This is a genomic window from Candidatus Zixiibacteriota bacterium (assembly GCA_029860345.1).
GTDB lineage: Bacteria > Zixibacteria > MSB-5A5 > GN15 > FEB-12 > JAJRTA01.
The window spans coordinates 1-57,671 of sequence record JAOUBJ010000014.1 but is presented as its reverse complement, the minus strand read 5'-3'; the positions used below and the strand labels follow the sequence as shown (position 1 = coordinate 57,671).

Annotated in this window: 48 protein-coding genes and 1 tRNA gene (1 of these 49 running past the window's edge); 29 read left to right on the top strand and 20 right to left on the bottom strand. The window is 54.0% G+C overall.

What is annotated here, in order from left to right; genetic code table 11:
* The 20 genes from OEV49_13775 to OEV49_13680 form a co-directional block, all read left to right on the top strand.
* A protein-coding gene (locus tag OEV49_13775) for a hypothetical protein (GenBank protein MDH3892142.1) crosses the window boundary here: on the top strand, positions 1-883 show its 3' portion. It extends 32 nt beyond the left edge of the window; only the last 883 of its 915 coding nucleotides appear in the window; its start codon lies beyond the left edge, outside the window; the stop codon is at positions 881-883.
* Entirely contained in the window at positions 883-1,707 is an 825-nt protein-coding gene (locus OEV49_13770) for a hypothetical protein (GenBank protein MDH3892141.1), read from the top strand. Before OEV49_13775 ends, OEV49_13770 begins: the two co-directional genes overlap by 1 nt.
* Before the next feature lie 30 nt (positions 1,708-1,737).
* Positions 1,738-2,967, top strand: coding sequence for a hypothetical protein (locus OEV49_13765; GenBank protein ID MDH3892140.1), 1,230 nt, complete (start codon positions 1,738-1,740; stop codon positions 2,965-2,967).
* Positions 2,968-2,979: 12 nt separating this feature from the next.
* Positions 2,980-3,795: a hypothetical protein gene (locus OEV49_13760; GenBank protein ID MDH3892139.1), complete on the top strand. Its 816-nt coding sequence runs from the start codon at positions 2,980-2,982 to the stop codon at positions 3,793-3,795.
* Between the two features lie 8 nt (positions 3,796-3,803).
* A complete protein-coding gene (locus OEV49_13755) occupies positions 3,804-4,685 on the top strand; it encodes a hypothetical protein (GenBank protein ID MDH3892138.1) in 882 nt (293 codons plus the stop codon).
* On the top strand, positions 4,685-5,491 hold the full coding sequence (locus OEV49_13750; GenBank protein ID MDH3892137.1) for a hypothetical protein: 807 nt from the start codon (positions 4,685-4,687) through the stop codon (positions 5,489-5,491). Before OEV49_13755 ends, OEV49_13750 begins: the two co-directional genes overlap by 1 nt.
* Before the next feature lie 479 nt (positions 5,492-5,970).
* The gene (locus OEV49_13745) at positions 5,971-6,327 is read left to right on the top strand and encodes a hypothetical protein (protein ID MDH3892136.1); all 357 of its coding nucleotides are present in this window, start codon (positions 5,971-5,973) and stop codon (positions 6,325-6,327) included.
* Between the two features lie 134 nt (positions 6,328-6,461).
* Positions 6,462-9,470 carry a pyruvate, phosphate dikinase gene (ppdK, locus tag OEV49_13740; GenBank protein MDH3892135.1) on the top strand — a complete coding sequence of 1,003 codons (3,009 nt, stop codon included), beginning with the start codon at positions 6,462-6,464 and terminating at the stop codon, positions 9,468-9,470.
* A gap of 276 nt (positions 9,471-9,746) precedes the next feature.
* Positions 9,747-11,861, top strand: coding sequence for an acetate--CoA ligase family protein (locus OEV49_13735; GenBank protein ID MDH3892134.1), 2,115 nt, complete (start codon positions 9,747-9,749; stop codon positions 11,859-11,861).
* A gap of 103 nt (positions 11,862-11,964) precedes the next feature.
* The gene (locus OEV49_13730) at positions 11,965-12,615 is read left to right on the top strand and encodes a DUF3566 domain-containing protein (GenBank protein ID MDH3892133.1); all 651 of its coding nucleotides are present in this window, start codon (positions 11,965-11,967) and stop codon (positions 12,613-12,615) included.
* Between the two features lie 15 nt (positions 12,616-12,630).
* Positions 12,631-14,082, top strand: coding sequence for a glutamate--tRNA ligase (gene gltX / locus OEV49_13725; GenBank protein MDH3892132.1), 1,452 nt, complete (start codon positions 12,631-12,633; stop codon positions 14,080-14,082).
* A 24-nt stretch (positions 14,083-14,106) separates the two neighbouring features.
* Complete coding sequence (locus OEV49_13720; protein ID MDH3892131.1) at positions 14,107-14,601, top strand: ferritin family protein; 495 nt, start codon at positions 14,107-14,109, stop codon at positions 14,599-14,601.
* 59 nt (positions 14,602-14,660) lie between these two features.
* Positions 14,661-14,861 (top strand): hypothetical protein, encoded by a 201-nt coding sequence (locus OEV49_13715; protein MDH3892130.1) that lies wholly within the window; start codon positions 14,661-14,663, stop codon positions 14,859-14,861.
* Positions 14,858-15,358, top strand: a complete 501-nt coding sequence (locus OEV49_13710) for a redoxin domain-containing protein (protein ID MDH3892129.1) — start codon at positions 14,858-14,860, stop codon at positions 15,356-15,358. Before OEV49_13715 ends, OEV49_13710 begins: the two co-directional genes overlap by 4 nt.
* 236 nt (positions 15,359-15,594) lie before the next feature.
* Positions 15,595-16,674, top strand: coding sequence for a quinolinate synthase NadA (gene nadA, locus OEV49_13705; protein MDH3892128.1), 1,080 nt, complete (start codon positions 15,595-15,597; stop codon positions 16,672-16,674).
* 100 nt (positions 16,675-16,774) lie between these two features.
* Positions 16,775-18,109, top strand: coding sequence for a 2-oxo acid dehydrogenase subunit E2 (locus OEV49_13700; protein ID MDH3892127.1), 1,335 nt, complete (start codon positions 16,775-16,777; stop codon positions 18,107-18,109).
* A 49-nt stretch (positions 18,110-18,158) separates the two neighbouring features.
* On the top strand, positions 18,159-18,812 hold the full coding sequence (gene lipB, locus OEV49_13695; protein ID MDH3892126.1) for a lipoyl(octanoyl) transferase LipB: 654 nt from the start codon (positions 18,159-18,161) through the stop codon (positions 18,810-18,812).
* A 42-nt stretch (positions 18,813-18,854) separates the two neighbouring features.
* Positions 18,855-19,601: an SDR family oxidoreductase gene (locus OEV49_13690; GenBank protein MDH3892125.1), complete on the top strand. Its 747-nt coding sequence runs from the start codon at positions 18,855-18,857 to the stop codon at positions 19,599-19,601.
* A gap of 259 nt (positions 19,602-19,860) precedes the next feature.
* Positions 19,861-20,214 (top strand): hypothetical protein, encoded by a 354-nt coding sequence (locus tag OEV49_13685; protein ID MDH3892124.1) that lies wholly within the window; start codon positions 19,861-19,863, stop codon positions 20,212-20,214.
* A gap of 8 nt (positions 20,215-20,222) precedes the next feature.
* Positions 20,223-21,509 carry a hypothetical protein gene (locus tag OEV49_13680; GenBank protein ID MDH3892123.1) on the top strand — a complete coding sequence of 429 codons (1,287 nt, stop codon included), beginning with the start codon at positions 20,223-20,225 and terminating at the stop codon, positions 21,507-21,509.
* Between the two features lie 55 nt (positions 21,510-21,564).
* Here the strand turns inward: OEV49_13680 and OEV49_13675 are convergent, their stop codons facing one another.
* The 8 genes from OEV49_13675 to OEV49_13640 form a co-directional block, all read right to left on the bottom strand.
* Positions 21,565-21,870, bottom strand: coding sequence for a metal-sulfur cluster assembly factor (locus OEV49_13675; GenBank protein MDH3892122.1), 306 nt, complete (start codon positions 21,868-21,870; stop codon positions 21,565-21,567).
* Positions 21,871-21,940: 70 nt separating this feature from the next.
* Complete coding sequence (locus tag OEV49_13670) at positions 21,941-22,420, bottom strand: SUF system NifU family Fe-S cluster assembly protein (protein MDH3892121.1); 480 nt, start codon at positions 22,418-22,420, stop codon at positions 21,941-21,943.
* Positions 22,417-23,634, bottom strand: coding sequence for a cysteine desulfurase (locus OEV49_13665; GenBank protein ID MDH3892120.1), 1,218 nt, complete (start codon positions 23,632-23,634; stop codon positions 22,417-22,419). Before OEV49_13665 ends, OEV49_13670 begins: the two co-directional genes overlap by 4 nt.
* A gap of 90 nt (positions 23,635-23,724) precedes the next feature.
* On the bottom strand, positions 23,725-24,036 hold the full coding sequence (locus OEV49_13660; protein ID MDH3892119.1) for a non-heme iron oxygenase ferredoxin subunit: 312 nt from the start codon (positions 24,034-24,036) through the stop codon (positions 23,725-23,727).
* A 2-nt stretch (positions 24,037-24,038) separates the two neighbouring features.
* Positions 24,039-25,373, bottom strand: a complete 1,335-nt coding sequence (sufD, locus tag OEV49_13655; GenBank protein MDH3892118.1) for a Fe-S cluster assembly protein SufD — start codon at positions 25,371-25,373, stop codon at positions 24,039-24,041.
* A complete protein-coding gene (sufB, locus tag OEV49_13650) occupies positions 25,373-26,806 on the bottom strand; it encodes a Fe-S cluster assembly protein SufB (protein MDH3892117.1) in 1,434 nt (477 codons plus the stop codon). Before sufB ends, sufD begins: the two co-directional genes overlap by 1 nt.
* 2 nt (positions 26,807-26,808) lie before the next feature.
* Entirely contained in the window at positions 26,809-27,579 is a 771-nt protein-coding gene (sufC, locus tag OEV49_13645) for a Fe-S cluster assembly ATPase SufC (protein ID MDH3892116.1), read from the bottom strand.
* Positions 27,580-27,619: 40 nt separating this feature from the next.
* Positions 27,620-28,099, bottom strand: coding sequence for an Rrf2 family transcriptional regulator (locus tag OEV49_13640; GenBank protein MDH3892115.1), 480 nt, complete (start codon positions 28,097-28,099; stop codon positions 27,620-27,622).
* 594 nt (positions 28,100-28,693) lie between these two features.
* Here OEV49_13640 and OEV49_13635 point away from each other — a divergent pair.
* The gene (locus tag OEV49_13635; GenBank protein ID MDH3892114.1) at positions 28,694-29,158 is read left to right on the top strand and encodes a manganese efflux pump MntP family protein; all 465 of its coding nucleotides are present in this window, start codon (positions 28,694-28,696) and stop codon (positions 29,156-29,158) included.
* A gap of 258 nt (positions 29,159-29,416) precedes the next feature.
* Here OEV49_13635 and OEV49_13630 read toward each other — a convergent pair whose 3' ends face one another.
* A complete protein-coding gene (locus OEV49_13630; protein MDH3892113.1) occupies positions 29,417-29,956 on the bottom strand; it encodes a sel1 repeat family protein in 540 nt (179 codons plus the stop codon).
* A 706-nt stretch (positions 29,957-30,662) separates the two neighbouring features.
* Here OEV49_13630 and OEV49_13625 point away from each other — a divergent pair.
* The gene (locus tag OEV49_13625) at positions 30,663-32,390 is read left to right on the top strand and encodes a hypothetical protein (GenBank protein MDH3892112.1); all 1,728 of its coding nucleotides are present in this window, start codon (positions 30,663-30,665) and stop codon (positions 32,388-32,390) included.
* Positions 32,391-32,619: 229 nt separating this feature from the next.
* Here OEV49_13625 and OEV49_13620 read toward each other — a convergent pair whose 3' ends face one another.
* The 9 genes from OEV49_13620 to OEV49_13580 form a co-directional block, all read right to left on the bottom strand.
* Complete coding sequence (locus OEV49_13620; protein MDH3892111.1) at positions 32,620-33,075, bottom strand: UPF0158 family protein; 456 nt, start codon at positions 33,073-33,075, stop codon at positions 32,620-32,622.
* A gap of 46 nt (positions 33,076-33,121) precedes the next feature.
* The gene (locus OEV49_13615) at positions 33,122-33,469 is read right to left on the bottom strand and encodes a DUF3024 domain-containing protein (protein ID MDH3892110.1); all 348 of its coding nucleotides are present in this window, start codon (positions 33,467-33,469) and stop codon (positions 33,122-33,124) included.
* Positions 33,470-33,940: 471 nt separating this feature from the next.
* Positions 33,941-35,272 carry a hypothetical protein gene (locus OEV49_13610; protein MDH3892109.1) on the bottom strand — a complete coding sequence of 444 codons (1,332 nt, stop codon included), beginning with the start codon at positions 35,270-35,272 and terminating at the stop codon, positions 33,941-33,943.
* A gap of 24 nt (positions 35,273-35,296) precedes the next feature.
* Positions 35,297-36,124 carry a 3-methyl-2-oxobutanoate hydroxymethyltransferase gene (panB, locus tag OEV49_13605; protein MDH3892108.1) on the bottom strand — a complete coding sequence of 276 codons (828 nt, stop codon included), beginning with the start codon at positions 36,122-36,124 and terminating at the stop codon, positions 35,297-35,299.
* A gap of 9 nt (positions 36,125-36,133) precedes the next feature.
* Positions 36,134-36,793, bottom strand: a complete 660-nt coding sequence (locus OEV49_13600) for a deoxynucleoside kinase (protein ID MDH3892107.1) — start codon at positions 36,791-36,793, stop codon at positions 36,134-36,136.
* The gene (folK, locus tag OEV49_13595) at positions 36,774-37,283 is read right to left on the bottom strand and encodes a 2-amino-4-hydroxy-6-hydroxymethyldihydropteridine diphosphokinase (GenBank protein ID MDH3892106.1); all 510 of its coding nucleotides are present in this window, start codon (positions 37,281-37,283) and stop codon (positions 36,774-36,776) included. Before folK ends, OEV49_13600 begins: the two co-directional genes overlap by 20 nt.
* A 9-nt stretch (positions 37,284-37,292) precedes the next feature.
* Positions 37,293-37,685, bottom strand: a complete 393-nt coding sequence (folB, locus tag OEV49_13590; protein MDH3892105.1) for a dihydroneopterin aldolase — start codon at positions 37,683-37,685, stop codon at positions 37,293-37,295.
* On the bottom strand, positions 37,682-38,860 hold the full coding sequence (locus tag OEV49_13585) for an aminotransferase class I/II-fold pyridoxal phosphate-dependent enzyme (protein MDH3892104.1): 1,179 nt from the start codon (positions 38,858-38,860) through the stop codon (positions 37,682-37,684). The genes folB and OEV49_13585 overlap by 4 nt, the downstream gene beginning before the upstream one ends.
* Before the next feature lie 12 nt (positions 38,861-38,872).
* Positions 38,873-39,568, bottom strand: a complete 696-nt coding sequence (locus OEV49_13580; protein ID MDH3892103.1) for a class II aldolase/adducin family protein — start codon at positions 39,566-39,568, stop codon at positions 38,873-38,875.
* 1,801 nt (positions 39,569-41,369) lie between these two features.
* Between OEV49_13580 and OEV49_13575 the strand changes: the two genes are divergently transcribed.
* The gene (locus OEV49_13575; protein MDH3892102.1) at positions 41,370-42,872 is read left to right on the top strand and encodes a trypsin-like peptidase domain-containing protein; all 1,503 of its coding nucleotides are present in this window, start codon (positions 41,370-41,372) and stop codon (positions 42,870-42,872) included.
* Positions 42,873-42,961: 89 nt separating this feature from the next.
* Positions 42,962-43,816: a sigma-70 family RNA polymerase sigma factor gene (locus tag OEV49_13570; protein ID MDH3892101.1), complete on the top strand. Its 855-nt coding sequence runs from the start codon at positions 42,962-42,964 to the stop codon at positions 43,814-43,816.
* Between the two features lie 355 nt (positions 43,817-44,171).
* Here the strand turns inward: OEV49_13570 and OEV49_13565 are convergent, their stop codons facing one another.
* Positions 44,172-44,957: a D-glucuronyl C5-epimerase family protein gene (locus OEV49_13565; protein ID MDH3892100.1), complete on the bottom strand. Its 786-nt coding sequence runs from the start codon at positions 44,955-44,957 to the stop codon at positions 44,172-44,174.
* Between the two features lie 437 nt (positions 44,958-45,394).
* Between OEV49_13565 and OEV49_13560 the strand changes: the two genes are divergently transcribed.
* The 5 genes from OEV49_13560 to OEV49_13540 all read left to right on the top strand — a co-directional run bounded on the left by OEV49_13560 (position 45,395) and on the right by OEV49_13540 (position 54,265).
* Positions 45,395-45,482 (top strand) — tRNA-Leu (locus tag OEV49_13560).
* Between the two features lie 216 nt (positions 45,483-45,698).
* Positions 45,699-49,691 carry a hypothetical protein gene (locus OEV49_13555; protein MDH3892099.1) on the top strand — a complete coding sequence of 1,331 codons (3,993 nt, stop codon included), beginning with the start codon at positions 45,699-45,701 and terminating at the stop codon, positions 49,689-49,691.
* A 223-nt stretch (positions 49,692-49,914) separates the two neighbouring features.
* Entirely contained in the window at positions 49,915-50,256 is a 342-nt protein-coding gene (locus tag OEV49_13550) for an RDD family protein (protein ID MDH3892098.1), read from the top strand.
* A gap of 131 nt (positions 50,257-50,387) precedes the next feature.
* On the top strand, positions 50,388-53,264 hold the full coding sequence (locus OEV49_13545) for a C25 family cysteine peptidase (GenBank protein ID MDH3892097.1): 2,877 nt from the start codon (positions 50,388-50,390) through the stop codon (positions 53,262-53,264).
* 50 nt (positions 53,265-53,314) lie between these two features.
* Positions 53,315-54,265 carry a hypothetical protein gene (locus tag OEV49_13540; protein ID MDH3892096.1) on the top strand — a complete coding sequence of 317 codons (951 nt, stop codon included), beginning with the start codon at positions 53,315-53,317 and terminating at the stop codon, positions 54,263-54,265.
* Positions 54,266-54,443: 178 nt separating this feature from the next.
* Here OEV49_13540 and OEV49_13535 read toward each other — a convergent pair whose 3' ends face one another.
* A complete protein-coding gene (locus OEV49_13535) occupies positions 54,444-57,149 on the bottom strand; it encodes an HYR domain-containing protein (protein ID MDH3892095.1) in 2,706 nt (901 codons plus the stop codon).
* Positions 57,150-57,671: the final 522 nt, after the last annotated feature.

Genomic DNA, 57,671 nt, shown 5'->3' with positions numbered 1-57,671 from the left:
GGTTATTTTCGGCGGCTTGGCCTGGCTGTTTGTACGCTCGATCAAAGGTCGTGAAGTTGACCGTCGCGTCATCTTTGTGTTCATATTCCTGGCGGTGGCGGCGCCCATACTCTTTCCGATCACATTCGAAGAGCACGCCACGGCCGTGGTGAAAGGGCTGTATGATCGTATCGACACCCTGCCCGAAGGATCGCGCATACTGATTTCGTTCGACTTTGATCCGGCCATGGCGCCCGAAGTGCAGCCGATGGCCAATGCCATCTCCTTCCATTGTCTCGACCGAGGCCACAAGGTGGTCTTTATGAGTCTATGGGCAACCGGCCAGACATTGTTGACCGGCACCATACAAAACGTAATCCTGCCGGAGTTTCCGGACTTGGTTGACGGCGAAGACTATATTAGTGTCGGTTACAAAGCGGGCAACGAGGGCGTACTCAATGTCATCGTGTCCGATTACCGAAAGATGTTCCCCACAGATGTTAACGGCGTTCCTTTGGACAGCACCGAGATTTTCAAAGAGATCGGTTCATGCGCCGATTTCGATCTGATTGTTGCCCTGGGCGGGGGACGTCCCGGTCCCAAGGAGTGGGTGTTGTTCGTTGGTGATCCGGTCGGCGTACCAATCGGCGTCGGGGTGGCGGCAGTGGTGGCGCCGCAGTTGTACCCGTACTATCCACAGCAAATCATAGGTATCCTCGGCGGTGTCAAGGGTGCGGCCGAGTATGAAGAGCAGTTGTCCGGTAGCTATGACCGTTTTAGCGACATGGAAAAACCGGGGCTATCAATGATGGGGCCGCAGACATTGGCCCACGTCGTAATAATGTGCTTCATTGTCATCGGCAACATTGCCTACTTCCGAAGTCGCAAGGGAGGGAAGAGGTAGTGAACCGCTCGACCTGGATTGTAGTTGCCGTCGTTGTAGTACTGTTTGTGGTCAGTTGGGTGGTGCATGCAAGTTCCACTTCGGGTGAGGAGAACAACATAGCCAGGGCGTTCGGGGTGACGATGGCTGCTTTCCTGACGCTGGCCATTTTCTCGTTCCTATACAAAGACAATCCGTTTTACAAATTCGCCGAGCATCTCTATGTGGGTGTCTCGGCCGCCTTCTGGATGTGCCAGGGCTTCTGGTCGACAATTGTCGGCAACTTATTTCCACGGCTCTCCGAGGGCGTGTCTGAGTTTTTTCAGGTACCCTATCAGGCGAGCAACTGGAACTTTGCATATTGGACGCCGGTGATACTTGGGCTGATGCTCCTGATGCGCCTCTCCAAAGATTTTGGCTGGATGTCGCGCTGGCCGCTGGCTTTGATTGTAGGTACTACCGCCGGATTGAACTTTGTCAGGTACCTGCGCTCGGATTTCGTTAAGCAGGTGTCAGCGACTTTTGTGCCGCTGTTGGGTACCGCGAAAACGCATCCCTGGCTGGGCTTGGGCAACTTTTTCTCCAACCTGGATGCTTCCGCGACCGGCCAGTTGGTGGCCATGATGTCGAACTGGGTGATTTTCATCGGCGTGATCTGCGGAATTGTCTACTTCTTCTTTTCCAAAGAACATACCGGGATTTTTGGACGCGCTTCCAGAGTGGGCATCTGGGTGTTGATGGTTACTTTTGGAGCCGGATTTGGTTACACCGTGATGGGACGCATCTCGCTATTGGTGGGACGCATCACGTTCCTGTTCAAGGATTGGTTGCAAATAATATCTTAAACGATTCTCTCCATAGAGAGGGAGAAGCTTATGAAACATAAACTTCTGATAGTCGGTATGGTTCTGGTGTTCGGCTTGTCGCCGGTTTGGGCTCAGACGGAGCTCGATATGGCCGACAGCACAGTGGTCGATTCTGCTGAACTGTATCCAGCGGCGGCGGCGGATATCAAAGTCGTCGACAAACCGAACGATCATGGCCATGCTGTTGTCGTGACATGGGAAACCTCAGCCGACGATGGCGGCGGCAAAAACAACGTGCTGCACTACGAGATCTATTATAGTACCTCGTATGACGGCCCCTTCGACAGTGTCGGGGCATCACCGGCCGGTGAAAGCACCTTTGTGCACATTGGATCGAAAGACCCCAATGACGGAAACTTCATTCCAGACCACACCGACTTGTTCTACCAGGTCGATGTCGTCACGATTGACCCGGCCATCCGCACCGCCTCGGGCGTGCAGGGTCCGGTTCAAGCATCGGGCCAATGGTTCAACACCGGGCGCTGGCCGGTTTTGATTGCGGTGCTCCTGTTCGGAATCCTGACCATCTATTTTGTATTGAGCGCCCGCCGTGGTCGGGAGTTCTACATCAGACCCATCGGCGGAATTGAGGCGGTCGACGACGCTATTGGTCGCGCTACTGAGATGGGCCGTCCAATTCTCTACGTACTGGGCTTGGGTACGGCAGCCGATGTTGCAACGATAGCCTCGTTTACCATCCTGGGGCGCGTGGCCAAACGAGTGGCCGAGTATCAGACCGAATTGATCGTGCCCACTTATGATCCGATTGTAATGTCGGTCGCACAGGAGGTTGTTAAGTCCTCCTACTTCGATGCCGGTCGGCCCGAGGACTACAAAGAGGACTGCGTGCACTTTGTAACCCAGTCACAGTTTGCGTATGTAGCCGCCGTGAACGGTATTATGCTAAGGGAACTGCCCGCCACCTGCGTGTACATGGGTAAGTTCTTTGCCGAGTCTCTGCTTCTGGCCGAGACCGGATCGTTGGCCGGCTCTATTCAGATATCCGGCACCGACGAAATCGCTCAGATACCGTTCTTCATTGTAGCCTGCGACTATACTCTGATCGGTGAAGAATTATATGCTGCCTCGGCCTACCTTGGTCGGGAACCGAAGCTCTTGGGATCACTCAAGGCCCAGGATGCATTGAAAGCGGCGGTGGTTGTATTAGCCATTGCCGGTTTGTTGGCGGCTAATCTTGGCTGGACTGAGTTCCCGGCCATATTTCAGGTCATAGACTAAGGAGGTCAAGATATGAGAAGACAATTACCGTTCGCTCTGGTCTTTATCTTTGGCCTCTTCATGATTTTTCAATTCTTCGTACCGCACGAAAAATCAGAAGCGGCCTATGAATTCCTTCTCGACTGGATAATCGTGATCGGCATATTCGCCCTGGCCCTTGGTATCTGGTCGCTTTTCAAGGTCTCAGTTGAGAAGATCAAACTGGGAAAAGAGGGCGCCCAGTACTCCTATCTAACGCTGGTCGGACTGTACTTGATGGTGGCTTTCGGCTTCACGCAGCAAACCGGCGAGGGTTGGGGTCTGTACTTCTTGTGGCTGGTATTGTGTTCGGCCTGTATTGTAGGGCTGATGAGACTTCGAGCCGCCACCAATTCAGGCGAGAAGCGGATGTGGGGCATGGTTTCCATTGGCTTGTTGATTGCCGCCGTGCTGGTGGCCATCTTCGATGACGCCTGGGCTTTCTTCCTTTACACACCGGAAGGACTTGAGAACTCAATGTTCCGCGCCTTCTTCGACTATGTCATGATGCCCATCCTGGCCACCATGTTCTCGCTGTTGGCTTTCTATATCGCTTCGGCGGCCTACCGAGCCTTCCGGGCTCGTAACGTACTCGCATCGCTCTTGCTGTTGGCCGCTCTCCTGGTGATGTCCAGGTTCAATCCGTTCATCCCCGGCGCCGAGTATGTGGCCAAAGCCTCCAACTGGTTGATGAACGTTCCCAACCTCGCTGCGCAGCGAGCCATTGTGGTGGGTATCGGCCTTGGCATTGTGGCTACCGCGCTGAAGGTCATTCTCGGCATCGAACGCGGCTACATGGGGAAGGGATAGGAGGAGCCATGGAAACATTTGAAAAACTAATGAAGCTGGACCGACGTTGGGTCTACCTCCTTTTGATCATTGTCTGCGTTTGGGCTTATGCTTCGGATTTCACCGTGCCGATTCTGGTTGAACCGGAAGTAGCAGTGATCTACAACCGAATCGATTCACTTCCGGAGGGTTCGGTAGTGTTGGTGGCAATCGACTACGATCCTAACAACCTGGCCGAGTTGCATCCCATGACCTATGCCATTGTAGAACACTGCTGGCGAAAGAAGGTGAAGACGATATTCACCTCGCTTTCGCAAAACGGCCCCGGCATGGCCGACCAGGCGATCCGGGATATTACCGACAGCCTGAGCCGCGACCATGAATACAACGGCATAGAATTCAAGGGGCGCGAGATCGTCAATGGTGTGGATTACTGTTTTCTGGGTTATAAACCGTATTACGCGATCGTGATACTTGGTATGGGGCAGGCCTTCAAACTGCCTTTCCCCACCGACTATTATGGCACGCCTCTCGACTCGGTCCCGATGATGAAGGACATCATCAATTATGGTCAAGTCGATCTGGTGGTGGACATCTCAGGCGGCAACATTACCGACGCCTGGATAGCCTATGGCCAGAGTCGCTTTGGATTTCCCTTGGCCCTCGGCCTGACCGGGGTTATGACGGCGCAGTATTATCCCTTTCTCGGAAGTGGCCAGGTCATAGGCATAATGGGGGGGTTACTTGGCGCCGCCCAGTATGAGGAATTGGCCGACAATCCGGGCAGAGCAAAAGATGGGATGCGTGTTCAGCTTCCCGCTCACATAGTGATTATCATCTTCATCATCATGGGTAACGTCGGATACTTTGCCAATCGTCGACGATTGAAAAAAGAAGGGGGGGCAGTATAATGACTTTTCTTCATTTTCTGGGCTTGACCTTTGGCGTCTTTGTAACACTGGGCACATTATCCTTCCTGTACAAGGATAACCCGTTCTACAAAATCGCCGAACACTTGGTGGTCGGGGTGTCCGCCGGATACTTTGTAATAATTCTCTGGCACAACGGCCTGGTGCCGAAACTGTTTCAAAAACTGGCCGACGGAGACTGGTATTACGGCTTCATGAACGCCAGCCATTGGGAGTACATCATACCGGCTATTCTCGGTGTAATGATGTTTACTCGTTTCTCCAAGGACTACTCGTGGTTGTCGCGCTGGCCGATGGCCTTGTATATCGGCATCTCGGCCGGGCTGGCGATTCCTTTGGAAATGTCCACCAAGGTCAACAAGCAACTGCATGCGATGATGGTTGAGATCGACTGGGTGAACTTTACGGGCCACGATGGTTTCAATCTGCTTGATATCACCAGCGGATTGTCACAGGTTTTGATTATGATCGGAACTATGTCGGCCATCATCTACTTCTTCTTCTCCAAGGAGCACACCGGCGCCTTTGGCGGTATTGCCAAGCTTGGTATCTGGGTATTGATGATAGGTTTTGGCGCCTCGTTTGGATTTACGGTGATGGCGCGCATCTCGCTCTTCATCAACCGCCTTCAGGATACTTTCGCATGGGGGAATACGGCTTTCGATGCCACCAATCAGAACTACAACGCCGGGTTCCCGATAGTCTTCTGGTGTTTTGTGGCCTTCGTGGTTGGCTATATCATCTACGAGATCGTCAGCCACCTCAGACGACCGGCGTCCGCCTCTTAGGGCAACAACCATACCTATATGAATCCCACCCTGCTTCTGGCCGGGTGGGATTTTTTGAATTATACTGTCTCCTGATAGTATTAAATTTATGTCAAGTTAAAACTTGACGCTCGTTATCACATCCAACCTTCTTAAGGTGATATGCGTATAAAGGATACAGGTAACTCAGAATCTACTGGTGTATGTAGGAGTTTGTTGGTGATCGAGGTAAGTGGTTGCTCGACAAGCCATTACGGCGCCCCCGGCCGGCCCGCATAAATCGTTGATACTGCCCGCGATACGAAAACTGAAAATGTTGCGACTCGTAACTGCATAGGAGGTGACATCTTAAGATAAACTTTTTTCGAAAAAATCGAAGAAATCACTTGACATACAGGTAATTCTTTCCTATTGTCGCTGCTGGAGGAACCAAGGCCATTGGTGGTGAACTCAGAAGGGTTGGGTAGCCTTTCTGGAACACATGGAAAGTGAGGTAGGTAATGGCTCGGACTAAGAAAACCACCCCAGCCACACCCAGCACTGACTCCAGTGAGCAACTTGACGCGGCCAAGAAAAGGGGCTCAACAAAGGGAAAGCTGTCAACCGCGGAGGCTCGAAGAGAATACCAACGAAGGTATTATCAGATGCACAAAGAAAAAGCAAAGGAATACCAGAGGCAGTACAACTTGACTCATAAGAAGAAAGCTCGTGGTGGGCGGGGACGTTCCGGATTTACTGCACCCAGGGAGGTAGTGAGAACCACCTTCAACACGACTGATCTTATGCATGCCCCTGTTGAAAAAACTATCCGTATCCTGGAGAAGATAATCAAGGGCGAACGTTTCTTTACAATGTAAACCCTGGAAACAGTTAGACTTATGACGATTGGGAAGTTGCTGACTTCTCAATCGTTTTTATTATGTTGCTCAAACGGTCGATTTTGGGTACCATAACGCCAAATGTGTGGATGGACGGATAAGAGGGAGTCTTTATGTCCAATAAAAAGACCACTAAGACCAAGGCAGCAGGTAAGAAAAAAACCGCTTCGACCAAAGCGGCCAGTAAGAAGAAGGCCACTGCAACTGAAAAAGCAGGCAATAAAAAGACCACCGCAACCAAAAAGGCAGGTAAGAAAAAGGCCGTGACAACCAAGGCGACCACCAGGAAGAAGAGCTCTGTCAAAAAGACAGTGGCAAAGAAGAAAGTCCCAAAGAAAGCTCAGAAGAAAGTTCAAAAAAAAGTCGTGAAAACAGCAGTAAAGAAAGTAACAACTCAGAGAAAAACAAAGAGCGTACCCAAGCAGCCTGTGAAGGCTGCTCCCAAAGGTAAGTTCTGCTATTCCTTCGGCGGCGGCACTGCCGAGGGCAATGGCGATATGCGCGACCTGCTGGGCGGCAAGGGAGCCGGCCTGGCTGAAATGACCAATGCCGGAATCCCTGTACCACCCGGGTTCACCATAACCACCGATGTTTGCAAGCTATACTATGAAAACGCGCTGGAAGTGCCAAAGGCGCTGGAGCATGACCTGGAAACTTACATGGCTAAAGTCGAAAAGGTCATCGGCAAGAAATTTGGCGATCCCTCAGATCCTTTGTTGGTGTCGGTTCGTTCCGGTGCGAGATTCTCCATGCCGGGGATGATGGATACGGTCTTGAATCTTGGCCTTACCGAAGAAGCGGTGAATGGACTGGCTGAGGTCAGCGGAAACATGCGTTTTGCGCTGGACAACTATCGACGTTTTATTGCCATGTTCGGCAATGTTGTCATGGGTATTGACAAGGATGTCTTCGAACATGTCATCACCAAAACCAAGACCGAGAGACGCATCAAGCAAGACAGTTCATTACAGGTCAATGATCTCAAGAACATCGTCAAAAAATACAAACAGATTATCAAGCGCAAGACCGGTGAATCGTTTCCGCAGGATCCTTACGAACAGTTACGTATGGCGCGCGATGCCGTATTCCGCAGTTGGAACAGCCCGCGCGCAATCTCATATCGTCGCATAGAGAACTTGCCGGGCGATCTGGGCACGGCCGTCAATGTGCAGGCCATGGTCTACGGCAATATGGGCAACGACTCGGGCACCGGCGTGGGATTCACTCGTAACCCGGCCACCGGCGCCAAGGAGTTCTACGGAGAGTATCTGCTGAATGCCCAGGGCGAAGATGTCGTGGCGGGCGTCCGTACGCCCCAGCCGATTAAGCAACTGAACGCGGAGATGCCTGATGTCTATAAGCAATTGAAGACGATCACCGGCCGACTTGAGATGCACTATCGTGATGTACAGGATTTCGAGTTCACGATTGAACGCGGCAAGCTGTATATGCTCCAGACCCGATCCGGAAAACGCACTGTTCAGGCTGCCATTCGGATTGCCGTCGACATGGTTGCGGAAAAACTGATTACAAAAGACGAAGCGATCATGCGGATCGATCCGCAAGCGCTCGATCAACTGCTCCATCCCAGTCTTGATCCCAAGGCAAAGTTTGATGTTATCGCCGTGGGCCTGCCTGCCTCGCCCGGAGCTGCCTCTGGAAAAGTCTATTTCACCGCCGAGGAAGCTGTCAAGCAGGGAAAGAAGAAGTCGGTCGTGCTGGTGCGCGAAGAGACCAATCCCGACGACATCGAAGGCATGCACGCCGCTGTGGGTATTCTCACCGCGCGCGGTGGTATGACCTCGCATGCCGCGGTGGTGGCTCGGGGCATGGGCAAGTGCTGTGTCTCAGGCGCCGAAGCCATCCGTGTCAATGCTGCCAAGAAACGCTTTCAGATCGGCAAACTGATCATTAAAGAAGGCGAGACGATAACACTCAATGGGTCCAGCGGTGATGTAATCCTTGGTGAAGTGCCTACTATAGAACCTGAGTTGTCCGGTGAGTTCTCAACCTTCATGGAGTGGGCCGATGAGATCCGCACCCTTAAGGTTCGAACCAATGCCGATACACCGCGCGATGCCCTTCAGGCGGTTAAGTTCGGCGCCGAGGGTATCGGCTTGTGCCGGACTGAACACATGTTCTTTGCCGAGGATCGGATACCCATCGTTCAGGAAATGATCCTGGCCGACTCTGTTGAAGATCGTCAGGCGGCTCTGGATAAACTGCTGCCGATGCAAAAAAAGGACTTCCAAAAAATCTTCATCGCCCTTGAGGGCAAACCGGTCACGATCAGAACTCTGGACCCACCTCTTCATGAGTTCCTCCCGCGCAAGGCGGAAATAGACGCCAAAATCGCCGGTCTGGACAAGAAAACCGACGAAGAGTACGAAGAGAAGCTGGAGGCCTTCGAGAGAATCATCCAGCGTATCGACGAGCTTACGGAACTCAACCCCATGCTTGGTCATCGAGGCTGTCGTCTGGGCATTGTGTATCCGGAGATAACTGAGATGCAGGTGCGGGCAATAATGGAAGCGGCCTGTGCCGTGGCCAAGGACAAAAAAGAGGTGCATCCGGAGATAATGATCCCTCTCATCGGGCATGTCAATGAATTCAAGCACCAGAAAGAAGTAGCTCAGCGCATTGCCAACCAGGTTATTGCCAAACGTAAGATCAAGGACCTGCAATACCTGGTCGGGACCATGATTGAGATTCCGCGCGCCGCCCTGACCGCCGACGAAATCGCTGAGGAGGCGGAGTTCTTCAGTTTCGGCACCAATGACCTGACTCAGATGACTATGGGTTTCTCACGCGATGACGCCGGGAAATTCCTGAGTCATTATGTCGATCACGGCATTTTGCCCAGCGATCCGTTTATCACTATCGACCAGAAAGGCATCGGTCAGTTAGTGAGAATGGGGCATGATAAGGGGGTTTCGGTAAGGTCGGATCTAAAGGTAGGTATCTGCGGCGAACATGGTGGAGACCCGGACTCGATTGATTTCTGTCATCGGGTCGGACTTGACTACGTGTCCTGCTCGCCGTATCGCGTGCCGATAGCTCGACTGGCGGCGGCGCAGTCGACTCTGCGTTGGAGTACTACTTCCTCTAAAAAGAAGAAGTAGCCCTCCAGGCCGATGGGTCAATATTACCGGTGGGTCCTTGCTGAACGACGTTTTGTTGCCATCCGTTGGTCACATGATCCTTCGGATTACACAACATCGGTCCATCCAACCTACATCTCGCAAGTTTCGCTTGACTTTTGCCGGGCAGGGCGTTCATTCAGACGTGATTTGAGTGGTTGGATTGGTGCGGAATCATTGGCATTCCGACTGCGTTGAAGGGCCTGATCAGTCCTCGTCCGGCAGTGCACCAAGTGATATGTTAGGGTCCATCAGGCGATGAAACAACAGTTGGATGCGATTTTCAGGCCGCGATCGGTGGCTGTGATCGGGGCTTCTACACGTAAAGGATCCATCGGGCGAGAGACTGTGCGCAACATGCTGTTGGCCGAGTTCAACGGCAAGGTCTTTCCGGTAAACCCCAAGGCGAGTGTAATCCTCTCAATCAAAGCATACTCCACCGTTCTCGATGTCCCCGACGCGGTCGATCTGGCCATTATCATTGTCCCCAAGGGGGACGTCAGAGAGGTCGTGGCACAGTGCGGCGAGAAGGGTGTCAAAGGCGTCGTCGTGATCTCGGCCGGTTTTTCGGAAGTAGGTAAAGAGGGAAAAAGGAGGGAGATGGAGGTTCTGAAAGTGGTTCGTGAATACGGAATGCGTATGATCGGACCCAACTGTTTCGGAATCGTCAACACACATCCCGACGTATCTCTCAACGCTACTTTTGGTAAGACCTATCCCATGTCCGGCCGAATTGGATTCATAACTCAGTCAGGCGCTATGGGCGAGGCTATCGTGAATGTCGCACACGATTTGGGGATTGGTTTCTCGATAGTGGCGTCAATCGGCAACAAAGCAGATATTTCATCCAATGACATGCTCGAATACCTCAAGACCGATCCCGACACCGACGTTATTCTGATGTACCTTGAGAACTTCGGTAATCCACGCAATTTCACCAAGATTGCTCGCGAGGTAGTCCGGCACAAGCCGATCGTGGCGGTCAAGTCCGGCCGTACCAAGCTGGGCGCCAAGGCGGCCTCTTCGCACACCGGCGCACTGGCCGGGCTGGACGTTGGTGTTGATGCCTTGTTCGAACAGACCGGCGTCATGCGCGTGGATACGGTTGAGGAACTTTTCGATGTCGCCCAGGCGTTGACCCGCCAGCCTCTGCCCCGGGGTAACCGGGTCGCTGTGGTGACCAATGCAGGCGGGCCGGGCATTCTGGCTACCGATGCGCTGATCAACAACGGAATGGAGATGCCGGCGCTGTCATCGTCCACCGTGAAAATTCTAAAAAAACATGTGTCGGCTGAAGCATCGTTCGCCAACCCCATGGACATGGTGGCCGGCGCCGGTGGGCGGGAGTTCGAAATCACGCTTAATGCCGTGAAAAACGACCGTCGCTACGATTCCATCGTGACCATAGTGGTGCCGCCGGTGACTATCGACCAACTCGATGTGGCCCGTTGCATTCGCAAGGGTCTGGAGGGAACAGACAAAACATTGGCCGCTTGTTTCATGGGCGTGGGACTTGAGTCGGTCGGCATGAACTATCTTCGAGAGCACGGCATACCGGTATACATCTTTCCGGAAGCAGCGGCCAAAACATTGTCGAGTATGCACAAATATCGCCAGCGCATGCTGCATCCCCGCGGCAAGGTCCGCACTTTCAAGGTCGACGAAGCCACGGTGGAGAAAATCGTCACGCGGGCGGAAGCCAACGGAAGTGAGGCCATTGTAGGCGAGGACGCAATTGACATTTTGCGCGCCTATGGTATCCCGGCTGTGCCGTATAGATATGCTTTTAGTCCCGATGAAGCGGTCAAGGCGGCTTCCAAGCTCGGATTCCCTGTGGTGATGAAAGTCAATACACCGCCTGTATTGCACAAGACCGAGGTTGGCGGTGTCATGGTGGATCTCCGAACCGGCAAAGAAGTCCGCAAGGCGTTCTCGGTTCTCAAACAGCGCATACTTGACCACGGAGAAGAGGGCGAGTTCTCGGTGGCTATGCAAAAGATGATATCCGGTGGGATTGAAACCGTGATGGGTATGTCGACCGATCCGCAGTTTGGGCCGCTCATCATGTTCGGATTAGGTGGAATCTACGTGGAGATAATGAAGGATGTATCTTTCCGCATCCTGCCCCTCACCGACCAGGGAGCGCGTGACATGATTCGTTCGCTCAAGTCATTTCCGTTGCTGGACGGTTTTCGGGGAGCGCCATCGGTAGATCAGGATGTCATCATCGAAACGTTACTCAGGCTGTCGCAATTGGTCAGGGACTTTCACGCTTTTTCGGAAATCGATATTAATCCATTCATTGCCTCCCCGGACAAAAAACAATGCGCAGCCGTGGATGCACGCTTTATTGTCAGGCCATCAAGGAGTTGACACAGACGGATGAGAACGCCATGACTTGCAACAGACGGACGCATAGACGGCTGCGGCACGGCCCTACCGTGACGGGCAGACAAATCAGTAGAAGGGGAGATGCATGCGCTACGAATTGAAATCGCTCGGGATCTGGTCTTTCACGAAAGTTTCGTTCTTCATAAACCTCGTGATTGGTTTCATCCTCGGGTTGCTCTACGCAATACTGCTCCCTGTAATGGTCAGTATGGCCGAACTTGGCGGGTTTCCCGGCGGGGCTATGAATCCCTCCGAGGTTTCGTTCACAGCGATGTTGGTGATACTACCGATAATGTGCTCCTTGTTCGCGGCCGTGTTTCATACCATGATCGGTGTGTTGCTGGTAGCCGTCTACAATTTGATCGTCCGCATGATGGGCGGCCTTGAATTTGACCTTGACCCGGTGAAGCAGGCGCGGTCAGCCACGCCGGTGCGCCCCAGAGCGGCTCTCGCTACTGTTGATGAAGCGGCTGTGTCGGTGCCGCCGGTGCATGAGCCACCTCCCAGGCGTACTACGCCGCCACCACCACCACCGGTTCCAGGTGTGTCATCAGAAGCAGCCCCGGTTGCCGACCCGACGCCGCCGAGGCCGGCGACGGACATGCCTGAACTGTCGGCGGCGCCACCTTTTCAACCGACGACGACAGAGATAGAATCGCCTTCCCCGGTAGTACGACCGAAGCCGACCGAGGAAGAAACAAAGGACGACCCACCATCGGCACCCGAGACTACTTGAAAGTTAAGAGAGACTATGGATCAACCAGAAGTTCGAGTTCGCATCGCTCCCTCGCCGTCGGGATACGTGCATGTCGGTACGGCCCGCACCGCTATTTTCAATTATCTGTTCGCACGCCGCTACGGCGGTAAATTTCTAGTCCGAATCGAGAACACCGATACCGAGCGAAGCGACCCAAAATTCACCGAAGCCATTCTGTCCGCCCTCACCTGGCTTGGTATGCAGTGGGACGAGGATATAATCTATCAGGCGGATCGTCTGGACATCTACAAAGAACATGTGCAGACACTGGCTCAGTCCGGAAACGGCTATCCCTGTTTTTGCACGACGGAGATGCTGGCGGCCGACCGAGACAAGGCGCGCGCCGAAAAAACCGATCTGCGATACAATCGGCGATGTCTGAAGCTCTCGTCCGATGAAGTCGCCGGGCGCCTGGCCGCCGGTGAGCCGCATACCATTCGGCTGCGGATTCCCGAAGGTGATTGCACTTTCGACGACATGGTGTCGGGCGAGCTGGTCCGCAACTCAGGTGACATCGAAGACTTTATCGTGGCTCGTTCGGATGGATCGGCCACCTACAATCTGGCCGTGGTGGTCGATGACCACGCTACGGGGATCACGCACGTACTGCGTGGCAACGATCACATCACAAACACATTCAAGCAAATCCATCTGTACACAGCCCTGGGTTTTGATATCCCGAAATTTGCGCACGTTCCCATGATCCTGCGTACCGACAAGAAAAAGGTGTCCAAGAGTCGGGGCGACAAGGACGTCCTTCAGTTTCGCAATGAAGGAGTCCTGCCGGAAGCAATGTTCAACTATCTCTGCCTGCTGGGCTGGTCACCAAAGACCGATCGAGAGATTTACTCAGTAGACGAGTTGATCTCAAGCTTTACTCCCGACAATTTCAACCCGTCCAACTCCGTGTTTGATGAAGAGAAACTGATTGCCTTCAATCAGGAATACATCGCCGCTACGTCCGACCATGACCTGGCCGTGCTGGTGGCGCCACTGTTGGTTGAGGCCGGTCTGACCACCAAATACTGGCTGGAGACTCGCTGGGAGTATCTTCGTCAGGTGATCGGTACGCTCAAACTTCGCGCCAGGCGCATCGTAGACTTTGTTCAACTGAGTGGATATTTCTTTGAGTTTGATTACAAGTATGACCCCGAAGCCGCCGCCAAGCAGTTTACCGCCGAGAACGGTGAGTTATTGACGGCGCTGTCTGAACGGTTCGAGCGGCTTGAGGCCTTTACGCCCGAGACGATAGAACCATGCCTGTCCGCGCTGGCTGAGGAGAAAGGTCTGAAGAAAGGTCGACTTATTCATCCGACACGGCTGGCCGTGTCCGGGCGACCAACCGGTCCTTCGCTTTATGAGATGCTGGCCGTACTTTCACAGCCGGTGGTGGTAGGGCGAATGCGGCGGGCAGTAGAACAAATCGAATTGACAAACAACGCCTGATTTATTATAAGTCTGGAAAGAACTATGGCCAAGATGCAACTTGCTGACGTATTGAAGACCGCCATCAAGGGCGAAGAAGACGGGTATAAGTTCTACGATTTGCTGGCTGCAAAAGCAACCAATCCTGAGGCAAAACGTAAACTTGAGAACCTGCGCAATGACGAGATTGCGCATAAGAAAGTGCTGTACCAACTATACGAGGAACATGTCGGTGGAGAAATCGGTGAGTTGCCCAAAAAGGGTCTGTCGGCACTGGCTGAGGTGTTTCGAAAGGGTCATCTCGATGAACTCAAAAGCGAAATGGAGTTCATCAACCTTGCCATCGAAGCGGAATTGGCCGCCACCAAGTACTACAATGAACACTTCAAATCGTCGGACAACGAGGCGGTCAAACTGATTTTTGAGCGACTCGCCAGCGAAGAGAACACGCATTATGAATTGTTGATGGCCGAGCGGGAAGCGCTGAGCGGAAACTACTTTTGGTTTGGTTATGACGAAAGCGCACCCCAAGAGCATTGAAGAGGAATACTGACCCTTAATGATCGGCAGAATCGACAAACCTGACTTTGGAGATATGTGTGCAGTGGGTATGTGAGATTTGCGGTTACTTGCACGATGACGAGGATCGGCCGGGGTCCTGTCCGGTTTGTGGTGCCCTGTCGAATAAGTTTGCAGAGTTTTTTGAGGGTGACGATCAATCGGAGGGACCGGGCGAGGATGACGGCGCGGATAACTTCGAGAAGGATCTTTATGCCGACTATGAGGATGAAGGAATATGAGTGATTCTGGGCGCTCCGAGGCTGAGGGGCAGGTTCAACTTGCTATTGGTGATCCTGCACCGGACTTCACCTTGGCTACTCACAATGAAGGCGAGCTCAATCTGGCCTGGTATCAGGGGCGGAAGAATGTGGTGCTGGCGTTCTATCCGGCCGACTGGACACCGGTCTGTTCCACTCAGGTACCCGAGTATCAAAAGAAGATCGAACGGTTTGAGGAGTTGGACTGCCAGTTGTTCTGCCTGTCCTGTGACTCCGTACCTTGCCACATCGCCTGGGCCAAGTCTATGAGCGGTCTGGATTTTCCTTTGATGGCCGACTTCTGGCCGCACGGCGAGGTGGCCCGCAAGTATGGTGTACTCAATCGAAAAGGGTACGCAGAGCGCACGGTTTTTCTGATCGACAAAAAAGGGATTATCCGCTGGATCGAACGTCTGCACCCAGCCGATCTGCCAAACAACGATGACCTGTTTGAGCAACTGGCCAAACTCAATGCTTAAACGGATTCCGCGACTAATTAATTGAAACCGACAGCCCTCACCGGTGTTGATCTCTTTGTATGACGGCTTTTGACCAACACTTGCGGAATAATTGTGCCGGCAACTCGCCATTGCTCTCCTGTCGGCGCATGTGTATATTGAATTGGATGTCAGAGAGCAACTGGAGACCGATAAATCGAAAACGGCCGGAAAGTTGATGGCAACTTCCCACGCCGAATCCGGATAACAGAACTCAAATGTATTTCTCTTTACCGACAGAGTACCGACAAGCCGAAACGGCCGAGTTGACCGATCGCATTGCCTCAGCCCGTGCCAAACTGGGGACGAAACTGTGCATCCTCACCCATCACTACCAGCGGCGCGAAGTGGTTGCTTGTGGTGATCATGTCGGCGACAGTTATGGATTGTCCAAGTTGGCTGCCGAGAACAAGGATTTCGAAGTTATTTTGTTTTGTGGCGTTCACTTTATGGCCGAATCGGCTGATATCCTATCGTCTGATCATCAGCAGGTATTTCTGGCCAATCCGTTGGCTGGATGTCCCATGGCCGACATGGCTGAAATGGCCGACGTACTGGAGGCCTGGAAGTTCTTGGAGCAGTTTGGCGGCGATGAGAAAATCATGCCGATTTCGTACATGAACACCACGGCCGGTCTGAAAGCATTCACCGGACGCCATGGCGGGCTGATCTGTACATCGTCCAACGCAGCAGCGGCTTTTGAATATGGATTCGACCGACGTGAGAAGCTGTTCTTTTTCCCCGATGAAAACCTTGGCTACAATACGGGACTGAAGTACGGGCTCAAGCCTGAGGAAATGGTCATCTGGGACTTTTCACGTGACAGCGGTGGTCTGACCGAACAACAGTTGGAACGGGCACGAGTTATCCTATGGAAAGGACACTGTCATGTGCACACCAATTTTAAGGCCGAGCATGTAGCCCAGGTACGAACTGAGCATCCCGATGTGAAAGTGGTTGTGCATCCGGAGTGCCTGCCCGAGGTAGTCTCGCTGGCCGACGGTGTCGGCTCGACCAAGTACATCGTGGACTACTGTAAACAAGCTCAGGCTGGATCGACTATTGCCGTAGGGACCGAGATAAACCTGATCAATCGCATGGCCTATGAGCACCCGGACAAGAAGATTTTTGAGTTGTCGGGCCAAACCTGCCCGGTCTGTGCCAATATGTATCGCACCACTTTGAACGACCTGGCTTACTGTTTGGAAAACTACGTCGACCTGAAACCTTGTCAGGTGACTGAGCCGGATAGAAGTGAAGCTTTGATGGCGCTTGCAAAAATGCTCTCGATCAGTTGACCTGCAACAGGCGGGGTAGACCAAAAGGAAACAGCGGCCGCGGGCGTTTTCAATACGTGCGGGCGCATATAATGTCAAAAGCAGACAAGGATAGAAAACCATGGCGGCAGATGTTCTAGTTCCTCAAATGGGTGAATCGGTGCTTGAAGGCACCATCCTCGAATGGAAAGTCAAAGTCGGTGACCACGTCTCACTAAACCAACCGCTCGTAGAATTGATGACCGACAAAGTCAACGTTGAGATCCCGGCGGAAGTTGCAGGGGTGCTCATTGAGGTACTGGTCGAGGAAGGTGAAGTGGTACCTGTAGGCGCCATCATTGCTCGCATCGAGGACGGCTCCGGTGACACCAAAGCAAAACCTGCACAGAAAGCATCGGCCCGCAAAGAGACCACCACCGCAAAGACACCACAACCGGCCGTGGCAAAGAAATCGGCGCCGGCTGGTGCGTCAGCATCGACCATCAACCGTGCCGGCATGTCACCCAAAGTCAAGATGATGGTGAGGGAGTATTCGCTCGATCCGGCGACCATCAAGCCGACCGGACCCCAGGGTCGTGTAACCGTCGATGATGTGGAACGAGCCGTCCAATCCCGTTCGGCTGCCACCGGCTATACCGCCGGTCCGATTCCGCCACCGCCACCGCCGGTGGTGGCAGCGGCTCCTTCACCGGGGCCAGCGGCGGCGCCAATTGTGAACGTTGATATACCTGCCTTCGAGCCGCTCCCACAAGCTCAGCGGGAGACTCGACAGCCGTTGCAGGGAGTACGCAAACTTATCTCCGATCACATGGTGCACTCGGTGCACACTTCCGCTCATGTGACCACTTTTGAAGATTTGGACCTGACTGCGTTAGTCGATTATCGCAACGCAAATAAAGCCGAGTTCCGCTCCACCTATGGCGCCAACCTGACCTTCCTGCCATTTATCGCCAAAGCCGTCTGTGTCGGTTTGAAAGAGTTCCCGAAGATGAACGCATCGTTGACCGACGAAGAGATCATCCTAAAAAACTTCTATAACATAGGCATCGCTGTAGCCCGCGAGGACGGCTTGATCGTACCGGTCATAAAGGATGCCGACCGCAAAACGATAGTCGAGCTGGCTGTCGAGATCGCCCAGTTGGGAGAGAAAGCCAGAACCGGTGGGTTGACGCCTGAAGACGTATCCGGCGGTACCTTCTCACTGACTAATGCTGGAATGTTCGGAGCCACCGCCTCGACACCCATCATCGCACAGCCGCAGGTGGCCATCCTGGGTATCCATGCGATCGCCAAACGTCCGTGGGTGGTGGATGGTGAAATCGTGGTGCGCGACGTCTCGACCTTTGGGTTGTCCTTCGACCACCGGCTGATCGACGGCCACACGGCGGTTCAGTTCCTGCACCGAGTGCACGGATTGCTGGCCGATCCAAACAAGCTGCTTATGCAGCTTCGGTAACGTGGCCGCACTCTTCTCAAGGCGCTTCGGTTGGGTCCTCCGGGCAGGATTGACAGACTACCGCCAGGCGCTGACCTGGCAGCGTGGTCTGGTAACGATGCGACGCGACGGTCTGGCCCGTGACACTATTATCCTGCTTGAACATCCGCCTGTGATCACGGTTGGGCGTGACGGCCACGATGAGAACTTTGCCGACTCCCCTTACGATCCGGTGTTTATCGAACGTGGCGGCGATGTGACCTATCATGGCCCCGGCCAGTTGGTTGCCTATTTCATCTTTGACCTGACCCGGCGCGGGCGTGACCTGCATCGTTTCATGGGCGACCTGCAGCAGGGCGTCATTCGGTCCATGGCGCAGATCGGCATTGAATGCAGAAAGGACGACGATCACACAGGACTCTGGGTGGGCCAACGAAAACTCGGTTCGGTGGGTATTGCCGTAAAACGATGGGTGACTTTTCACGGCGTGGCGATAAACTTGAACACCGACCTGTCTGAGTTTGCATGTATCAACCCGTGCGGCCTGGAATCGGACGTCATGGTGTCGGCGGCGGAAGTTCTTGGGAAGCCGGTAGACTTGAACTCCTTCGGGGATAAACTAATCGAACAATACTCGGACATTTTTGTTACACAATTCGAGCCGGTAACTCCGGAGAGTCTGGCCGAGGATATGGAATCGCAGGCGGGCGGCTTCACGGTATAGTGACGGTCGCAACAATGAACGGTGCAACTGATGAGGAGCGAGATGGAACTTGCAGGTAAGACCGCGTTTGTTTCCGGGGGAACCAAGGGGATCGGACTTAGTATCGCCGAGAAGCTGGCGCAAAACGGCGCTAATGTTGTTATCAATTATTTCCGAAGTCGGGCTGCGGCCAAAGAAGCCGAGGAGAAAGTAAGGAGTTACGGGGTCGAGTGTTATGCACACCGCGCCAACATGGGCAATCATGAGCAGCTTCCCGCGATATTTGAAGGGATCAAAGAGCGATTTGGTAAATTGGATATTCTCATCTCCAACGCCGCCCTCGGTATCTTCACCAAGATGATCGACATCGACGACAAAGCCTGGGATCTTTCGATGCATACCAACGCCCGCGCCTTTCTCAACTGTGTGCAATTGGCCTATCCGATCATGCAGGAGCACGGACGCATAGTAGCTTTGTCGTCTCTGGGGTCGATCCGGTACATCCCCGGCTATGCCGCTATCGGTGTTTCCAAGGCAGCCATTGAGAACATCGTAAAATACATGGCCATCGAGTTCGCGCCGCGCAATATCAGTGTCAATTGTGTTTCCGGTGGATTCATTGATACCGATGCTTTGAAAGTCTTCCCGAACTACCAGTCGATGCTTGATGAAGTCAGCGAACGGACACCGTTCAAACGAGTCGGACGTCCTGAAGAAATCGCCTCCGTCGTAGCCTTCATGGCTTCTCCGCAGGCAAGTTGGATCACCGGCCAAACGGTAATCGTCGACGGTGGGTATTCATTGATGTAGGACAGCTGAGCCTCAGAGATGCCCATAAACTCCGGAGTTGGGTGGCCGTCTCACAGTTTGTTTAGGACGGGACAACTTTAGGGCAGGTCTCTCTTCTCTTGGAGACCTGCCATCTTCGGCGGGTCCGAAAGCGGACCCACCCTACGTCTCCTACCATATTCGTAGCGGGCGTCCTCGTGTTGCCCGGTCTTGACACTGTCCCAATATCGTCTATATTGTTCGTGAAGTCGCAGGATGGTGACGACACGAGATAACATCAATGTTTCGGGGAAGGATACATCTGATTGTCAGACGTAAGTTGGAGCCCGACAGTGCCATTTGTACCGTCAGTAGCGAAGGCGTTCTGTCGGTTAACGCTGAGGTCAAAGCGATCCGGGTTACGCATGAGGGATCAGGAACCTGGTCACAATTGGCCGATCGCACCATTAGCCTCTCGCGCTTCGACGGAACACATACCCATGTGCTACTCCTCAATCCGCTGTGGGGTGGGTCAGACTCCCTTCCATTGTACACGATTTCGGGGCCGTTCATGGAGACCGAGGGAGAGGTGATAGCCATGGACATGTCCACATTGGACGGGGCGCGTGTTGACGTGACAATTGTTGAGGAGTAGGGAATAGTATGATATCAATAGGTAGAATCGTTGGCGCCCTTGGATGGATCGCTGGTACAGTGTTGATGCTGCTTCTTTCTGGATGCGAGCACACGCCACCCTCCGGCGGGGGAGAGGGAGACGCACATGTCTTCGAGGTCAAGATTGAAATGAGCCACAACTCTCTGCAAGGACTGCATGAGATCATCGACGTGACACTGGAACGTGGTTACTACCGCCTCTCCAGCTTCGACCTCAAGATCGCGCACTATGCCAACGCCCTTAGCTTCCAGGGAGCGATCCCAGGCCCTTTGTTTACGGAATGTCACTGGGAGTACTTCAATTATCAGTTTTCGTTCCGGCAGTCCTGTGATGGAATGTCACCATGCGGCCTGGTCGACTTGGTCGCTATAGCCGACATTAACTTCGGACGACCCCGAGTGTCCGATGCCGACTGTCCGCAGGAGTTGATGGATGATGGACCGGTCGTGTTGTTCAGCCTGGACTACTTGGTGTCGAGTGATCGGCAATTCGATTGCGCCTACCTGCCGATCAGGTTCTACTGGGAAGACTGCGACGACAACGTTATTGCTTATCGTTCCGGATGGAACCCTGATACCGACATCACAGCTGTCAGCATGGAGGTGCTTGATTTTGGGCGTATCGGCGACGACCAGGTCGGCTTTCCGACATTTCAAGGCTACCAGCAAGAGTGTTTCACTGCCGAATTGAACCACCAGTCGCAGCCGGTGCCGTTGGTTAGCTTCTCGAATGGCGGCGTGGATATAGTCTGTGTCGGCGGACCGGACTATCGAGGCGATATCAACCTCAACGGCATTGTCAATGAAATCGCTGATGCTCTAATGTTCAGAGATTACTTTCTCTACGGAACTGACGTGTTTCAGATCAATTATGCCGGACAGATCGCTGCCTCTGACATCAATGCCGATGGAATCACCCTTAGCCTTTCGGATTTCGTTTATCAAATCCGGATTATTGTGGGTGATGCCTCGCCGTACCCCATCCTCCAACCGGTTCCGGGAACCGTCACCGAAAGCTCAGGTCGTCTGGCCATCGACCGCCAGGCCGGCGCCGCCCATCTCGTGGTGCATGGAAATGGCTTGCCGACACTATTGGCCGACAACATGGACATGGATTACGCCTTCGACGGACTGGCCACGCGCATACTGATCTACAGAATAGGTGCCAACGCCTCTTTTTCAGATGAGTTCATAGAGGTCGACGGCAATATCATGAGCCTTGACATGGCAACCTACGATGGTACGAAGATAGATGTTACGATAGTCAGCGAATAGGTTGTGAGTCCCGAGCGTCAGTCGGCGCGACTATTATCAGATGCAGGTGGAACCGTCACCAAATGCCCAGTATGTCCTTGGCTTCTTCGGAGGCCATAGTCTTGGGGTCCCACACCGGCTCCCATACTAAAGCAATTCGGACTTCGTTGACGCCTTCGACTTTTTGTGCGGCCTGATGGGCCATATTGATCAACATCTCACCGTATGGACAGGCCGGTGTAGTGAGGGTCATCTTAATCTGGACCAGTCCAGCCGGGAGTATGTTGACGTCGTATATGAGTCCCAGGTCGACAATGCCGACCTGGATTTCCGGGTCCTGGACCGGTTTCAACGCTTCGATTATCTGTTCCTGAGTAGGCATGGTTGTTTTCTATGTCAAGAATCGGTTCGCATCATTGTCCCGACATCGTGCAAAGAGGGATGCGCCGGTTCTATTGGTTATCTTCGGTCGTTACCGTACTGTCGGTTTCGCTACGGCCTTTCTCAAAATTGTTCAATCCCTCGATCAACGTCACCCATGACAGCAGGGCGCACTTGATGCGTACCGGAAACTGCCGCACTCCCTGCAGGGCGTCGATGTCGCCGAGATCATCCGGCAGTTCGACCACTTCGCCTTTCAGCATCCGCCGCACCAATTCGGCAATGCGTCGCGCCTCTTCAAGCGGTCGACCTTTGATGATCTCAGCCAGCATTGATCCGGATGCGACGGAGATAGCACATCCCTTACAGTCGACGTGAATGTTCTTCAGGGTGCCGTCATCCATTTGAACCTTCAACTCAAGCTCATCACCGCAGGCCGGGTTGGAGCCGTCTGAACTGATGTCCACCTGCTCAAGCGGTTTTTTGCCGCGGGGTGAACGAAAGTGATCCATGATGATATCACGGTACATGTCGTCAAGTGGTTCGCTCATGCTCCGAAGTACCTCCTCATGTCTGTCAACGCTTCGACCAAAGCGTCAATGTCTGCCTCGTCGTTGTAAATATAAAGTGATGCCCGCGCCGTTGCAACCTTGCCAAGGATTCGCATGAGCGGCTGAGCACAATGGTGTCCGGCGCGAATGGCAATGCCTTTTGTATCGAGAAAAGTGCTTATGTCATGCGGGTGAACGTTGGGGTCGGTAAAGCTCACTGCCCCACCCCGTTGCTCAGGCTCCTGCGGACCCTGTATCTCGATGCCGTCCAATTCGGACAATCGTTCAATAGCATATCTGGTGAGCGCAATTTCATGTTCGCGAATTCTGTCCATACCCAGCTCTTCAAGGTAGGTCAAGGCAGCTTCAAAAGCCACGACATTCGCAATATCCGGAGTGCCTGCCTCGAACTTGTGTGGAACTTCGTTCCACGTGACACGATCAAAGCGCACTTCGCGGATCATCTCACCACCCATGTTGAAAGGCGGCATCTCCTCCAGTAGTTCCAGTCGACCATAGAGAATACCTACGCCGGTCGGCCCCAACATTTTGTGGGACGAAAAAGTGTAGAAATCGGCCCCCAGCTTTTTGACGTCCACAGCCATGTGCGGCACCGCCTGCGCGCCGTCGACTAAGATGACCGCGCCCTGCTTGTGAGCCAGTTCGGCCAGCTGTTCGATAGGATTGATGGTTCCAAGAACGTTTGACATGTGCGACACGGCAACGAGTTTTGTCCTCGGTGTGATGATATTATCGATGTTGCTCAAATCCAGGTGGCCGCAGATCGTTATCGGTATACGCTTCAGCTTGGCCTGCTTCTTCTGAGCCAGAACAACCCAGGGCACCAGATTGGCGTGATGTTCCATCTCGGTGATGACAATCTCGTCACCCTCGCCGATGTTCTCTTCAGCCCAGGTGTAGGCGACAAGGTTGATCCCTTCGGTAGTGCCTCGCGTAAAAATAACCTCGGCCTGATCCACGCCGCCGATAAAGTGCGCCACTCGCTCCCGCGTATGCTCATAGGCCGCCGTGGCTTTCTCGGCCAAAAAGTGAATGCCGCGATGGATGTTAGCGTTCTTGCGTCGATAGTAGTCCAGGACGGCGTTGATCACCACACGAGGTTTCTGTGAAGTTGCCGCACTGTCGAGATAAACCAATCGTCGGTCGTTGATCTTCTCTTCGAGAATCGGAAAGTCCGCTTTTATCCGGCTCATGTCAAGTCGAGACTGGACCTGTGCCGCTTGCGTTGATCGATTGTTCGCGTTGGTCTGCATTTGTCTTGTCTACCCGGAAACCATCACGGTCTATGGGACCATGACGAGAATACCTTCGCCTTCGATCTTAAGTTCGTACTTGTCGATACCAACCACCGCCGGTGGTCCGGTTGCCCGGCCGGAACGGATATCGAACGTGGCGCCATGACGAGGACAGACGAGTCGAGCTTCATCCAAATGTCCGTCGCTGATCGGCGCAGAATCATGCGAACACTCATCAGCCAGGGCAAAGAACTCGTTGTCGATGTTGCAAACCACAATCTGTCGGTGTGCGACCGTGAACGACTTCATCTCACCCGGTGGGATATCGGCGGTGTCGGCTACCCGGACAAACGCACTCATGGCTACTCCTGCTCCAAACGTTGAGCCACGAAGTCATTGATCCTCATACGAAGGTCCTCCGGCAAGCTGGTCAAAGTAGAGGCTACAAATCCGGTGACGATCATCCGCACGGCATCAGCCAGGCCAACGCCTCGCGACTGAAGGTAGAACACCGAAAGAGGGTCAATCGGACCGATTGTCGCGCCGTGCGAACATCGAACATCCTCGTTCAGAATCTCAAGCTCCGGTATCGTCTGTGCGCGGGCATCCCGGTTCAACAGAAGATTCCGGTTTTCCTGATAGGCTTCGCAGGTACGAGCATCTTCTTCAATACGTATCAGACCGGTATAAGCCGAGCGAGCGCGGTCGCGCAGCACCACCTTAAAATTGATTGACGAATGCGTATCGCCGGACGTGTGCATGTGCAGCGTGTGGTTGTCACCCTGCTGATGGCCGGAGCCGAAAAGAAGTCCCTGCATTTCACTTTCGGCCCCTCGCCCGTTGAGCGTGACGCCGAAGTTCTGTTTGGCAATGGAACCGCCGAAAGCGAGAGGCACGGTGAGCATCTGCGCTCCCTGCTCGATTCGCGCCCGGTGGGTAAGATAGCTGTTCATGCCGGAGGCCTGGCGCTGCAGGAAGACATATCGTGAGCGACTGTCTTCCAAACCAAAAATCTCCACCGCACCGTTGACGTTACTGGATACCTGGTCGCGGTCGGTGGAACCGCCGCCGTATTCGTCGATCAGCGTCAACTCCGCGTTCTTGCCGACAACCACCAGCAGCCGTGGATACTGAACCGATCCGCCGAGACCGGACTCACGCAACAAATGCAGCGGTTGTGTTACCGTCACACCGTCGGGCACATATATAAAGATACCATCATTCCACAGGGCGGAATTCATGGCTTCAAACTTGCCGGTTTGGGAATTGACCAATTGATACAGGTATCTTTCCACCAACTCCGGATGTTCCTCGACCGCTTCGGACAGTCGCGTGATGGTGACGCCCTGCGCGATCAAGTCGTCAATACCGAAAAAGTCTATCTTACGTCCGGCCAGGTCGGTGGCGATACCGGAGAGGTTACCCTGGCGAAGATGTTCCTGCACAATCTTCTCAACAGCGCCAAAATTCTCACCGTAGTCAGTGTCCTGTACGCGGCTCCGGTCGATCAAGAAGTTAGCCGGGTCGGTGTAGCGCCACAGATGCAATCCACGACGGGGTACGGGAGCACTATTGAATACATCCCGCGAACGGTTGCGAATGTCGCGCAGCCAACGGGGGCCGCGCTCCAGAGCCGGAGCCAGACGAGGAATCGAAAAATCACTTGCCTGGGTATTGGCCTGTGTCTCTTTGTTCATCAACCTATGGATCCTTCCATTTCGAGTTCGATAAGACGGTTTAGCTCCACCGCGTATTCCAGCGGAAGTTCTTTGGTGAAGGGCTCCATGAAACCGTTAACTATCAACAAGCGCGCATCGTCCTCACTCAAACCACGACTGCACAGATAAAACAGTTGCTCCTCGGCCACTTTGGACACCCTGGCTTCGTGTTCTATCTTCACCTGATCGTGATCGATTTCCATGGTCGGATAGGTGTCGCTCCGGGCTTCCTCTCCGATCAAAAGAGCATCGCACTCAACCGAGACTTTGACGCCCGGCATCTTCTTGTGAACTTTCACCAAACCGCGATATGAGGCGCGCCCGTTGTTCTTGGAAATAGACTTGGACGTTATCCGCGAGGAGGTATTCGGGGCGGCATGAATCATCTTGGCCCCGGTATCCTGATGCTGGTCTGTTCCGGCAAAGGCGACCGAGAGAATCTCACCCTTGGCTCCCTCCTCCAAAAGCTGGATGCAAGGGTATTTCATGGTCAGACGCGATCCCATGTTACCATCAACCCATTCAACGGTGGCATTGCGATAGGCCGAAGCGCGTTTGGTGACGAGATTGAAGATGTTCCGCGCCCAGTTCTGAATAGTCGTATAGCGGATATAAGCACCCTCAAGCGCCACCAGTTCAACCACCGCCGAATGCAGCGAGTTGGTCGAATAGACCGGAGCCGTGCAGCCTTCGATATAATGCACTCGCGAACCCTTGTCGGCAATGATCAGCGTCCGCTCGAATTGCCCCATGTTCTCTGCATTGATCCGGAAGTATGCCTGCAACGGCACTGTTACATTGAGACCGGGGGGGACATAGATGAACGACCCGCCGGACCAGACCGACGTATTCAACGCCGCAAACTTGTTGTCCGTTGCCGGAATCACACTGCCGAAGTACTTCTTTACGATCTCAGGTTGTTCACGTAGCGCGCTGTCCATGTCAAGAAAGATGACGCCCTGCTTCTTGAGGTCCTCGCGCATTGAGTGATACACCACTTCCGACTCATACTGCGCCGATACACCGCCGAGGAACTTGCGTTCAGCTTCGGGTATGCCCAATTTGTCAAATGTCTTTTTGATATACTCGGGAACATCATCCCAGCTTTGCTGCTGCTCCTTGATCGGTTTCATGAAGTAGTAAATGTTCTCGAAATCGATTTCCGAGAGCATCTCGGTGTTGGCCCAGTCCGGCATCGGCTTGGAATTGAAAGTGTCGAGCGCATTGTGGCGAATCTCGGACATCCACTTGGGCTCACCTTTCATCTGGGAAATCATCTCGACTACTTCATGGTTGATCCCCCGCGCCCCTTTATGGAAATAGTCCACCGGATCGCGAAAACCATACTTGGTGGCATAGTCTTCACCCAGTTCGGCCAGGTCCCGGTTGCGCTGATTTACATCGTTGGACATGTTTACACCTCGGCCTTACTGCTGGTTTCTTCCTCCACCCAGTCATAGCCGGACTCTTCCAGTTTCAATGCGAGTTCCGGGCCGCCATGTTTGACCAGTTTGCCGTCCATCATGACATGGACGTAGTTTGGTTTGACATAATTGAGCAGGCGCTGATAGTGCGTCACCAGGAGGATTCCGTTTTCTTCGGAGCTAAAGCGGTTGATACCCTTGGAGACAACCTTGAGAGCATCGATATCCAGCCCGGAGTCGGTTTCATCCAAAAGGGCGATGCGCGGCTTCAGAATCGACATCTGCAAGACTTCCACCCGCTTCTTTTCGCCGCCGGAGAAACCGTCGTTGAGATAACGCGAGGCAAAGGACTCATCCACCGACAGCGCCTTCATCTCGGCTTTGAACAGTTTGCGGAAATCGGACATATCGGCATCCGGGCCGCGGTGCGATTTCAGCGCGGCCCGCATGAAGTTGGCCACCGACACACCCGGGATTGCCAGCGGATACTGAAAAGCCAGAAACAGTCCGGCCTGCGAGCGTTGGTCGGTCGCCATGTCCAGAATACTCACACCGTCGATGAACGCTTCACCCTGGGTGATGGTGTAAGCCGGGTGACCCATCAGTGCGTTCGACAGGGAAGACTTGCCGGAACCGTTGGGTCCCATGATGGCATGAATCTCACCCGCTGCTATCTTCAACGACACTCCGCTGACGACTTCGTTACCTTCAACGGAAACGTGAATGTTCTTGAACTCAAACAGAGGCTTCTTTTCGGTCATAATTGGATTATCCTCGATATAGGTAGGTCAAACATGTTCATTATGGTCTGTCCCCAGCCTGCCGCCCTTTGTCGTCGCCGGTAAGAGCCGACAGGGTTATCAGTCGTTCGTTGTGCACCAGATCGGCCAGCGTCTTTCCGGCCAGGAAGCCGGCGATTTGACCGGCCAGACTGCCGAGAATGTCATGCACCGAACATTGATCGGTGTGCACACATTCCTCAAGTTGGCCGGTCCGCTTGGTACAGTGGTCGGGATCAAGCAGCGGTCCACCCAGGACAGTAATCACTTCCAGAAGATTGACCTGGCCCGGTTGCTTGCTGATACAGAAGCCACCCTTGCGCCCCCGAACGGCCTTGACCAACCCGGCCTGGCGCATCTTGGCCAGCAATTTCGAAGCATACGGCACCGAAATCCCCTCGGCTGTTGCGATATCGGCAATGGACATTTGCCCGTCCAGGCCTTGTCGGGCCAGTACCAAAAGGCATCGCAATCCGTATTCTTCGGTGGCCGATATTCTCAAATCATTTCCTTTGCCGGTCCATTTTTGCAGCCGGCACCTATTTATACGAAAACCTTACAAAAATGTAAAGTATTATTTACTATAATTGTCGGCAGCCTGGATTTGTTCCCGAGCACCTGCTATCTGTTGTTATTTCATGTGGTTAGCGGCCGGCAAAGGCCTGCCGGCTGTCTTTGGTGGTGTTGGGCGACCCGCCCGACACAGGTAACCTGACAATTCGCTTCCCCCTGCTTTACGCCCAACTTCTGTCATGCCGGACTTCGAACCGGCATCCATCTGCTTTTGTAGGGCAGGTCTCTCTTCTGTTAGAGACCTGCCAATTCCAGCGGGTCCACGCCGCGGCGCGCAGGCGAAGACGGACCCCGCCCTACTGCATCTGGAGCGCAGCGGCAAGTGGGCTCTTCAATAACCCGCTCATAGATTGACGGTTGCTTAAACAGATCGAGATCGGTATTCTACACCGATTGACAGGCTTGACACCAAGTCACAGACGAGAGGACAGCGCAGATTTCGACCGACCTGACCAACATAGTCATCCTGGCCTTCGCGCTGGCTTTTGATGCCTTCGCCGTTGCCATCGTGGTGGGAATACGGATGGGCCATCTGGAGCGCTGGACGGTGTTTCGGCTGTCGTGGCATTTCGGTTTCGCGCAGTTCGGGATGCCTATTGTCGGCTGGTATGCCGGTGGTGTAATTTCGGGTTGGGTCGGCTCGTTGGGTCATTGGTTGGCCGCGTTGATCTTGTTCGCCATCGGGAGCCATGCCATTTACGAGCATCTCAAACCTGAACAACGGGAGTGGACAGGGGACCCAACGCGCGGCGCTTCGTTGATTGTCCTCATGTTCGCGACATCGATCGATGCGTTGGCGGCCGGACTGTCTCTGGCCTTGGTCGGCACGGCGATATTGAATCCGGCCTTGATTATCGGCGTCGTCGCGGCCGGGATGACTGTGCTTGGCCTGTCGTTCGGTCGTGCTTTGGGTCTGCGTTTTTCTCGCCAGGCAGGTATCCTCGGCGGCCTGATCCTGATCGGGTTGGCGATCAAGACGGTGTGGTGATAAACCACCCAAAAACGGGTTTCATGCGCTCCGCGCAGTGATAAATCACTTTCATGCGCTTTGCGCGCCGGGGATTTGCAGGCGTGCAGCTCAGGGGAGGCTCGTGTCCGCCTCATGGTGAGCGGAGTCGAACCATGAAATTCGTAGGTCGAAACCCCTGGTCCGTAGGACCGCCGAAGGCGGGTTTCGACAGGTTCGTCTGAATCGACACTCAGGCTACAGTGTGCTCACTAATCCCTAAGCTGTATCGTGTCCGCCTCAGGAGAAATCAATCCCGTTTAATAGTGCATCCATTAAAGACTGCGCTTCACTGTTTCCTTGCTCTGATGCCCTACGAAGCCACTCCATAGCCATGTCTAGGTCAGAGTTAACTCCATAACCGTAAACATACATTCTACCTAAATAGAATTGAGCCGAGGGATTTCCTTGTTGAGCCGATTTGCGACACCAATTGAATGCCTCGGTCAGATTCTTCGAAACTCCTCTTCCGTCAGTATACATGGAGGCCAAACTAAGCTGAGCATCGAAGTCCCCTTGTTCAGCTGACAAACGGTACCATTTGACAGATTCAACGTCATTGGCTTTGACACCAACCCCTTTTCGGTAACTTACGCCCAGATTGTGCTGCGCAATTACATGATCTTGGTCAGCAGCTTTGTGAAACCACTTGACGGCCTCTTCCTGGTTCGCCTCAACCCCAGCACCCATAGCATACATTTTGCCCACTTCATACTGTGCTTCAGCATCTCCTTGTTCTGCATCAAGCAAAAGCCTCTCAAATCTCTCTCTATCACTCATAGTAACTCCCTAGATTGACTAGATTCTTTCCCCTTATAGCCGGTGCGTAATGATGTGGACTAGAACTTCCGGGTTACTTTGTTGACGCATCTAGCCGGTGCAGGTCGGTCTGGGTGAAACCCCTGGTCGCTATGCAGGTTACACGATGCCTTACTGTGATCAGTAGACCATACTTTGCAATGGGTGCAATCTGCGCATCGATCTCCCGATTTGATCTGTGCCATAGTTCGACTCCCTCATAAAATGGATGCACGATTCTGATTTGTATAATAGTAAACAGGCCACATGTAGTCAAGCCTTCTCACACTTAACTGTGACCTACTGCTTGCGCAGGATGGTGTAATCTGTTCATCCTTCGACTCCGCTCGTGGCCACCTCATGGTGAGCGGAGTCGAACCATGAACTTCGTAGGTCGAAACCCCTGGTCCGCAGGACCGCCGAAGGCGGGTTTCGACATTTTCGTCAGGAGCACAGGGCTCCCGACCTACTGAGCTGTAGATTAAGGGCAGATTGATATCTTAAACCTACGCAGTTTATCTTGACAAATAGTCCGGATGTGATATCTTCCAATCATGGAGTATGTGGGTACGAACACTCCACATAGGCGGCTTCCATGCCGACTGTGCTCGAATACCCGCCGATTCTGAATGTGCAATTAGACAGATCGAAAAGACTTCAGACTTTTTCTAACTTACGAGGTACTCTCATGCGCGTCCTTCTCTCAGTTGTTGTGTTATTGATCATGCTGTCGGCCCTGACAGCCGTAGCGGATGTCCCAAGTGTAATGTCCTACCAAGGTGTGCTCACCGACGGGGGCGGTTCGCCGGTAGCCGACGGCAGCTATTCGGTGCTGTTCTCGATTTACGATGTGGCCAGTGGCGGGTCCGCTATTTGGAGCGAAACCCAGTCGGTCTCCACCACCGACGGTGCGTTCGCTATAATGCTTGGCTCGGTGAACCCACTGGATCCCCTCTACTTTGCCGGTGCCGATAGGTTTCTGGGTGTAAAGGTCGGCTCGGACCCGGAGATAAGTCCACGGACAGAGTTTGGATCGGTACCTTTTGCGTTCAGCGGCACCTGGAGACGGGCCGGTTATTTTATGCATCCCGTCGATCCTTTTGCCACTGTCCTGATTGGGGCTGACACCATTGGCTGGGGACCGGCGCAACTTGAGGTGACGAGGACCAGCAATTCAACTGCATTTATACCCGGCGTTCATTCCTACGTTAAAAACAGCGGTAACGGTGGTGGTATAGCTGGTGATTTTGAGGTAGAAGGAAAGATTGGTAGTGTTGATACCAGTTTCGCATTACGGGGGACCGCTGATATTACCCTTTTCGGCGGTGGTTCTGGTGTCGGGGTGGCCGGAACGGCGACAACGAGTTTGGGGGGGCATATGACGGCGGGGCAATTCGATGCCTACAACTTCGGTTCCACCTCGGGGCGCGCCACGGCGCTGGGGCTATCTTCCACCAGTACCGGCTCCAACTGGACTTTCGGGTTGGACGGGGATTTCAGTTCTGAAAGTGGTCCCTGTTACGGTATGGATTTGACCGCCACCTCCACCAACCACGGTTGCACGGGGATGCGATGGGATGTCAGCGGTGTCTTCGGTACCACCGGGCTGGATATGACTGTGAGCTCCTCTGCGGCCACGTCTACCTACGGCGTAAGAGGTGAGGTAACCAGTCAGACAGGTAACCTATCTGGACTCAGGATGCAGACCGACAACCAGGGTTCCGGTGACGCCATTGCCGTTGAGGCACAGGCCTGGAACTCCGGCTCCGGGGGCGTCACCGGTGTTTGGGCCTATGCCGAAGGAAACTCGACATCTTCTGTTTACGGGTTAAGGGCTCAGGACATTCGCAATTCCGGCTCGGGTGCCACATACGGTGTTTATGGTTCAGTGAACTCCACCGGTTCCGGTACCCACTACGGTGTTTTCGGTTTTGAGAATGCCGGCGGCTCAGGGGCGGCCGTCTATGCCTCCGGCGACATGATCGCATCCGGTGCCAAGCCGGCTGTGGTGCGTACGTCACAGGGTGAAAACCTGATGTACGCTACCGAGGCTACCGAAATCTGGTTCGAAGATATTGGCCGTGGTCAATTACAGAATGGGTCCGCACACATCGAACTTGATCCGCTCTACTTGGAGACGGTTGTTATCGACGACGATCATCCCATGGAAGTTTTCATTCAGTTACGCGGTGACTGCAACGGTACCTACGTTAGTGTCGGCACGACCGGTTTTGATGTGGTCGAGTTGCAATCCGGCTCAAGCGATGCGTCGTTCACTTATCGTGTGATGGCCAAGCGCAAGGGGTATGAAAACGAACGGATGCGCCCGACGACGGTTGGTTGGATGGACAAGCAACTATATCCCGAACGTGCTGCTGAGATCGAGGCGGCGCTGAGTCGTCCGGCGGATCGGTAGACTTAGTGGGAGTGGTGTGGACGATCACACGGGTGGCCCACAGCTTGGGGCGGGATCTGCATGTGTTGCACGGTACCCCACAGTCGAATCCACTCGCCGCGAAGCGCTCTGCGTGGGGTACCGGGTTGAATGACGCGCGTAGCGCGAAAAAGTGATTCATCACCTCATGGTGAGCGGAGTCGAACCATGAACCGTGCGGGTCGAGACCACAGGGATGACCGACAAGAAACTAACGGCGATACTTGATGTTGTTCTCTTCGCACCACTCGACGGCCAGTTCCTCGTAGGCTTGATCGCGAAACGTGTACCAGTCCTTCTCAATTCCCAGTCTGTAGGTAGTATCCTTGAATCGTCGAAAAGCGCCGCGACCGCGTAGCGCTCTAAGCAACTCGTCGGAGTGGTGTTGGTTATCGATCGAATCGGCAAACCGCTCTAGCATTTTGTACTCGTTGGTGTCGAATTGACTCGGCAGGGCGATGTAGTCCTCTCCTTTTTCCACGTCACGAGCATCCTTGAGTTCTTCTTCACTGAAACCGAGTGAATTCACCTCGTTATCAACAGCTCTGAATTCATCCTCGGTAATGGTCACTACTTTTCCGGTCACAGTATTCAGGAACGACTTGGCCAGATCCGACTGAAACTGCATGCCGTCGACTAAGTCTTTGAGTAATACTTCTGCTGGCATAGTAAATCCTACTTGGTCAATAGCGCAGGGCTACCGACCAATGAACCTAACCCCAGAAACAGCACAAGGCATCCTCATCCACCAAATCCAGGAACTTCTTAAGAGTCCGAAGCCTGGGAGAGGGCTCATAGGTATGCCACTTCAAATCCCTTCGCTGCCAAAACACTTTCCATATCCCCTGGGTACGTACATACGTCGCTTTGGCTACGGCTTCTTCCATCTTCACTTTGGGTTTGAAAAAGCTCGGTCGAATCTCAAATATCTCGACGCTCTGGCCCTTGATCCGGAATGCGATATCCACCTGGTCGCGAATGTGTTCAGGCGGTCTGCGCTTCTCAACAAACGCGGCCACCTGTTTCTCATACCGTTTCGTTTCTGTTTTGCTGAACGCCATGGTTTTGATACCTCAACTCTTACTTTGAACGATCATACAGTCTAGGTAGGGATCGTTTCCAAGTCAAGGACGAAACCTCACGCTGTTCTCAAAGGAGCGCGAAGTCTTGTAGGTCAGGTCTCTCTTCTCTTAGAGACCTGACGCCGTTGTCAGAAAGGCGTCGCGCACGCCCTACCTGTCATCCCCTCGCACCCATTGTTACTCCGAATGCAGTTGAAGGGTGCGCGAAGCGCAAAGAACACATTTATGGGTGTCATTCCCGCGCAGGCGGGAATCCATCTTTTCCGCCTATGTCATACTGGCGGAGGCCAGTATCCAGTCTTGTAGGGCGAAACCTCTTGGCCCTAAGGGTGAGAGTCACGGCTTGACCGTGTCGTCCTGTGCGCTGCCGAAGGGCGGGTTTCGACATCTTCAAACGGTGCCTAACGTCGAGGGCTCTGGGTATCACTGCTGCCGAACCGAAGCGGATTGCTAATCTTGAGGTCCAAGCATCTTACTCGCGTATCGGGATTTCAGTTTGTCGATATATTGCAATAGAATCGGCTTCTGGCCGGCTGTCGTCTTCGCCACTGCCGACTCAAGGCCACGGAGACTCTTCTCGATTCTTGACTCGATACGTGAAGCGATGCCGTCCAGGCTAATCAGTCGCAGCCCTGAGACCAGAATGTCCTTGGTTCCCATTACAAGACCGTACGGTGTGATGATGACAGATGCAACCGAGTGAATAAACTGAGCAGCGCGACGCTTCATAAGTTTGCGATGCTGCAGAGGAAGCTCACTATAGATGGCGTTTCTGTATTCACTCCACAATTCGCGTTCGAGCTCCTCCAGTTCGTGCATCAGAAACACCAGCCGTTCTGGATCTGTCATCATGAGACCGGCTTTGGTTTTAGTCTGAATATCGTTGTACTTTTCGACAAACGAAGCTTCAACGGCAATCCGGTGTAACTCGATTGAATCTTCAACCGTAATTGCGTCCAAGAGATCAGTCGGAAAATAAGTAGATGTACTGGTCTTAACTAGATCGACGAAAATCTTAAAGAACACCTCATGCTCCGAGAGGTTGGTTTTGGCTCCGCTGAGGTCAGATAAACGGAAGTCAACGATGTTCTCTTGCGGGAGGATTCCCTCTGAGTCAACAGCTCGCGCACCGGATAGATAATACAGAAAGTCCGCATAGGAAGTGATGATTTCTCTGAATGTCAATTCGCCACACTGTTGTGAGGCGCTGTAGACCGCTCCGCGGCTGAGCGAAGCGGTGTTCTCAAGTTCAGAGCACATGGATTCGGGAACCGAAAGGCCATTTTCGGAAAGCATCAGGCCCGGTAGGCTGTTGGGGTTCCGAAGATCGGAAAGCAGTCTAGATTTGAACCAAGTACTTGTTTCGGCCGTGTTCCATTTCACTGGTCGGGCGCTGTCATCAATCAATTGGGCCATCTCGCTCTGATCGGCACCGCAATATAACTCGGCCTCCCCTTGTGACGGAGCGTGTTGTTTGCTCTCCATAAAGTCGACGCACGTTGGAAATTCCTCACGGAGGGCAGGCACAACTATGCGTTCAGAGAATAACTCTGGGTGGGGTAGCAGGAGCTCACGAGCAAGCTCTGATTCCAACAGGTGAGAAGCTGCGATAACAACATGACCTTTTGTCAAAGCCAACAGCTTCAACTTCCTGATCAGAGCGAGTTTGATCCCCTCCACGTCAGAAGGCGTCCAAGCCACCTGGGAATAAGTGACTCGATCAAACTCGGTAAAGTACACTCGGCTGGCGTTTAGTTTTCCCGGGTCTGTTTTGTTCAGCACAAATCACCTTGCATATGGTGCCCCCTACCCCCCATACGACTCATCATCTGAGGGATACTCGCCGGACTTGACGTCGGCGATGAAGCGTTTGACAGCATCGGAAATGACAGGGGAGAGGTCGGCGTAGCGGCGCACGAACTTCGGTTTGAACTCAGTGTCACCCAGCCCCAGAATATCATTGATCACGAGTACTTGACCGTCGCAAGCGACACCGGCGCCGATACCGATAGTCGCCGCGCGCTTCAGGCTCTCAGTGATCTCGCGCGCTGTGTCGTTCTCGACTAATTCGAGCACCATCGAGAAGGCGCCCGCTTCTTCCAGAGCCAGCGCCGACTCTTTGAGATAGGTCTGTGACTTTTTCTTCCGGCCCTGTACTCGAGGACCGCCGAACCGATTGATCGACTGCGGCGTCAAACCGATATGCCCCATGACAGGGATACCTATCTCGACCAACCGCTTGACCGTCGGTACGATTTCCAGACCACCTTCGAGTTTGACTGCGTGCGCACCGCCTTCTTTGAGAAAGCGTCCGGCATTGAGAATAGCCGTCTCAGTCGACGGTTGAAACGACATGAACGGCATGTCGGCGATGACCAGTGCATTCTCGGTACCGCGCGCTACAGCGGCACAGTGAGCCACCATCACGTCCATCGTGATCGGCAGCGTCGAGTCGTAGCCATGAATAACGTTGGCCGCCGAGTCGCCGACCAGGGTCATGTCGATCCCCGCTTCGTCCAAGAGGTGTGCCGTGTAGTGGTCATACGCGGTCAGCACCGCAATCTTCTCACCGGATGCTTTCTTTTTCAGAATGCGACCGATCGTCATCCGTTTCTTTCCGTCAAGGTATCCCATAATGTCTCATTATAATACGACGTTGCCGGCCGGCACGTAGTATTTTTTGCCACTCATCGGTTTTTCGATTTGATCGATCAGGTCATCGAAGTGTTCCGGGTTCTCCACAAAGTCGATCTCGTCTGTTTTGACCACCAATAGCGGCGTTTCGGTGTAGTTGAAAAAGTAATAGTCGTATGCTTTGTTTAGCATCTCGACATAGTCGGGACCGACTGTCTTTTCGAAGGTGTAGTTCCTTTTGCGAATCCGTTGCAGCAGTGTCGGTGTCGATGCTTGCAGGTAGATCGCCAGGTCCGGTCTGGGAACGTCTTTCGATAGAATCGGTGCGATCTTGTCATACAAAGCCAGTTCGCGCTCGGCCAGGTTCACCGACGCAAAGATAGCATCTTTGGCAAAAAGATAGTCGGCGACGATCCGTTGAGCGAACAGATCCCGCACCATCAGTTGCTGCTGTTGTTGAAACCGCGACAGCAGGAAGAACAACTGGCAACTGAAGGCATGCCGCTTTTTATGCTTGTAGAAATCCACCAGAAACGGGTTCTCGAAGACTTCTTCAGCCAGCAACTCGGCTTCGAGTCGCTCGGCCAGCATCTTGGCGAACGATGTTTTCCCGACGCCGATGACGCCTTCAACGGCTATGTAATTGGGTCTAAGGTTGTCTTGCGACATGGTCCTTGTACAACATTACTTTGTTTCGATCTTCGTCACTGAGAAAATCCGAGACCGGCCTTTTCGTTACCGGATGAGTCACTTTCGGATCAATCTGCAGAATCGGCGCCATGGCGAACGGTCGATTGAGCAACTCCCGATGCGGTATGGACAGCCGCTCGCTCTCGATCACCTGTTGCCCGAACAACAGTATGTCCAGGTCGATAGTGCGCGGCAGTTGCTGACCTTTGCCGGTGCGACCGAGCTTCTTTTCAATCAACTCCAGAGCATTAAGTAATTCACCCGCAGTGAACCGATAGTCGGCCATCACGGCCTGATTCATAAACGATGGCGCCGCAGAGTCCATACCATCGGCCTCCGACAGGTAGATGGCAGATGTTGCGACGATTTCGAGACCTTCGATAAACTCAAGTTTGGCCAGCGCGTCGGCCAGGTTTTTTTCACGGTCACCCATGTTCGAGCCGGCGAGAATAAAAACAGTTTCAGACATCGTATGCCTCTATGATTCGTTGTTGATGAGTTTCTGAGTGTCCGCCTGGTGGCGCGTCAGTTCAACTTCAATATGTTTTACGTGTCCGCCCAGAGGGGGATCAAGCTTGCGAACGCGCAAAGTAACCCGATAGGCCCCGAAGTCATTTAGAATTCGCGTGGCCAGTTTACCGGTCAGACCCTCCAGCAACGAGAAGGCCGTCCCCTCGACCGTTTCGCGGACGGTGTCGTAGACTTTGGCGTAATCGATAGTGTCGATGAGTTGGTCGGACTGACCCGCCTCGGCCAGGTCGACTTCGAGTTCGCAATCAACCTCGAACATCCGTCCGGTCTCACGCTCGGCAGCGCTGACACCGTGGTAGCCATAAAACGACATGCCGGTCATGCGGATGATGTCTTTCATTCGGCTGCATCTTTCTGTTGTGCCAACCGGCGCTTTCGCAACCGATCGGTTGCCTCCCGATAGGTTGTAGCATCCGGTGTCAGCGACAATCTGAGGTATCCTTCGCCGAGTTCGCCAAAAGCGGAACCCGGCGCCACCAGGATGCGGCTGCGCTTGAGCAGTCGCGTGGCGGCGCGTGTCGAAGGACTTCGCCGGGGCAACCTTGCCCAGACAAATGGGACCGTATCGTAGCCGGTTTTCTCAAGGTTGAGCGTGTCCAGGAAGCTGCCCACCTGGCCGGCGGTTTGTGATATCTTCTTTCGCGCGGCTTGCAAAGGTGGGTTGGGGTATTGGCGCATTGCCTCCATCGCGGCCCGGACGTGGGCAGTGAACAAAAACGGACGGGTCAGTCGGCTGGACAGTTTCAGTCCACTGACTACATCGCGATGGCCGACCACAAAAGCCAGCGGCAGACTGGGCAGTCCGAAGTGATAGGAGAACGAACCTACCTCCACGCCGACCTTCTTGCCGCCGATCACACTCATCAAGCTGGTAGATGTCCGCTCGGCGAAAGTCTGGTAGGCGGCATCGTTGACTATCATGACATTCTCTTTGATCGCCAGCCACACCAGCTCGGTCATTTCCTTCTCGCTCAGTTCAGCACCGGTCGGATTGTGCGGGGTGTTAACGAACAGGACGCGCGCCACTCGTCCCAATCTGGTACCCACTCGTTCAAAGTTCGGCTTCCAGCCATCTTGCGACAACACGGCATAAGCCACCGCTTCGCCGCCACAGGCGCCAACCACTCGGCGATACAGGGGGAGACCCAACCCGGGCACAAAGGTGATATCGCCGTGATCGATAAAAGCCATGCCCAGGCCCAGCAGGTTGGCCGAGATGGAACTGCCGATAAAGACATGTTTGTTGGGGTTGAGTTTGGCGCCATGCACCGACCGATACCATTCGGCCAGCGATTCTTTCAGCGTTTGCATGTCAGCTTTACCGGCCGGTTCGAGATAATTGTCGACTGGCGGGCTATCCGATGGTTCCACCGGCCAGCGGAACGAAGTCAGGTCCAGAATCTCGGTCTTTTGGAGCAGTTTCAACCGCTTCTGCGGTTGGGCAAACGACAGCAGGTCCGGCGGCAACTGATACAACCGGTTAGCCTTTTCTACGATGATCTTTTTTACAGGCACGAAAACAACCCGTTAGACTTTGGGGTCCCAGGTTTTATCCAGATTCTCACGCATTCGCTCGAGCCTCCTGAAATCCTCGCCGGGAATAGCGTCGATGTTTCCAAGATGCCGCGCCAGCAGGACAATCCGGGCATAATGCTCAACAACTTCATGCCGATTATACGCTTCATCCAACGACCGGCCGACCGTCAACAGACCATGATTGCGCAGCAGAAAAGCGTTACAGGTGTCGACGTGCGGCTCAATCGATTTGGGAACCTCATCGGTCCCCGGTCCGGCGTAGTCGGTCAACGGAATCTTACCGACCGAGACCACTACTTCCGGCAGCACATCGGACTCAAGCCCGATCCCGGCCACGGCAAAAGCTGTCGCGTGGGGGGGATGGGCGTGGATGACGGCGTTGACTTCGCTGCGACGTTGATACACCAACAGGTGCATAGCCAGTTCCGCCGATGCTTTATGGCTGCCTTGCAGGTGTTTGCCGTTCATGTCTACGATCACCATGTCTTCGGGCGCCAGTCGTCCCTTGGGCAGACCGGATGGCGTTACTAATACTCGGTCATCACCGAGCCGTACTGATAGATTGCCGTCGGTCCCGGCGATCATTTGCTGTTCGTAGAGGCGGGTGCCGAACTCGGCTACCGCTTTACGCATAATGAACGGTGAAGCATTAATCATGGGCAGAAGGTAGACGCATTTTCCTGCCAAGTCAACAACATACGCCACCCATAAGTGGGTTCTATCTTGTAGGGCGGGTCGGTCTTCGCCTGCGCGCCGCGGCGTGAACCCGCCGCCGTTTCAGGTGCTGTCAGGCGACCTCGCCTGACAGCTTTCGGGTGTCGGGCGGTGTCGCCCACCACCACTTGTAAGTGTTAACAATTTGTGTGTGCAGGTGAGACGTGCGGAGCGAAAAAAAGAGTGATTTATCACTGTCATGCCGAGCGGAGTCGAGGCATGAGGTTCGTCCGGGTGGCCGTCTCAAACCCTGTTTGGGACGGGCTACAACATCCACGCCTGTCATGCCGGACTTGATCCGGCATCCAGCTTAGTCATTGTCTTGGTAGACGCAACGGCCTATATTGATGCAACAATTGGAAGATTTGATGGAAACTGTACTCGAGGAATACAGCGGCTGGATCATTGGCATTGTCAGCGTACTTGTCAGTGCCATGGGGTGGCAAAGCGAACAATATATCATAGCGCCTGAGGTGATTCCCTGATAGCCAAAGAGTATAAGGATTGGATGGCACGGGCTTTTCTGTTGGTGGAGTCCGCACTCGCGGCAGAACTCGCCACACCAACGCGTCTTATTATGACCGAGGAATACATACGAGCATCGTTCGCACGTGGGCTTTGTCTGTCGAACCCTGATCAAGCATTCAGGGTGACGACAGAGCATACGGCCAATTGGTCCAATTCCACCTGCTACAGTGATCGCAGTCACAGTCCAAGTCAGGGGCGTCCCATTCAGCATGACGTGGCCGTGGTGCCAGACGAGAATGACGCTGGGATGGCCTGCGAAGTGAAGTGGCTTAAGCAGGCCAAAGCTGCAGATATTGCAAAGGACATATGGAAACTCGCATTCAGTAGATCGACAGAAGCGGAGAAGAAAGCGCTCCGGACATATCTGCTCATCGGTGGGGAGACAAAGTACCTCTCTGAGTCATTCAGGACTCTCCAAAGATCTAAGATAGATATACGTTGGTCACTAGCGGGAAGAACACAAGGCATACCAGGTCCGCGCAACTTCCCGTTAGACCAAGCGCTGTCCCGGGATAGGTCCGTGGTTTATCGCTCCTGGGCGGATTTGATATCTTGGGGCAATCCGAAACACTTCAGGCAGTGTCCAGACACTTGGTCTAATCTGCGGTGTACCGTGAGAGAGAGATGGCGAAAATCAAGCGGCGACGTCAGATGGGCCGCAGTCCTGTATGAGTTACATCATCACGGTGTAGGGGATACGGCCATAATAGATTGGAGTGCGGCCATGTCCCGCCTGACATTTGGGTGCGCTGGCCGATAACAGATGTCTTTTTGGGTGAGACTTCAGTATATTTCTTTTATAGCCGAGTCTGAAGACTCGGCCACCACAACGCCAGGCAACCCTGCCGACTTCGGCGGGTTCCCGCCTACGGCGGACCTTCGGCGAAGGCGGACCCACCCTACAAGAGAAGATGGATGCCGGATCAAGTCCGGCATGACAGAGGGGAGAGATTGCCGCGCCCCTCGACTCCGCTCGGGGTGACAAGGACGAGATGGTCTCGCCCCGAGACTTCGCTCAGCCTGAGGTCGGGGCGCGCGAAGCGCAAGGGGGCCATTCATGGCTGATTTATCACTCCCAATACCCGGCAAATAGGGTAGATTTCACCATCTCAAAAGTTTTTTCCATCATATTGGCCCCTTTTGCGTTATAACTTATATAGAAAGCTCCGGCCGCCCAGAAACCACTTGACACGGCGAGACCGGATTGGTATTTTACACGGTTACCGTATTTGGAGGAAGACAGTAGTTGGTTGAACAAGGAATCCGGGAGGATTCACACAATCGGAAGGGGTCGCGGCTTGTTTCGGTGGGGTTGGCAGCCGCTATTTTTACCCTCATTGGAATTCTGGTGGCGCCGCACCTGCCATTCTCGGTTGAGAAGAGCAGCCCGGTCAACCTGCCGGTCGTATCGCAGGCCGGGGCCTATCCTGTGGTCGAGCGCGACGGTGAGTACGAATCGCCGTTTGTAGCCGTCGTAGAGACCGTGGCCGACGCTGTGGTCAATATATCGGCCAAATCCAAAACAGAGCGCATGCCCTGGTGGTACCACGGATCAAACTATCAAACTTCGTCCGGCTCCGGGTTCTTCTTTCGCGAGGACGGGTATATCCTGACCAACAACCATGTCGTAGAAGATGCTGTCGAAATGACTGTTCGCACGGCTTCAGGCTATCAGTATGACGCCCAGTTGGTCGGCCGCGACCCGGAAACAGACCTGGCTGTACTGAAAGTCGAACCGGAAGACGATATCACCATAATCCCGTTCGGACACTCCGACGATATCAAAGTCGGTGACTGGGCCATTGCCATCGGCAATCCATTTCCGCAGCAGGGATTGGAGCGCACGGTGACAGTCGGTGTCATATCGGCGGTCGGGCGCAGCAACCTCCATTTTGGCGGTGGTGAGCGGCCTTACTATCAAAGCTATATTCAGACCGACGCCTCGATCAACCCCGGTAACTCCGGCGGTCCGCTTTTGAACCTGCAAGGTGAGTGCGTGGGTATCAACGCCGCCATATCCAGTCCCTCGGGCGGCTCGGTCGGTATCGGGTTCGCCATTCCGGTTAACCTGGCCCGGGCCATAGTTCCCGACTTGATTGCCACCGGTCAGGCATCGCGTGGCTGGCTTGGTATATGGTACCATCCGGTCACACAGCGCGAGGCCAAACGACAGGGTCTGGAATCGGTCAAGGGAATCACCATAGACTCGGTGGTGGCTCAGTCACCGGCCGACGATGCAGGTTTCAAGGAAGGCGACGTCATCGTCGGGTTCCACGATCAGCCGGTCGAGAATTCCGGTCAGTTTTCAGTCCTGGTCTCGACAGCTCGCGAAGGTCTTCCGACGCCGGTGCAGATCGTACGAGATGGGTCACACCTGACTCTGGAGACTCTGATCGGCGACCGTGACGACGCTCGTCGGGCGCGACCAGTGCGGGCTACCGAGGAAGATGACTTTGTTTCCGAGCAGTGGCTTGGGATGGAGTTGGTCAATTTCACGCCCGATATAGCGCGAGCCATGAATTTGCGCGAGGCCGACGGCGTATATGTTAGGCGAGTGCAAGCCGGTTCGGCGGCTGATTATGCCTCGATCACTCGTGGCACCGTCATCCTTTCACTGGATGATGTCACAGTGAAGTCGCTTGAGGACGTAGAAGAAGTACTTGGCAGTCTGGAACGATCCACCGAACACGTTTCAGTGATAGTTTTGGAACCGGACGGCACGATGGTCCGCAAGGTCATCAGGCCATAATTGGAACATATAACGGTCGATGACGGTCCATCTGAGTGGATGGAAAAGTGTGATCGGCCAAACCCATAGGAAGGAGATAGTCAACACAAGTGGCTAAACAATCCCTAAAATATCGCGATGAAGACCGGTCTTTGGACCTCTATCTCCGCGAAATCGGGGAAACTCCTTTGATCAACGCCAAAGAGGAAGTGCGGCTGGCCAGAAAAATCAAGCAGGGTGATATGCGTGCCCTGGAAGCACTGACCAAGGCTAATCTGCGCTTCGTAGTCTCGGTGGCAAAACAGTATCAGAATCAGGGTCTGTCCCTGGCCGATCTAATCAATGAGGGCAATATCGGCCTCATCAAAGCGGCCAAACGGTTCGACGAGACCCGGGGATTCAAATTCATCAGCTACGCCGTTTGGTGGATACGTCAAGCGATCCTGCAAGCGCTGGCTGAACAGAGCCGAATTGTCAGGCTCCCCCTCAACAGAGTGGGGACGCTGCACAAGATAGGCAAGATTTCCAGTCGACTGGAGCAAGGGTTGGGACGTCTCCCCTCGGCCGAGGAAATTGCAAAAGAACTGGAGCTGTCGGAAAGTGAGGTGGCCGACACTCTCAAAATCTCCAATTCCCACCTCTCATTGGATGCGCCGTTTTCCACTTCAGAAGACAACTCATTGATCGACGTGCTGGAGGATGAACTACAGCCGTCGCCGGATGAAGCGCTTCTGAGTCAGTCTTTGAAAGTTGAGATCGAGAAAGCTCTGGATTCGCTGACGCCGCGCGAGGCTGAGGTGATCAATCTTTACTTCGGCCTCAATCATGAAAAGGCTCTTACGTTGGAAGAGATCGGTGCTCGCTTTTCACTCACGCGTGAGCGTGTGCGGCAGATTAAAGAGAAGGCAATCCGCCGGCTCCGTCATGCCTCACGCAGTCGCTCCCTGCGTGCCTACTTGAATTAAGCGAACAGGACCCAGACTGTACTAACCGCCCTTTCCCGAGGGCGGTTTTTTTGTGTGGAAAGGGGCCAAACTTGTGGGGGGCGCTGAAAAAGGCCCATTTCTGGTCATTGCGAGCGATCCCCGCCTCAGGCGGGGCGGAGGAGCGCGGCAATCTCATACGTCTTGCTGCACAACGAATTGAGATTGCCACGGCATCCCGCGCGGCGCGGGATACCTCGCAATGACGGTGTCGTCGTTCTTTCAACGGACCCATGAGTGGACACACCGAAGGCCTGGTTGTGACCCGACAGCCTACATTAGTAGGGCGGCATCCCTGCGATGCCGCCAAGATCGGCAGGATCACAGGGATCCTGCCCTACGGCTGGAATGATTCAAACACCTCGGCCATCATGAGAAAGAAGCTATCTCCGGTGAGACGATGCAAATCTCGCATCTGGCTGATATGAAGTTTATGATACCCCGGATTAGCCTCGTGTCGATGACCCAGACAATAGAGACTGCTTTGTCCGTTGCGATGGAAGTCCGGTAGGTAGGCTTTCAGCGTAGTCAGAGCCAGTTCCCACACTTCGAGTGCCTGTGGATCGTGCGACGCCAGGTAATACTCATAGACGCCGAACAGAGCGGTGACAAACCCGTTTAGCGTCTGAGCGGGTCGGTCATCAAGTGGGTATTCCTCAATCCAATAGTATCCGGTCGTGTCGATGCGTGCTACCCATCGGTCACCGGTTCCCTGCAGGACAAGCAAAGCTCGGAACAGCTTGCGCGCAGAATCCAGATATTCGGTGTTGCCGGTCAGTTCGTAGAGTCGCGACTGCACGGTCCGTATTTCACACTGAGCCATACCGGAGTACCATGGTGGGTCGAGCCTGTTGGCCGAGTAGCTATGTACGGCGTACAGCATCTCGTAAGGCGCCCAGGAGGCACCGTCTGCCTCATGACATAGCGACATGAGCTTTTGCATATACCGCTCAGCCCGCGCCAGATAAATATCCTCGCCCGTCCGGACAAAAGTAGCAAGCAGCACGTGGCAAGTCTGTGACAGATTAACCGGATGGTAGTAATCAGCTCCCCGATAATGGAACAGTTCAATGCTGTCGGCATCCATGGGCTCGATAAACCGACGGGCGCGAGCGGTATCCACTCACGTATTTGGCCGTTGGTCGAACGGTAATTCGATCAACCGCTGGGGGAGTTGATTGGCCTGGCTGAGAGCTGTGATGTTTTTAGTCTCCCGGCGTTCGCACTGAAGGGAGAGGCTCAGGAGTGGTAATAGTACTGCCAATAATAGACGTTGTAACATTTTGAACTCTACCAATATGGTCGTTGTCAACAGTCGGGGAACAAACCAGCGGGGCGAGGCAGGTCTGTCCAGTGTAATCGTCAGTGTTTGGTTTATTCCGTTACAGTGGTGTCGGCCCCACTTTACGAGTGATGAGCGAAACAGCACCGTCGGTGAGTTGGAATGGCTGGACTCGGGCAATTAGTCGGCAAAATCTTTTTGCTTTTCGGTCGAGGATAGCTTATATAGAGGCCCGGTCGCGGTATCCGATCTGTATGGATGCCCGCGGTTCGAAAAGTGCCGAAGTGGTGAAATTGGTAGACGCGCTGCGTTCAGGGCGCAGTTCTCTTTACGGGAGTGGGGGTTCGAGTCCCCCCTTCGGCACCAATTGAGATGCAACTAGTTGGCTCTTGTGGGCCAATCACGCTTCAAGTACCCCACTCGGCCATCCCGTTTATTGAGAGCCATCGACTTGTATCTTCAATTGGATTAAAAAACCGTTCAACACCGCTTTTGGTCGGCAGTCGCCACTGATTCATTGACAAAGTTGCCTTTTTTCCCTACCTTGGGTGAAGATCGAAAGACAGCCAATGCGGAGGACAGATGAGAACTCAACTTTGTGTCGCCCTTGTGGCGCTCGCATCCGGTGTACTCCATGCGACAACGATCCAGGTACCAGCTGATCAACCAACAATTCAGGCCGGAATCGATGCAACAGTAGACGGCGATACTGTGCTGGTGGCGCCGGGTGTGTACACGGAGAATATCGATTTTAACGGTCACTCGGTTGTGCTTTTGAGCGCCGAGGGATCAGCGGTCACAACAATTCAACCGGCCAGCCCGGAGTCGACCACCGTACACATGCGCAACGGTGAACTGGTCGGTACGGAGATTCGCGGATTCACCGTCAGTGGCGGCGGGCCTGCCTACACTGTACGGCTGCAAAACGAAGCCTCGGCGACGATTTGGTACAACGTTTTTCACGACAATATTCCAGTCGGTACGCAAAATCGTGAGGTAATCTCCTGCAGCGATGCCGTGGCCATGATCACGCGAAACCTATTCTACAACAACGGCGGCATCGGTTGTGTCGGATTGCGAGAAGGCTCCCATGACACATGGGTAGTCAATAATACCATGAACGGCAACGAGCGCGGTTTCTTTTCCATCGCCGGAGGTGGATACGCCATCAACAACATCGTGACCAATTCCCTGGAACGGGGCATCGGCGCCATAGCTGCATCCGATTTCACCCTGTTGGCCTACAATAACGTTTGGGGCAACGACCCTAACTACGATACCGAGGACATATCCAGCCCTTACGATATCCACGTTGATCCGCAATTCAGCAACGTCAACCTGCATGATTATCGCCTGATGCCGGAATCCCCGTGTATTGACGCCGGTCACCCCGATGCGCAGTACAACGACCCAAACGGGACACGCAATGACATGGGCGTCTACTGGGACATCGCCGGCTACCCGTTCCCGGGCGAGCTTAAGCCCGGCGACGAAGATGTCCTGCACGTGGTCTCTCACAACCCTACTATTACCTGGAGATTTCTCGACACGTTGCCGACTCAATTTGGTTACCAAGTCGAAGTGGGGACCGATACCGATTGGTCGGTCGCTGAGATGTGGAACTCCGGCGAGGTCTACACCGCCGACAGTAGTGTTGTCTACGCCGGTTTGGAATTGACCGACGGCTTGACGTACTTCTATCGCGCCAGGGTCAACAACGGCGTCATCTGGGGACCTTGGCAGGAACGCGATTTCCAAATGAACAACAAGCCAACGACTCCCGTACCCCTCAACACCGTCGGCGGTCCAAGACCTCATTTTTTGGCTGTGGCCCTGTTGGCAGAGAATGCGGACGACGTGGATGGGGACAGCCTCGCCTATAATTTTGAACTGTACGAGGACCCAGACCTACTGTGGCTGGTGGCGTCTTTCGACTCTGTCCCCGAGCAGAGGTGGGAAACAGCCACAGACACCATCGATGGTTTGAACACCGATCAGACTTACTGGTGGCGAGTGCAGTCGAACGACGGCTACGAGGTGTCCACATGGTCGGTCGATTCGTTTGTAACGCGAGACGTGCCAATTACTCTAAACGTTCCTGCCGACCAACCGACAATTCAGGCGGGGATCGAATCCGCCTACGACCATGATACCGTTTTGGTAGCCCCTGGTGAATACGGGGAAAACCTCATTCTTCACGGCCGCCCGATGGTGGTGATGAGTTCCGATGGTCCCGACGCCACCACACTTTCCCGCTTGTGGGAAATGGACCCAGGAGTTGCAATCACCGACACGCCCGATAGCGGAACTGTGTTCTCAGGCTTTACGGTGGTCGACTGGGGGGCGTTTCCGGAGTCGGATGTTGTGTACATCGACAATTGCGCGTCGGTCATCATTTCCAACAATGTCTTCCGAGAAAACTTATGGGGAGCGGGCTCCAGTTTAGAAGTGATCGCCTGTTCCAATGGACCGGTAATAGTGACAAGAAATATCTTCTACAGTAACGGCACCTACTGCGTTGGACTGCATGAAGGGGCCCAGGACTCCTGGATTATCAACAACACTTTTGACAGTAATAAACGCGGGTTCTTTTCTGTCGCCGGCGGTGGCTATGCGATAAACAACATCGTGACCAACTCGGCCTATCAGGGTATCGGGTCCAACTCGGAAACGGACTTTACTCTGCTGGACTACAATAACGTTTGGAACAATAATCCCAACTACGATATTGCCGGCCTTGAGGGGGAGCACGATATACACGCAGATCCGCAGTATTGGGATGAGAGCGTATACGATTACCGGCTGAGGCCCGGTTCTCCGTGTGTCGAGGCCGGTCACCCTGATCCACAGTACAACGACCCCAATGGCTCGCGTAATGATATGGGCGCTCTTTGGCTGGTCGGGAACTATCCTTATCCAGGGGTGCCGAATCTGGGCTCGGAAGATACCGCTCATGTGGTCAACCACACGCCCAATTTCTTCTGGAGCTACTACGACACGCTTCCGCAGCAGGTCGCGTTTGAACTCGAGGTCGGTACCGACAGTGAATGGTCAACAGCGGAGATGTGGGCTTCCGGGCAGGTTTACACAGCCGACACTTTCACCGCTTACGCCGGTCTGACACTCGACGATGGCGGGGCTTACTTCTATCGCGTCAGAGTCTACGGCGGCAACGACTGGGGTGATTGGGTAACGCGCTCATTTCGAATGAACAGTGTTACAGCCAGTCTAACACCGAATTCTCCGGTCGGGGGAGAAGTGATGCACGCGTGTGACATACAGTTGTTCACGGAAAACGGAGTGGACCAGGAGAATGATCAACTATACTACTACTTCGAAGTCTACGACGATCCTTCTCTGACATCGTTGGTATACTCTGCCGATCATGTTCGGCGCAAGACGCCCCTCTCCTACTCGGGCTTTGTTTCCGGGCTGGGCGCCGAGCAGGATTTCTGGTGGCGTGTGCGGGCCTTCGACGGCTTCGAATTCTGCGAGTGGTCAACTGTCGAGCAGTTTTCCACCCTGCCCTCAGTCGGTCTGGTCAATGTCCCGACCGAGCAGGCTACCATTCAGGCGGCGATCGAGCTTGCCTATCACAATGACACGATCATAGTGGCGCCCGGGACGTATACTGAAAACATCGATTACAGTCGTCGCGCGATCGTACTTTTGGGCGGCGGCCGGGCCGAGCCAACTACCTTAACACCTGCAATTGTCGACAATCCCACTGTTCGGATCGTCGGCGCTCTGGCGCCGGGTGCCGAGTTACGAGGGTTCACCATCAGCGGCGGCGGCGGCGGGGATCACACTGTAAGAATCGAAAGCTCTGATTCGACCATTGTCAGAGATTGCGTCTTCCACGATAATATACCGGTGGGTGGATCAATCAGAGTAGTCGTGTACTGCCGGGGCGGCACTGTATTTGTGAGCCGGAATCTCTTCTATGGCAATGGCGGACGTGGCTGTGTTGGTATGCGTGACGGCGCTAACGAAAGCTGGATTATCAACAATACAATGCACGATAATGAACGCGGCTTCTACTCGATCGCCGGAGGTGGATACGCCATTAACAACATCGTCACCAACTCACTGGAAGTCGGTGTGAGATCAACATCGATTAGCGACTTTACCATGCTGGCGTACAATGATATCTACAACAATAATCCCAACTACGATATCGACGGTGTCGAGGTTCCGTTCGACATCCAGGTTGATCCGGTATACGTCGATGCGGCCGCACATGATTTCGGACTACAGTCACACTCACCGTGCATCAATGCCGGACACCCCGATCCGCAGTACAACGATTCCGACGGCAGTCGTAACGATATAGGAGCTTTCCAATGGATCGCTTGCTGCATAGGGAACCGTGGCAACGTCGACGGCGACTCCGGTGATCAAATCGACATATCCGACCTCGTCTATCTCGTGGACTACATGTTCACGGGCGGACCTGTACCGGTATGCTATGACGAGGCTGATATCGATGGCAGCGGTGTAATTGACATCTCCGACCTCGTATATCTGGTGGACTTCATGTTTACCGATGGCCCGGTACCGGTGTTGTGCCCTTGATTGTGTGCGATGTTCACCAGCCGCCCCGGCTGCAATGATGGATCACGGGGCGGCGGAATAAATCGGAGGCTTAGTGAACTACACCGATTCCGACAAGCCAGGAGCCGAGCAAACTCTTCACTATGCAGGGCTGTGGGTCCGATTCCTGGCCCTGGCCGCCGACGGGTTTATGTTCTGACTGGTGTTCTTTCCGGTCACCAGGCTGGTGAAGGGTGTTTGGATAATGAGCGCAGGCGATCATCTCTGGGGTTATGGCTGGCTTGTCACCGACCCGATCTGCATTACCTTTTTCGTTATCATGGCTGTGTACTTTGTCGTACTGGAGGGTCTGTTCGGCACCACCCTGGGCAAGCGCCTGATGGGTTTGCGAGTGGTGCAACCGAACGGCGCCAGGCCGGGTTTGGTCAGGAGCATATTGAGGAACCTGATGCGGTTGGTAGACGGCCTGCCGTTTATGAGCATCCTCGGGGCGGTCCTGATTCTGACCTCGCCCGAGCGAACAAGACTGGGTGACCGTGTTGCCCGAACGCGGGTCGTTCGCATTCGTGCCTGCCGAGCCGAATGAAGGTCGTTGAGACTTGCCTAATGGAGGGAACAGGCTATATTAGGCGTAGCCGTATCGGTTTATCCGGGACCTATCCCGTATCGCACGGATGTGTGGCTGGCCTTCAGCCGGCATCCAACCATGGAGGAGACATGCCGAGGCAGAGATGTTTAACTTCGAAGGGCTTATTGTGGATGGCGCTGAGTACCATCATCGCGGTGGCAGTGGCCGCCGGCTCCGGGTTGTCCGCACCCATTGAACGGACATACACGTTTGAGCGACCGCGAGTGGAAACCGTCAAGATTGCCGGCGAACTGTTCGACCAGGCAGAGATTGTCGGTTGCCCGGTTACAGGATTGGTCGGTCAACCGGCCCTCCCGACGAAAAGGGCCCGAATCCTACTACCCTACGGCCAAAAGCTTTCCAGTGTCGAAGTGGTAGCAGGTGAAAAGCTACTCGTTGGGACCGGCTTGCGACTTCCGCCTATCGAACAGCCGTTTATTCTGTCGACACCGCCGGACCGGATCGGACCGCTGGCAATCGATGAAGCGGCCTATGCCCGAAGCGAAGTATTGCCGCTCTCCAGGTTCCAGGTGCAATCGACCCAGTCATTCCACGGATACAGAATAGTCTTCATCAACCTTATTCCGGTGGAATACTCACCGGCCGACGGTGCTCTCTACCACTTTCCCGAGATGAAGCTCATTGTCAATACTGAGGAGTCCTTGCCGACTGCGACCGTGCGTGGTTTGACCGTCGATGCTGAGGCTGTCGGCAGGCGGGTCGATAACAAGGCCCAGCTTGGCAGCTACCCAACGGCAGGACCGGCCACCCGAAGTTACGATCTCTTGGTCATTTCACCGACCGGCCTGGCTACCACCTATCAGCCCTTAAAAGACTACCATGACGCCCACGGCGTCCCAACCGAAATCCATACCCTGGATCAGGTCGGCGGTGCCGATCCGCACACGGTTCGCGATTACATCCGCAACGAATACTTGTCGAACGGTATCAGCATGGTTCTTATCGGTGGCGATGACGACATCATCCCGGCTTTGGATGTGTTCGTAGAAGTAATGCTGAGTTCGGGAAGCCTGGCCGCCTATGACATGCCCGGCGATTTCTACTATGGCTGCCTGGACGGCACATTCAACTACGACGGCGACCCTTACTGGGCGGAACCGACCGACGGCGAGGGAGGTGGTGACATCGATCTGTTGCCCGAAGTAGGCGTCGGACGAATCTCCGCAGCAACCATCGAGGAGGCAGCAAACATGGTGACGAAGTCTATTGCTTACCTTGAAAGCGAGGCTGCCTATCTGTCCAAGGTTTTACTGACCGGCGAGCAACTCAACTTCGGTGGCATGGGAGAATACGGCGGATATGCCATGGAACAGATGGAAGGCGGTTCCAACGCCCATGGTTTTACCACCTGCGGTTTCCCAGCCGATCAATACGACATCGACAAACTCTATGATCTGACCTTTCTCCCATACAATTATTGGGCGCCCGCCGAGATCATTAGTCGTATCAACGCAGGCGTTCATATAGTAGACCATCTGGGTCATAGTTTCATCGGTTACGCCATGCGCACCGACACCACCATGGTGAAGAACCAACTTACCAACACCGAGTTTTGCTTCTTGTATGCCGAAGGCTGCACGGCCGGGAAATTCGACCATAACGATTGCTGGGCGGAATACGTTACCGTCAAATTGGCCACTGGCGGTTTCGGGTGCATCGCCAATTCTCGCTCCGGATTAGGATCGCGCACAACTAAACACCCGGTGCACGTGATCAATCGTGAGTTTTGGGATGCGATTCTCAATGCCGACGAAGGGTATCCCCAGTTGGGTATGGCCATGCTCGACGCCCGGTTCGACCTGGCCGCGCGAATCGACGACCCCGGCATGCGATGGACATACTACGAGACCAATCTTTTCGCCGATCCGGCTGTTAATATCAAACCGGTCCGAAGTTTGGCCATCATGTTTCCCGATGGTGTCCCGCAGATCGTCGAACCTATGGAGCCTACTTCTTTCGAAGTGACGGTTACCGGCATCGGCTTGGGCGAACCTCTGCTGGGCAGCGGTCTTATCCACTGTTGTGTCGACGGCACTGATTCTGCGGAGGTACCGCTGGTGTGGACGAAGGGCCAGCAGTATCAAGCCATCTTGCCGGCCATCGAGTGTGACCAGCAGATTGAGTACTACATAAGCGTGGAAGAATCGCAATCAGGACCTCGCTATGCGCCCGACCCAACAGAACCCCTGACGGCTATGGCCGTGACCGAGGAGATAACACTCTTTGAGGATGATTTCGAGACTGACGCCGGTTGGACAATCTCAGGCGGACAATGGTCGCGGGGAATTCCGTTGGGCCAAGGAGGGACCGAGCTACAATACCCGGCGCCCGATCCGACCGAAGGCTGTCTCGGCCCCAATGTGATGGGCTACAATCTGGCCGGTGACTATGAAAACAACCTGCCGGGGCAGCACGTCACCTCTCCGGCCATCGACTGCTCCAACATGTACAATACGCGACTGAGATTCTGCCGATGGCTGGCTGTTGAGCAACCCATATATGATAAAGCCACGGTTTCCATCAGTACCGATGGCTACAACTGGACAACACTCTGGGAGAATCCCGCTGTTATCGCCGATCTGCAATGGAACGACATCGAGTTTGACATTTCTCAACACGCGGATGACGAACCCGAGGTCTATCTGCGCTGGACGATGGGTCCGACCGACGGCGGGTTGGTCTACGCCGGATGGAATCTTGACCATGTGCGCGTCGTCTCTCTGTTCTGTCAGGGATGGGTCTGCGGCGACGTCGACGGCAGCAGCCTTGGTCCCGACATCGCCGATCTGGTCTACATGGTCGATTTCATGTTCAATGGCGGACCGGAACCGCCGGTAATGGCAGCGTCCGACGTTGACGGTTCCGGTGGCACAATTGACATTGCCGATCTGGTGTACCTGGTTGACTATATGTTCTCGTCCGGACCCGCGCCGGTGTGCCCTTAGAATTGTCCGGATCATCAGCGAGTTATGCAACGTCCAACCCGGAGGTAACCGTGAGAAGATCGAATTGTGTGGTTTATTGCGCGCTATTTACAGTGTGCTTCATCTGTCCCGTTCAAGCCGGTGTGGTAATATCATTTGAGACTACCACCAAAACCGCCGAGTTAGTGACCAGCCAGTCCTGGGATACTTTGTTCTTAACAGAAAATGCCATGCGCAATAATGATGTAAAGTGGATTCCCGGAACCTTCGCTTCGTTCTCACTCGATACGGGAACGCAACGAACTGCGAGTATCGCCCACTACGATGCGCCGACTATGTGGAGGCTGTATCCTGACAGTGGTCAGTACTACGAACTAGACGTCATCCTGCCAAAGGTCGATTCGCAGAAACCGGCCCCCGATGAACGACCTCTCATCGAATTCGGGCGAAAGGACCTACCGAAGGTTGAGTGGAGGCATGCTGTTGACGAATCGGCCGCGGGCCAGCGCGGCGACGATAGCTGTAACAGTGTGCTGTTTCTGTCACTGGGACGCACCGAGCAGAACGGGATCAGCCAGATAGTATTCTATGAAGTGTGCCTTAGTTCCAGTGTTCCTGGGCTCCGCCAGTATCAAAGTTATCAGCAATGGGACAGCGATCGGAATGCCGCCAATGGGGTCTGGGCATACGAATCGCAGGGTTTTGATGGTGCCATGATACAACAGTACAAGCAGTTGGCCCAGCGAGTAGTTCGCGGTGACGGCATCCCTCTAAAATCAACTTCCTTACTGATGTATCCGTCATCGGACACAGTGCCAAGTCCCATTCTCGATTCGCTGTATGAACTGATGGACCCGCAGCATTTCAACCCGATTCGAAACCTGGCTACCGTCTTCCGATCGTTAAGCGGGGCAGGCGAGTTCGAGACTCTGATGGAAACCAAGAGAGAAGTGACAAGTATCACTGAAAAGGAGTTTGATTTAGCTCGGTTCAGCGTACCAGCCGACTACCAGCAAAAGTAACTTCTCAAAAAGTTCCTGGCGCTAATCCCGACGAGTTTGTCGGGGGCCGTCCGCGGCGCGTCTGCATGTGACCAGTGGACCTGCCACTGTAACTTGCTGATTGGCATAAGTCATGGAATAAAGAAAGGGACAGCATGTGACTGCTGTCCCTTCTGTCGTTCAGAGTTGATGTTGTTGCTTACTTCATCAGAATCATCTTCTTCGAAGCTGAGAAGTTGTTTGTCTCCAGCCGGTAGAAGTATACGCCGCTGGCGTTGTGAGAAGCGTCCCATACGACACTGTTCAGACCCGGTTGACCGGTACCGCCAAATGACCTCACCACCTGTCCGGCGATATTATACACAGTGAGCCGATACTGGGTGGCACTGCTCAGGCTAAAGCTCAGAGTCGTGATCGGATTGAACGGATTGGGGTTGGCTCCGATTAATCCGGTTTCCGCTGAAGCGTTGTCCCCTTCCGGTTGGCCGTCGGATGCCAGGGTCTTCTTGCCGCGGATAAGAACACAATCACCGCCGAAGAAAGGATCGTGATCTATATGGTCGCCGGTAATGATGAGTTGAATAACATCGCCGTCAGCCACCACTCCCAGGGAGGCCACAATGGATGCCATGTCGAACCTTAGCGTCAAGTCGTCAAAACCGTCCCCACGGTCCTCGGTGCAACCACAGTATTCATCGACGTCGAAGGCCGGGGTTGCGACATCTTCGTAAGACCACCGTATCGGCGACACGCCGTTGATGGTGATGGTCTCGGGCTCCAGATCGCGCACATCAAACTGATCGGTTCCCAGAATCGCAACCGGGAAACCACCTCTCGCCGCGTATTCGTCAAGGCTCGGATTGGCCTCGGGTGAACCACCGAGAGCGAATTCGGCGCCGCCTTTGCTATCAGATGTGTATGGCTTGACGTTTAGCGGATTGGGACATGAGTTCGGCTTGATATCCAGATAGACCAGGTGAAAACTGAAGGAACAGGTGTCGGCGTTGCCACAACCATCATCGGCGATAGCGGTGACGGTATGGTCGCCTATCTCCCAGATAGCGCCGGACAGCGAGTCACTGGTGATGTCGGGATCGTCATCGCAATTGTCGGTGGCGGTGACTTCAAAGAAAACCTGTGCCTGATTGGGATTAATGAAGATCACGTCAAGACTGTCCGGATCGGGGCAGGTGATTACCGGTGGCGTGGTGTCTTGGACCGAGACCGTCTGGACGCACTGGTCGGTGTTGCCGGCATCATCCTCGGCCTGATAAGTCAGGACGATCTGGTATTCCTGCGGACAGTCACCGGGGATCGAATCACGAGTGAGCAGCGTGATGGTCGGATTGGGGTCGCAGTTATCCGTCGCGGTCGGCGTACCAAAGCTGCCGACGTTGTCACACTCAAAGACGTAATCCGGAGGGCAGGTGATCTCGGGTGCCTGGGTGTCGAGCACTGTTACGTCAAAGGTACAGACATCGGTGTTACCCGAACCGTCGGTGGCCGTAACTGTGACTCCAGTAGTTCCCACACCGAATGTGGAACCTGAGGGTGGTACAGCAGCGACTGCAACACCGGGACAGTTGTCTGTGGCGGCGATGGCGAAATTGACGACGGCACTGCATTCATCGAGGTCGTTGCCTACAGTGATATCAGCCGGGCACTGCGCCACCGGATCGGTATCGTCGATGACCGTCACCGTCGCTTCACATGAATCCGCGAGACCGTTGTCGTCGGTCACTACCAAGGTCACGTTGGTAACTCCCAAACTATAAGGACCTGCGGGAATCTGCGTAAGGGTAATCCCGACTCCTCCTGGATGATAAGAGCCATCGTCGACACTAGCCTGAGCTTCGCAGTTACCGTCGGCGCTTACCTCTACGTTCTGACACTGAGCTATCGGCGTTGCCACCAACCAGCTTGTCATTTCAGCGTCAACCCAGCAGTGTATGCGTCCCATTTGCTGAGTCGAAAAGGCGTTCCAACAACCGGGTCCACCGTAGCCCATGTAGTTCTCCGGCCAGGTTGGCGCCCAGGGAACATCGCCGGGACAAGGGTCGTTACCGGCTGGTTCGTTGCAACTGTTGTTGGTGGGAGTAGGCGGAGTGTCGCTGCAGTAATCGCCGGTAACATCACTATTGCTGCCGGCGTGTTCATAGCAGCCCCAGTCACAATCGGGGAAGGCGTCTGGGCTCTCGGAGACGCCGCGTTGAGTGTGCAAAAGCCCTAAGCAGTGACCCATTTCATGGACCAACACATCGTCACCAAATCCGAAATGGGAGGCGTTCATAACGATTCCGCCGTTCGCTGCTAAGGCGTCTGCGTCCCATGGAAAGGTGCCCCAGCTGAACCCGCTCTCCACCGTTGTCACGTAGACGTTGCACTGGTTTGCCGGGTCGTCGGCATGGGCGGCCTTCATAGCAGGCTTCTCGGCCTCGGACATGGAACGATACTCGCTGTCGTCGTTGAATTCAGTTGTATGAATGAATTGAATGTTAAGAGCTGCATACGCGGCGTTCATTGTAGCCATATTGTCGTCGACCTGAGCTTGCGTACAGGCCGGGTTGGTTCCATCGTCCTCACGCAAAATGTGGAATCTCACACGGAACGTCTGCCAGGGCGTGTTGGCATCAGGTATCCAGGCGTCCCGGTTGGCGGGGACGTCGCAGCCACCAAAAGTACCGCAGTCTCCGTCGCGAGCCAGCAGCTTATCGGGATTCTTTTCGGCAAATTCTCTATATGTCCCGCAAAAGTCTTTGAGCTCAGCTTCCTCTACCACCTGTGTCTGCACGATACCAGGTGCCAGGATGACAACCAAAGTGAGTGTCACGAATGCAATCAATCGTGGCAGCCAGAGTGGAGATGTTCCTGCCACTTTCTCAGCGCGTTCAAAGTTAGTTCTCATTACTCTTTTTCCCTTCGCTACACGGAAGAGCACCACGAGGGTCTCTTTCAGTGCGGTTTGAGTTGACTCCGGCAATCGGAAGAACAGTTTAGATTGGACAAAGAACTACGCCGTCAACGTCCCAGTGAACAATCGGAACTCCGACGCATAAAACAGTACTTGCCTGATCCTCCATTAAGTTTAGGGTTCTCACGGTGTAGTTACACCAACTAATACGTCACCATTTCGCTATTTGGCTGACCAAAGGTTTGTTGCGACACATAAGAGAGTTCGAAGGCCCGACGAGCAGTTTGTGTTCGCGACATTACGGTTCCCGATATGCTCAACCAACATGTAATCCTATGTGGACCCACCATAGTCAATGGAGTACATTGTGTCAAGCCAAAGCTGTAAGAGGTAGTGTAAACTAAGTTGTGTAAATTGGCAGATTGATATAACAACGGGTTTGACTTTTAGTTTTCAGACCAATGAAAGGAGTCAAACCCGTGGTAAACTTGTGGTTTACACAGAAGGATTTACGAT

Coding starts and splice junctions, on each gene's coding strand:
- OEV49_13765 (MDH3892140.1), top strand. CDS start 1,738: ATGAAACATAAACTTCTGATAGTCGGTATGGTTCTGGTGTTCGGCTTG.
- OEV49_13760 (MDH3892139.1), top strand. CDS start 2,980: ATGAGAAGACAATTACCGTTCGCTCTGGTCTTTATCTTTGGCCTCTTC.
- OEV49_13755 (MDH3892138.1), top strand. CDS start 3,804: ATGGAAACATTTGAAAAACTAATGAAGCTGGACCGACGTTGGGTCTAC.
- OEV49_13750 (MDH3892137.1), top strand. CDS start 4,685: ATGACTTTTCTTCATTTTCTGGGCTTGACCTTTGGCGTCTTTGTAACA.
- OEV49_13745 (MDH3892136.1), top strand. CDS start 5,971: ATGGCTCGGACTAAGAAAACCACCCCAGCCACACCCAGCACTGACTCC.
- ppdK (MDH3892135.1), top strand. CDS start 6,462: ATGTCCAATAAAAAGACCACTAAGACCAAGGCAGCAGGTAAGAAAAAA.
- OEV49_13735 (MDH3892134.1), top strand. CDS start 9,747: ATGAAACAACAGTTGGATGCGATTTTCAGGCCGCGATCGGTGGCTGTG.
- OEV49_13730 (MDH3892133.1), top strand. CDS start 11,965: ATGCGCTACGAATTGAAATCGCTCGGGATCTGGTCTTTCACGAAAGTT.
- gltX (MDH3892132.1), top strand. CDS start 12,631: ATGGATCAACCAGAAGTTCGAGTTCGCATCGCTCCCTCGCCGTCGGGA.
- OEV49_13720 (MDH3892131.1), top strand. CDS start 14,107: ATGGCCAAGATGCAACTTGCTGACGTATTGAAGACCGCCATCAAGGGC.
- OEV49_13710 (MDH3892129.1), top strand. CDS start 14,858: ATGAGTGATTCTGGGCGCTCCGAGGCTGAGGGGCAGGTTCAACTTGCT.
- nadA (MDH3892128.1), top strand. CDS start 15,595: ATGTATTTCTCTTTACCGACAGAGTACCGACAAGCCGAAACGGCCGAG.
- OEV49_13700 (MDH3892127.1), top strand. CDS start 16,775: ATGGCGGCAGATGTTCTAGTTCCTCAAATGGGTGAATCGGTGCTTGAA.
- OEV49_13690 (MDH3892125.1), top strand. CDS start 18,855: ATGGAACTTGCAGGTAAGACCGCGTTTGTTTCCGGGGGAACCAAGGGG.
- OEV49_13685 (MDH3892124.1), top strand. CDS start 19,861: ATGTTTCGGGGAAGGATACATCTGATTGTCAGACGTAAGTTGGAGCCC.
- OEV49_13680 (MDH3892123.1), top strand. CDS start 20,223: ATGATATCAATAGGTAGAATCGTTGGCGCCCTTGGATGGATCGCTGGT.
- OEV49_13675 (MDH3892122.1), bottom strand. CDS start 21,870: ATGCCTACTCAGGAACAGATAATCGAAGCGTTGAAACCGGTCCAGGAC.
- OEV49_13670 (MDH3892121.1), bottom strand. CDS start 22,420: ATGAGCGAACCACTTGACGACATGTACCGTGATATCATCATGGATCAC.
- OEV49_13665 (MDH3892120.1), bottom strand. CDS start 23,634: ATGAGCCGGATAAAAGCGGACTTTCCGATTCTCGAAGAGAAGATCAAC.
- OEV49_13660 (MDH3892119.1), bottom strand. CDS start 24,036: ATGAGTGCGTTTGTCCGGGTAGCCGACACCGCCGATATCCCACCGGGT.
- sufD (MDH3892118.1), bottom strand. CDS start 25,373: ATGAACAAAGAGACACAGGCCAATACCCAGGCAAGTGATTTTTCGATT.
- sufB (MDH3892117.1), bottom strand. CDS start 26,806: ATGTCCAACGATGTAAATCAGCGCAACCGGGACCTGGCCGAACTGGGT.
- sufC (MDH3892116.1), bottom strand. CDS start 27,579: ATGACCGAAAAGAAGCCTCTGTTTGAGTTCAAGAACATTCACGTTTCC.
- OEV49_13635 (MDH3892114.1), top strand. CDS start 28,694: ATGGGCCATCTGGAGCGCTGGACGGTGTTTCGGCTGTCGTGGCATTTC.
- OEV49_13630 (MDH3892113.1), bottom strand. CDS start 29,956: ATGAGTGATAGAGAGAGATTTGAGAGGCTTTTGCTTGATGCAGAACAA.
- OEV49_13625 (MDH3892112.1), top strand. CDS start 30,663: ATGCGCGTCCTTCTCTCAGTTGTTGTGTTATTGATCATGCTGTCGGCC.
- OEV49_13620 (MDH3892111.1), bottom strand. CDS start 33,075: ATGCCAGCAGAAGTATTACTCAAAGACTTAGTCGACGGCATGCAGTTT.
- OEV49_13615 (MDH3892110.1), bottom strand. CDS start 33,469: ATGGCGTTCAGCAAAACAGAAACGAAACGGTATGAGAAACAGGTGGCC.
- panB (MDH3892108.1), bottom strand. CDS start 36,124: ATGGGATACCTTGACGGAAAGAAACGGATGACGATCGGTCGCATTCTG.
- OEV49_13600 (MDH3892107.1), bottom strand. CDS start 36,793: ATGTCGCAAGACAACCTTAGACCCAATTACATAGCCGTTGAAGGCGTC.
- folK (MDH3892106.1), bottom strand. CDS start 37,283: ATGTCTGAAACTGTTTTTATTCTCGCCGGCTCGAACATGGGTGACCGT.
- folB (MDH3892105.1), bottom strand. CDS start 37,685: ATGAAAGACATCATCCGCATGACCGGCATGTCGTTTTATGGCTACCAC.
- OEV49_13555 (MDH3892099.1), top strand. CDS start 45,699: ATGAGAACTCAACTTTGTGTCGCCCTTGTGGCGCTCGCATCCGGTGTA.
- OEV49_13550 (MDH3892098.1), top strand. CDS start 49,915: ATGAGCGCAGGCGATCATCTCTGGGGTTATGGCTGGCTTGTCACCGAC.
- OEV49_13545 (MDH3892097.1), top strand. CDS start 50,388: ATGCCGAGGCAGAGATGTTTAACTTCGAAGGGCTTATTGTGGATGGCG.
- OEV49_13535 (MDH3892095.1), bottom strand. CDS start 57,149: ATGAGAACTAACTTTGAACGCGCTGAGAAAGTGGCAGGAACATCTCCA.